General features: G+C 43.7%; 48 protein-coding genes and 1 pseudogene (1 of these 49 running past the window's edge). 17 read left to right on the top strand and 32 right to left on the bottom strand.

All coding sequences use genetic code 11. The annotated features are described in order from the left end of the window. Together ABIX36_RS00325 and ABIX36_RS00320 are read left to right on the top strand one after the other, a co-directional pair. Positions 1–1,280: the 3' portion of a TonB-dependent receptor gene (locus ABIX36_RS00325; protein ID WP_348080189.1), read on the top strand. 796 nt of this gene lie to the left of the window's left edge; the window shows 1,280 of its 2,076 coding nt (coding positions 797–2,076); its start codon lies off the left edge, out of view; the stop codon is at positions 1,278–1,280. Positions 1,281–1,578: 298 nt separating this feature from the next. After that, entirely contained in the window at positions 1,579–2,634 is a 1,056-nt protein-coding gene (locus ABIX36_RS00320; RefSeq protein WP_348080188.1) for a proline iminopeptidase-family hydrolase, read from the top strand. 95 nt (positions 2,635–2,729) lie between these two features. Here the strand turns inward: ABIX36_RS00320 and ABIX36_RS00315 are convergent, their stop codons facing one another. Continuing rightward, positions 2,730–5,288 (bottom strand): family 20 glycosylhydrolase, encoded by a 2,559-nt coding sequence (locus ABIX36_RS00315; RefSeq protein WP_348080187.1) that lies wholly within the window; start codon positions 5,286–5,288, stop codon positions 2,730–2,732. 80 nt (positions 5,289–5,368) lie between these two features. Next, positions 5,369–6,295 (bottom strand): cobalamin-binding protein, encoded by a 927-nt coding sequence (locus tag ABIX36_RS00310; protein ID WP_348080186.1) that lies wholly within the window; start codon positions 6,293–6,295, stop codon positions 5,369–5,371. 129 nt (positions 6,296–6,424) lie between these two features. Here ABIX36_RS00310 and ABIX36_RS00305 point away from each other — a divergent pair, with 129 nt between their 5' ends. Next, positions 6,425–7,048, top strand: coding sequence for a LysE family transporter (locus tag ABIX36_RS00305; RefSeq protein WP_348080185.1), 624 nt, complete (start codon positions 6,425–6,427; stop codon positions 7,046–7,048). Positions 7,049–7,163: 115 nt separating this feature from the next. Here ABIX36_RS00305 and ABIX36_RS00300 read toward each other — a convergent pair whose 3' ends face one another. From ABIX36_RS00300 to ABIX36_RS00275, 6 genes are all read right to left on the bottom strand, one after another. Then, positions 7,164–8,222 (bottom strand): DUF2157 domain-containing protein, encoded by a 1,059-nt coding sequence (locus ABIX36_RS00300; protein WP_348080184.1) that lies wholly within the window; start codon positions 8,220–8,222, stop codon positions 7,164–7,166. A 117-nt stretch (positions 8,223–8,339) separates the two neighbouring features. After that, on the bottom strand, positions 8,340–9,290 hold the full coding sequence (locus ABIX36_RS00295) for a bifunctional riboflavin kinase/FAD synthetase (RefSeq protein ID WP_348080183.1): 951 nt from the start codon (positions 9,288–9,290) through the stop codon (positions 8,340–8,342). A 67-nt stretch (positions 9,291–9,357) separates the two neighbouring features. Further along, entirely contained in the window at positions 9,358–10,098 is a 741-nt protein-coding gene (truB, locus tag ABIX36_RS00290; protein WP_348080182.1) for a tRNA pseudouridine(55) synthase TruB, read from the bottom strand. Positions 10,099–10,347: 249 nt separating this feature from the next. Continuing rightward, positions 10,348–11,142 (bottom strand): undecaprenyl-diphosphate phosphatase, encoded by a 795-nt coding sequence (locus tag ABIX36_RS00285; RefSeq protein ID WP_348080181.1) that lies wholly within the window; start codon positions 11,140–11,142, stop codon positions 10,348–10,350. Next, complete coding sequence (locus ABIX36_RS00280; RefSeq protein WP_348080180.1) at positions 11,142–11,411, bottom strand: DUF3098 domain-containing protein; 270 nt, start codon at positions 11,409–11,411, stop codon at positions 11,142–11,144. The genes ABIX36_RS00285 and ABIX36_RS00280 overlap by 1 nt, the downstream gene beginning before the upstream one ends. Before the next feature lie 69 nt (positions 11,412–11,480). Then, complete coding sequence (locus ABIX36_RS00275; RefSeq protein ID WP_128532479.1) at positions 11,481–12,359, bottom strand: permease-like cell division protein FtsX; 879 nt, start codon at positions 12,357–12,359, stop codon at positions 11,481–11,483. A gap of 255 nt (positions 12,360–12,614) precedes the next feature. On the opposite strand from ABIX36_RS00275, the gene ABIX36_RS00270 reads away from it, so the two are divergent. Further along, a complete protein-coding gene (locus tag ABIX36_RS00270) occupies positions 12,615–12,866 on the top strand; it encodes a hypothetical protein (RefSeq protein ID WP_348080179.1) in 252 nt (83 codons plus the stop codon). 3 nt (positions 12,867–12,869) lie between these two features. On the opposite strand, the gene ABIX36_RS00265 is transcribed toward ABIX36_RS00270, so the two are convergent. After that, on the bottom strand, positions 12,870–14,624 hold the full coding sequence (locus ABIX36_RS00265) for an ABC transporter ATP-binding protein (RefSeq protein WP_348080222.1): 1,755 nt from the start codon (positions 14,622–14,624) through the stop codon (positions 12,870–12,872). A gap of 207 nt (positions 14,625–14,831) precedes the next feature. Then, positions 14,832–15,647 (bottom strand): tRNA pseudouridine(38-40) synthase TruA, encoded by an 816-nt coding sequence (gene truA, locus ABIX36_RS00260; protein WP_348080178.1) that lies wholly within the window; start codon positions 15,645–15,647, stop codon positions 14,832–14,834. Positions 15,648–15,784: 137 nt separating this feature from the next. Between truA and ABIX36_RS00255 the strand changes: the two genes are divergently transcribed. Further along, the gene (locus ABIX36_RS00255; protein ID WP_348080177.1) at positions 15,785–16,252 is read left to right on the top strand and encodes a DUF4293 domain-containing protein; all 468 of its coding nucleotides are present in this window, start codon (positions 15,785–15,787) and stop codon (positions 16,250–16,252) included. Between the two features lie 27 nt (positions 16,253–16,279). Here the strand turns inward: ABIX36_RS00255 and ABIX36_RS00250 are convergent, their stop codons facing one another. From ABIX36_RS00250 to ABIX36_RS00235, 4 genes are all read right to left on the bottom strand, one after another. After that, positions 16,280–16,525, bottom strand: a complete 246-nt coding sequence (locus ABIX36_RS00250; protein ID WP_348080176.1) for a hypothetical protein — start codon at positions 16,523–16,525, stop codon at positions 16,280–16,282. Between the two features lie 98 nt (positions 16,526–16,623). Next, on the bottom strand, positions 16,624–17,631 hold the full coding sequence (gene recA / locus ABIX36_RS00245; protein WP_128532488.1) for a recombinase RecA: 1,008 nt from the start codon (positions 17,629–17,631) through the stop codon (positions 16,624–16,626). Positions 17,632–17,765: 134 nt separating this feature from the next. Continuing rightward, positions 17,766–18,524, bottom strand: a complete 759-nt coding sequence (gene nth, locus ABIX36_RS00240) for an endonuclease III (RefSeq protein ID WP_348080175.1) — start codon at positions 18,522–18,524, stop codon at positions 17,766–17,768. A gap of 802 nt (positions 18,525–19,326) precedes the next feature. Further along, entirely contained in the window at positions 19,327–19,911 is a 585-nt protein-coding gene (locus ABIX36_RS00235; protein ID WP_128532494.1) for a sigma-70 family RNA polymerase sigma factor, read from the bottom strand. Positions 19,912–20,346: 435 nt separating this feature from the next. On the opposite strand from ABIX36_RS00235, the gene uvrA reads away from it, so the two are divergent. Continuing rightward, positions 20,347–23,307 carry an excinuclease ABC subunit UvrA gene (gene uvrA, locus ABIX36_RS00230; protein WP_348080174.1) on the top strand — a complete coding sequence of 987 codons (2,961 nt, stop codon included), beginning with the start codon at positions 20,347–20,349 and terminating at the stop codon, positions 23,305–23,307. A 63-nt stretch (positions 23,308–23,370) separates the two neighbouring features. Here uvrA and ABIX36_RS00225 read toward each other — a convergent pair whose 3' ends face one another. The 4 genes from ABIX36_RS00225 to ABIX36_RS00210 form a co-directional block, all read right to left on the bottom strand. Next, positions 23,371–24,198, bottom strand: a complete 828-nt coding sequence (locus ABIX36_RS00225) for a hypothetical protein (protein ID WP_348080173.1) — start codon at positions 24,196–24,198, stop codon at positions 23,371–23,373. A gap of 174 nt (positions 24,199–24,372) precedes the next feature. Continuing rightward, positions 24,373–25,683, bottom strand: a complete 1,311-nt coding sequence (locus tag ABIX36_RS00220; protein WP_348080172.1) for a hypothetical protein — start codon at positions 25,681–25,683, stop codon at positions 24,373–24,375. Positions 25,684–25,898: 215 nt separating this feature from the next. Then, positions 25,899–26,825 (bottom strand): energy transducer TonB, encoded by a 927-nt coding sequence (locus tag ABIX36_RS00215; protein ID WP_348080171.1) that lies wholly within the window; start codon positions 26,823–26,825, stop codon positions 25,899–25,901. Between the two features lie 134 nt (positions 26,826–26,959). Continuing rightward, the gene (locus ABIX36_RS00210) at positions 26,960–29,227 is read right to left on the bottom strand and encodes an aconitate hydratase (protein WP_348080170.1); all 2,268 of its coding nucleotides are present in this window, start codon (positions 29,225–29,227) and stop codon (positions 26,960–26,962) included. Between the two features lie 223 nt (positions 29,228–29,450). On the opposite strand from ABIX36_RS00210, the gene ABIX36_RS00205 reads away from it, so the two are divergent. Both ABIX36_RS00205 and ABIX36_RS00200 read left to right on the top strand, forming a co-directional pair. Then, complete coding sequence (locus tag ABIX36_RS00205; protein ID WP_348080169.1) at positions 29,451–29,744, top strand: type II toxin-antitoxin system HigB family toxin; 294 nt, start codon at positions 29,451–29,453, stop codon at positions 29,742–29,744. 10 nt (positions 29,745–29,754) lie between these two features. Further along, entirely contained in the window at positions 29,755–30,120 is a 366-nt protein-coding gene (locus ABIX36_RS00200) for a helix-turn-helix domain-containing protein (RefSeq protein WP_348080168.1), read from the top strand. Positions 30,121–30,140: 20 nt separating this feature from the next. Here the strand turns inward: ABIX36_RS00200 and ABIX36_RS00195 are convergent, their stop codons facing one another. The 3 genes from ABIX36_RS00195 to ABIX36_RS00185 form a co-directional block, all read right to left on the bottom strand. After that, entirely contained in the window at positions 30,141–31,244 is a 1,104-nt protein-coding gene (locus ABIX36_RS00195; RefSeq protein WP_348080167.1) for a PQQ-dependent sugar dehydrogenase, read from the bottom strand. Between the two features lie 75 nt (positions 31,245–31,319). Further along, positions 31,320–32,126 (bottom strand): alpha/beta hydrolase-fold protein, encoded by an 807-nt coding sequence (locus ABIX36_RS00190; RefSeq protein ID WP_348080166.1) that lies wholly within the window; start codon positions 32,124–32,126, stop codon positions 31,320–31,322. 205 nt (positions 32,127–32,331) lie between these two features. After that, a complete protein-coding gene (locus ABIX36_RS00185; RefSeq protein ID WP_348080165.1) occupies positions 32,332–32,955 on the bottom strand; it encodes a polysaccharide deacetylase family protein in 624 nt (207 codons plus the stop codon). Between the two features lie 87 nt (positions 32,956–33,042). Here ABIX36_RS00185 and ABIX36_RS00180 point away from each other — a divergent pair, with 87 nt between their 5' ends. From ABIX36_RS00180 to ABIX36_RS00160, 5 genes are all read left to right on the top strand, one after another. Continuing rightward, complete coding sequence (locus ABIX36_RS00180) at positions 33,043–34,404, top strand: TolC family protein (RefSeq protein ID WP_348080164.1); 1,362 nt, start codon at positions 33,043–33,045, stop codon at positions 34,402–34,404. A 30-nt stretch (positions 34,405–34,434) separates the two neighbouring features. Next, positions 34,435–35,775: an efflux RND transporter periplasmic adaptor subunit gene (locus ABIX36_RS00175; RefSeq protein WP_348080163.1), complete on the top strand. Its 1,341-nt coding sequence runs from the start codon at positions 34,435–34,437 to the stop codon at positions 35,773–35,775. Positions 35,776–35,986: 211 nt separating this feature from the next. Beyond that, a complete protein-coding gene (locus ABIX36_RS00170; protein WP_348080162.1) occupies positions 35,987–36,994 on the top strand; it encodes an NAD(P)H-dependent glycerol-3-phosphate dehydrogenase in 1,008 nt (335 codons plus the stop codon). Positions 36,995–37,023: 29 nt separating this feature from the next. Further along, the gene (locus ABIX36_RS00165) at positions 37,024–37,362 is read left to right on the top strand and encodes a hypothetical protein (protein ID WP_348080161.1); all 339 of its coding nucleotides are present in this window, start codon (positions 37,024–37,026) and stop codon (positions 37,360–37,362) included. Between the two features lie 60 nt (positions 37,363–37,422). Then, positions 37,423–37,737, top strand: a complete 315-nt coding sequence (locus ABIX36_RS00160; RefSeq protein WP_348080160.1) for a hypothetical protein — start codon at positions 37,423–37,425, stop codon at positions 37,735–37,737. A gap of 109 nt (positions 37,738–37,846) precedes the next feature. Here the strand turns inward: ABIX36_RS00160 and ABIX36_RS00155 are convergent, their stop codons facing one another. Then, the gene (locus ABIX36_RS00155) at positions 37,847–39,694 is read right to left on the bottom strand and encodes a DEAD/DEAH box helicase (protein ID WP_348080159.1); all 1,848 of its coding nucleotides are present in this window, start codon (positions 39,692–39,694) and stop codon (positions 37,847–37,849) included. A 298-nt stretch (positions 39,695–39,992) separates the two neighbouring features. Between ABIX36_RS00155 and ABIX36_RS00150 the strand changes: the two genes are divergently transcribed. Both ABIX36_RS00150 and ABIX36_RS00145 read left to right on the top strand, forming a co-directional pair. Next, a complete protein-coding gene (locus tag ABIX36_RS00150) occupies positions 39,993–40,868 on the top strand; it encodes an alpha/beta hydrolase (protein WP_348080158.1) in 876 nt (291 codons plus the stop codon). A gap of 124 nt (positions 40,869–40,992) precedes the next feature. Next, positions 40,993–43,044 (top strand): IPT/TIG domain-containing protein, encoded by a 2,052-nt coding sequence (locus ABIX36_RS00145; RefSeq protein WP_348080157.1) that lies wholly within the window; start codon positions 40,993–40,995, stop codon positions 43,042–43,044. 86 nt (positions 43,045–43,130) lie between these two features. Here ABIX36_RS00145 and ABIX36_RS00140 read toward each other — a convergent pair whose 3' ends face one another. After that, positions 43,131–43,328, bottom strand: coding sequence for a hypothetical protein (locus tag ABIX36_RS00140; protein ID WP_348080156.1), 198 nt, complete (start codon positions 43,326–43,328; stop codon positions 43,131–43,133). A 96-nt stretch (positions 43,329–43,424) separates the two neighbouring features. Then, positions 43,425–44,429: a tRNA (adenosine(37)-N6)-threonylcarbamoyltransferase complex transferase subunit TsaD gene (gene tsaD, locus ABIX36_RS00135; RefSeq protein WP_348080155.1), complete on the bottom strand. Its 1,005-nt coding sequence runs from the start codon at positions 44,427–44,429 to the stop codon at positions 43,425–43,427. Positions 44,430–44,633: 204 nt separating this feature from the next. Here tsaD and ABIX36_RS00130 point away from each other — a divergent pair, with 204 nt between their 5' ends. Then, positions 44,634–49,070, top strand: coding sequence for a translocation/assembly module TamB domain-containing protein (locus ABIX36_RS00130; RefSeq protein WP_348080154.1), 4,437 nt, complete (start codon positions 44,634–44,636; stop codon positions 49,068–49,070). Positions 49,071–49,074: 4 nt separating this feature from the next. Here ABIX36_RS00130 and ABIX36_RS00125 read toward each other — a convergent pair whose 3' ends face one another. The 3 genes from ABIX36_RS00125 to ABIX36_RS00115 form a co-directional block, all read right to left on the bottom strand. Next, on the bottom strand, positions 49,075–50,280 hold the full coding sequence (locus ABIX36_RS00125; protein WP_348080153.1) for a bifunctional 3,4-dihydroxy-2-butanone-4-phosphate synthase/GTP cyclohydrolase II: 1,206 nt from the start codon (positions 50,278–50,280) through the stop codon (positions 49,075–49,077). A gap of 103 nt (positions 50,281–50,383) precedes the next feature. Continuing rightward, positions 50,384–51,814, bottom strand: a complete 1,431-nt coding sequence (locus ABIX36_RS00120; RefSeq protein ID WP_348080152.1) for an LptF/LptG family permease — start codon at positions 51,812–51,814, stop codon at positions 50,384–50,386. Positions 51,815–51,913: 99 nt separating this feature from the next. Further along, on the bottom strand, positions 51,914–52,294 hold the full coding sequence (locus ABIX36_RS00115; protein WP_128532529.1) for an START-like domain-containing protein: 381 nt from the start codon (positions 52,292–52,294) through the stop codon (positions 51,914–51,916). Between the two features lie 383 nt (positions 52,295–52,677). Here ABIX36_RS00115 and ABIX36_RS00110 point away from each other — a divergent pair, with 383 nt between their 5' ends. Then, positions 52,678–53,949, top strand: coding sequence for a site-specific integrase (locus tag ABIX36_RS00110; RefSeq protein ID WP_348080151.1), 1,272 nt, complete (start codon positions 52,678–52,680; stop codon positions 53,947–53,949). Between the two features lie 738 nt (positions 53,950–54,687). Here the strand turns inward: ABIX36_RS00110 and ABIX36_RS00105 are convergent. The 5 genes and pseudogenes from ABIX36_RS00105 to ABIX36_RS00085 all read right to left on the bottom strand — a co-directional run. Further along, on the bottom strand, positions 54,688–55,194 hold the full coding sequence (locus tag ABIX36_RS00105; RefSeq protein WP_348080150.1) for a hypothetical protein: 507 nt from the start codon (positions 55,192–55,194) through the stop codon (positions 54,688–54,690). A 5-nt stretch (positions 55,195–55,199) separates the two neighbouring features. Further along, a complete protein-coding gene (locus tag ABIX36_RS00100) occupies positions 55,200–55,823 on the bottom strand; it encodes a hypothetical protein (protein WP_348080149.1) in 624 nt (207 codons plus the stop codon). A 29-nt stretch (positions 55,824–55,852) separates the two neighbouring features. After that, positions 55,853–56,149, bottom strand: coding sequence for a hypothetical protein (locus ABIX36_RS00095; protein ID WP_348080148.1), 297 nt, complete (start codon positions 56,147–56,149; stop codon positions 55,853–55,855). A gap of 615 nt (positions 56,150–56,764) precedes the next feature. Further along, positions 56,765–57,421 carry a hypothetical protein gene (locus ABIX36_RS00090; protein WP_348080147.1) on the bottom strand — a complete coding sequence of 219 codons (657 nt, stop codon included), beginning with the start codon at positions 57,419–57,421 and terminating at the stop codon, positions 56,765–56,767. A gap of 9 nt (positions 57,422–57,430) precedes the next feature. Further along, positions 57,431–57,550 (bottom strand): annotated as a pseudogene (locus tag ABIX36_RS00085) (RHS repeat-associated core domain-containing protein); the annotation flags it as partial. Positions 57,551–57,671: the final 121 nt, after the last annotated feature.

Genomic DNA, 57,671 nt, shown 5'->3' with positions numbered 1-57,671 from the left:
CTACCGCCACCTTGCCGGGCGCTATCGATCAGAAGATCCGCATCAACACCAAACTACTTTTGGGCGGCATAACCAACGACGCTAAAATAGCCGATGGCGTACGCAACGTGCTCACGGTATTTGGCAACCATGTTGATTTTGCCAACCCTTTTATTACCAATTACGAACAGCGGGACGAAAACACCTACGGCTTGCGTACCTATTTTCAATTCGCGGGCAAGCAATCTGCCAATTTTGATGGTAAGCTGAATGTGGGGCTGGAATGGCAGCAAACCAACTCACTCATCAGCAATTACGATAACAATACGGGGGATAAAGGCAAGGTGCAAAAAATAGATAAGATCAATACCAACCAGCACTTCTTTTTCGCGCGGTACGCGGCAGATATTTACAAACGCCTGTACGCCGAAGCAGCACTCAGCCTAAATTACTATCATTATAAATTCAGGAACACCGCACCCCTAAATGAGGCCGATTTTACCAATCGTGATTTTTCGCCACAACTGATGCCGAGGTTCGCGTTATCCTACCAAATCACCAACGATTTTATATGGCGCGCGTCGGTTAGTCGCGGTTACTCCACCCCTACCACCGCAGAGGTGAGACCAACGGATAATATAGTAAACACAGGGCTGCAGGCACAGTTTGGCTGGAACTATGAAACCGGTTTCCGCCTGCGGAATAAAGATGAAAGCATGTTACTGGATGCCTCCATATTTTATTACCGCATCAACAATGCCATTGTTCGCCAGCTAAACCCTAACGAAACGGAGTACTACGTAAACGCGGGCGGCACCAAACAGCCCGGTTTCGAACTGGCTTTTACCGATTGGCTCATCCGCCAAAACACTACGCATTTTATACATGGCCTGCAATTTAACACCTCGATAAGCATCAGCAGGTTCAACTTCCGGGATTATAATGTGGCTGGGAACAATTACTCGGGGAATAAACTTACCGGCGTACCGGGCGAGGTGGTGGTATCATCCTTACAGGTAATGCTTCCGCAGGGTCTGTCGGTTTTTGTGCAGCATAACTATACGGCTAAAATACCCCTGAACGATGCCAATACCATGTATGCGGGCAATTATCACCTGCTGCAGGCCAAAGCATCGTGGCAACACCAATTTGGCAAAACCAGGCTGGAAATTTATGCCGGTGCCGATAATCTGCTGAACGAAAAATACAGCCTCGGGAATGATCTCAACGCCATCGGCAACAGATATTACAACCCATCACCTCTGAGGAATTATTATGCGGGATTAGGGATTTCTCTTTAAAAAGGGAGCAATCGGTTAACAATAAAGGTGTTTCACTCCTGTTTTTTAACTCTGCTTAGCCTGCTTTATTTAACCTATTGGTAATAAAGACATTACAAATGCTATTTAAACAATAGGGGTGTTCCAAAGTGTTCCACCAAAAAATGTAAAATACTGATTGTCAATATTGTTTTAAAAATAAGTGTTCCACAATGCAAAGTGGAACACCCTAAAAATCTGCTTGGCCAGAGATAACCCAACGACCTATGAACCATCAACCGAATTCATTAGATTTATACCAAAATCATCAGTTTCCAACATGAAATTAAAAATCTTTATCCTTTCGGCGGTTATTGCTGCCGCTGCCTGCGTATCTGCCTGTGTAAGTCCCGCTGCCAAACAATACGAGGCGCCTGAACTGGCCGACTATTTTAAAGATACTACGTCCGGTGTAAAGACCGGCGGCGTGCAAATGGTTACTATCAGCACGCCAAAAGGCAAGTTTAAGGTATGGACCAAAAAACTGGGTAACAGCCCTACTATGAAAATACTGCTGCTTAACGGCGGCCCCGGCGCCACGCACGAGTATTTTGAGTGCATGGAAAGCTTTCTGCCCGGCAAAGGGATTGAACTGATCTACTACGACCAACTGGGTTGCGGAAACTCTGATAACCCCAAGGATACCACCATGTGGAGCCTGCCGCGTTATGTGGAGGAAGTAGAACAGGTGCGCCAGGCCCTGCATTTAGATAAGGATAATTTTTATTTGCTGGGCCATTCCTGGGGCGGCATTTTGGCTACCGAATATGCTCTGAAATACCAAGCGCATTTAAAAGGCCTTATCATCTCCAATATGATGGTAAGCTGCCCCGATTATGGCAAATATTCGGAAGTTTTAGCCAAACAGCTCGACCCGAAAGTACTGGCCCAACTCCGGGATATGGAGGCCAAAAAAGATTTTGCAAACCCTAATTATATGGGCCTGCTGCAGCCTAACTTTTATGAAAAGCATATCCTTAGAATGCCAGCCGCCGAATGGCCTGAACCGGTAGCACGCTCGTTCAGAAAAATGAATCAATCGTTATACGTAACCATGCAGGGGCCGAGCGAATTTGGAATAGCTGGTAAACTGGCTAACTGGGACCGTAAAAAGGAGATCAGAAGCCTTTCGGTACCAACTTTAAGCATCGGCGGCGAATACGATACCATGGACCCGAAACATATGGAATGGATAGCCACCCAGGTGCAAAACGGAAGCTACCTGTATTGCAAAAACGGTAGCCACATGAGCATGTACGATGATCAGCTCACCTATATGCACGGCCTTGTCAGATTTATAAAAGCCGTAAATGCGGGAGAGAAAAAAGTAGATTAGTTGATAGGTGATAGTTCATAGATCATGGTTAGGAAGTTAGTTCGTACTGCCGTCCTATCTTTCTATTATCTATGAACTATCACCCATGAACCAATCTAAATTGCAGGCTTGGGGTTAGTAACAGGTCCTTCGGCCATGTTACCGCCCCGCCCTTTTGAGTCAAAGGCCCTGAATTTCACTACCCCTTTTGCGTCTACCGGGCCGGTGTAAAGCTTGCTTTTGGCAGTGGGTTCGGTACCATCCGTAGTGTACCTGATAACCAGGCCGGGGTATTGAATATTGCTCAAATATTTACCATCCTCTAACACAACACCCGGTTTTGGGATGCGGAAACTGTACCCGCCATTATAATAAGCCAGCCTCGGCAATTCGCGCTGACCCAGTATATTGAGGAATTTACTCCAGTCCTCATTATATAAAACACGGGCTTTAGCGGTATCTCTTTCTGTGCTCCAGCTCGGGTCCTTTGCCCAGGCACGCTCGGCAAGGCCAATCAGTTTAGGGAAGATCATGTAATCCATGCGTTCGGCACTTTTTACGGTTTCGCCCCATAAGGCGCCCTGCAGGCCAATGATATTTTCTTTGCCGTAATCGGTAAGGCGTTGTTTGCCTACAAACAGGTTGCGGTTAATGGGGATGCCATTTTTATCCACGTCGGCATTTTTAAAGTAATCGTACGGGATAAACGAGAAGAATTTATCGATACCCAAATAAGCACCCCAATAGTATCCCGGCTCATCAAAAGATTTATAGTTGGCCATATCAAAATACAGGTTGGTAACGCAGGTAAGCACTACTTTGTAACCGCCGTTTGCCAGTTTGTAAGCAAGGTCTTCCTGCCCATCGCCCAGTACGTTATTCCAAACATCCACCTGCATCCCTTCGTTTACGAACTGCGGGTTGGGTACGTAGGTGGCATGCCCGTCTACATTGGTTTTGCGCAGAGCCATTTCTTCCCACCCGGAAAGTTTGATATTACGTTTCTTCAAAATATCGTTCACCCTGCCGTAGAAGTAATACCAAAGGTCGCCTGTACCCTGTATCTCGGGATGAGTGGCTTTTAAAGTTAGGTAAGCCGGAGATTTTTCCCATACATGTGCAGGCACCTCGTCGCCACCAAAATGGATAGCGGGCAGGGGCGCGTTAGCCTCTTTGTACATATTCACCAGGTCACCGACCACGGTCTCAATATAGTTATAGGTAGACGGCAGCGATACATCGATCACGTTATCATTCCAGTACTGTACCGAGCGGTAATTCGATTTATCGTTCAGGTCGCGCAGCAAATTATGCTCTGCGCCGGCTTTATCACCAGCAGCCAATAAACGCTCGTATCGGGCATCCATCGCTTTGATAGACGCACGGGCATGGCCGGGAGTTTCAATCTCCGGGATAACGGTGACATGGCGTTCGTTAGCGTATTTTAAGATCTCGATATAATCGGCCTTGGTATAAAAACCGGTACCTGCCGTGTTACTAAAATCGGGACCCGAGCCATGCGATGCAGGCAGGTTGGTTTTGCTATCCAGCGAGTGGCCGCGTTTGGAGCCAATTGCGGTAAGCTCGGGTAGCGACGGGATCTCTATGCGCCAGCCCTCATCGTCGGTAAGGTGCATGTGGAGGGTATTCATTTTATAAACCGCCATCAGGTTTATCAGCTTTAATACCTGTTGTTTACTTTGGAAGTTACGGGCCACATCCAGCATTACCGCACGGTACGGGAAGCGGGGCGCGTCGGTAACATCCAGGCATGGCACTGCTATACTTGCCTGTGCTTTCGCCCATGGTGATGCACTAAGCGATGTTTTAAACGATTGGATGCCATAAAACAAACCCGCAGGTGTAGCGGCGCTTATCGTCATGCCATCGGGGGTAACGTTTAGCTGATAAGCCTCGGCACCTAAAGTAGCGTCTTTCTTAAAGACGATCTTTTTGCTGGCAGATGTCCCTTTTATTTTACTGCCCAGCAGTTTTTCCAGTCCGTTTATAAAGTAACGTTTCTCATTCACAAACAAAGGATCGCTTACTATAGTAACAGCATTGGTGATGATAAAACTGCCGGTATTTTCCTGGTAGTTTACAGGCGTTGGGATAATTTTCTGCAAACCGGCAGCCGGGATATCCAATATAGTTTTGTTTTGGTTATAGATGACCTCCGGGGTTATCAGTCCCTGATAGGTAGGGTTATATGGCTTAACCGTAAACTCGCCAATGGCGTAGCCTTTTGCAGGTTCGTTATCCCAAACCAGGTACGGGCCCTCAATGGCATCGGTAAAATTAACCACAGGCGATTCGCAAACGTATTCAATACGGCCACTTTCACCGGGCTTTATCTCCGTGAATTTGGCAGTTGGCGTAATGCTGTATAAGTCGCCGTTTATTGGAGTTATGGTAGCATTGCCGGTGGTTGCATTAGGCAAAAAGTTACGCGAAGAGTTAAAGTAGATTTTCCAACCCGAAGCAGGTAAAGCCGTTTTGCCTTTGTTGGCGATCACCAACGCGGTAAGCGCCTGCCCTTTATTTTGATAGTTATTATCAACTACTTCCCAACTGATGTGCAGGTTTTGCGGATCAAGTTTTGGCTCGTCGCGGGTAAGGGCAAACGAATTTACACTGGTAACGACAACAATAAATAGTAGGATAAAACGACGCATGGCAATTATATTAGGTTGAGAACCGTAAATATAATTAAAATATCGATTTATAATGTTGGCTAAACTTCTTAAAATATTTTTTAAAGTGCGAATTTTATCCAGCCCTCGCCCTCGTATCCAAAGATGAATTGCTTGGGATGAATGATCTCCCCTAATATTTCTACCGAATCTACAATGCGCGGACCGGGGCGGTTAAAGTATTGGTTACCATCGGCAATGTAAACGCGGTTATTTTTTACGGCCTTCATTTCACCGAAACCGGGCAACTGCAACAGGATGTTAATTTCGCGCATGGTGCGCTCAATGGAAAAGCCGCAGGGCATCAGGATCAGTACATCGGGGTCTTGCGCCTGTATATCGGCCCAGTTTACATACGGCGAGTGCTTGCCGGCTTGTGTGAGGATTGGTACACCGCCTGCTATAGTGACCAGCTCCGGCACCCAATTACCCGACAACATCATCGGCTCCAGCCATTCTATACAGGCTACCGTGGGTTTATTTTCCATAAATTTTAGCTTATGGCGAATAATATCTACCCGTTCCTGCAGGTCTTCTATCAATTGCTCACCTGCCTGGGTAACGTTCAGGGTTGCCGCAACGGTGGCTATATCATTAAAGACATCGTCGAGGCTATTGGGTTGCAATGATATAATGGTGGCGGGTTTATCCAGATAGTTTTCTAAAGCTTGTTCTACATCGCGCAGAGATACCGCGCACACTTCGCATTGTGCCTGGGTGATCACTACGTCGGGTTGCAGCTCTTTTATCACCTCACGGTTTACGGTATAAACCGAGAGTGCATCGGCCAATATCTCCTTTACTTTCACATCAATATCGGCACTGCTTAAACCATCGGGAAAGTTAGCTTCTGAACAAACCGGCAACGACCTTACCGTTTCAGGGTAATCGCACTCGTGCGACCGGCCAACCAGGCTATTTTCGAGGCCGAGCGCGCAAACAATTTCGGTAGCGGCGGGCAGTAAGGATACTATTTTATGAGCAGGCATGTATGATATGCTTTTATTTACAAGGTGCAAATATGCGAAATAATGAGTTTGCATAATTCACAATCGTTCATATCTCCCGTGGAGCTATCTCTTATTTTATTGCCTCGTAAAGTATTATCTTTGCCCCCGATGATATTCCTAACCTTACTTGCCGGGGTGATAGCCAATTTTATAGGCTATGTACCGCCAGGAAATGTAAACCTTACACTTGTACAAATAACGATAAACCGGGGTATCAAACAGGCCCTGCAGTTCATCATCGCTTTCTCCTGCGTAGAGTTTTTCTTTACCTATGTAGTGATGCAAGGCGCTAAATGGCTATCAGAAGAGGTTAGGCTGGATACCATTATAGATTGGGTGATGGTCGTACTGTTTGGCACAATGGGCTTTATTACCTGGCGTAACCGCAACAAGCCGCCAAAAACCACATACAGCCAGCATGCCAGTATCAAATACGGCATTCTGCTGGGTTTTTTAAACCCTATGCAAATCCCCTTTTGGATGGTAACCGGCACCTACCTTATTACCCACGAATGGATAGACGATAAACCGCTGGACTTGGTATTCTTCAGCATCGGCTCTGCTATGGGCGCTTTTATCGCCCTATTTTTATATGCAAAATTTGCCGGCTACCTGCAAAAGAAATTCGCGCTGAGCACAAAGATCATTGATACCTGTATCGCAATCCTCTTTTTTGGGTTTGCGCTGTACCATGTTTTTAAACAGATCTATTTGGTGTGGTTTAAGCATTGAACTCAAGAAGCAAGAGATAAGATTCAAGAAGCAGGAGGTATTATTAATAACTACTATCCGCAGGGCTTTCTTGTTTCTTGGATCTTACTTCTTGACTCTATTTCCGGCTCCCCCTTCAGGGCGCCGGAGGGCCGGGTTTCGTGCTGATATTCCAGATCTTCTCGGCTTTGCGGCCAATAAGCCAAAACGATAGGGCGAGGATGGAAAAGAACAGCGTTTTATTGGTGCCATCCCAAAAGTATTCGAAGTATTTGGTGTAGAGGAAAATGATGAGGAAGGTAATGCCAAACTCCCGGGCAATTACATCTTTGCTTTTTAAACCATATAACAGGAAACCGCCTGCTACTACTGCCGATATAATGCCCCAGTAAAACAAGCTGATCTGCTTGATTTGCCACCATACATCTAAACTACCGTAATTGCCAAATATGCTGAGCAGCCAAAGCGACATAAACAGGTATAGCATACCAACTACATAGGTAAGTTCCCAAAAAAAGCTGAACCATTTTTTATTTTTTAGGAAGTGACAGGCAACAACCGACAGTAACCCGAATAACACGAAGCGTAGCGGGTAATTCATCCCCAAAAAGTAAAGCGCCCACTTGGTTTGGTACCCTGTTTCGGTACCGAACCAGCTACCCAGCGATACCAGCGCGAAAAGCCATATCAGCCGCGAACCCATTCGCCAGGCCAAAAAACCATAAACAACTACCGATGCTAAAAACAAAAGGGAATAATGGCCGCTGCCGTTATCAAACGTTTTGCCTAAGTAAGCTATGCTACAGGCGGTGGAGAGTACACCGGTGAAAATAACGGCCTCATTGCTGAAGATCTTTTCGGGATACAGCTTTTCGCGTTTGCGGCCGAGGTAGAATAAGCCCACTGCAGCAGCGGCCGAAAGTATGGCAATCACAATGTCCGGTGTATCGTACAGACTTTTTAGCCAGTTGATAACCGCGTCATCCACAATAAGCGAACCTACAGCTACCACCCCGCAAATAAGCGCTACCCAAAACGAATATTTGGCCAGCCGCATCCAGTCGAAACCTTTTACCTCGTAGGAAGCGCGGAGTTTCTCCGCTTGTTCGGCGTCAACTAAATGGTGTTTTTCCCAATGGGAGATGGTGTTGTTTAAAAATTCGCTTTCCTGCCTGTCGAGGTTAAGTTTAGCCATACCGCACGTTACGCCAATTTTAGATTAGAGCGATACGAATTAAATTAATTAACGCGATATTATCAAATATGCATTTAACCTTATCTTAAAACCGTAGCAATAAGGGTATCGGGATGCTTAGGTGTTAAACTGTGGATTATCCAACACCAGCAGCGCCATCACGTCCTCTTTATCTTTGCCTAACTGCACCACTAATTCATCCAATGAAGCAAAGCGGATATCCTCGCGTACAAAGTGCAAAAATTCCATGCGGAGTTGTTTGTTGTAGATATCGGCGTTAAAATCGAAGATGTTCACCTCGATGTTCCTGGTCATGCCGTTAACGGTTGGGCGGTGGCCAATATATGCCATGCCCTTATATTCCTTCCCCTCTACGTTCACTCTTACCGCATAGATCCCGTCTGATGGGATCAGCTTGTACCTTTCCTCCAGCATAAGGTTGGCTGTAGGGTAACCCAGCTGGCGGCCTAACTGGTCGCCACGGATAACTTTACCCGTGATAAAAAATGGATAGCCCAGGCATTCGTTAGCGATATCTATCTGTCCATCCAGCAAAGCGGTACGGATGCGGGTAGAACTGATGGCAACATCATTAATATCCTGTTCTGGGATCTCCAGCACTTCAAAACCGTATTCGGGGGCTAATTGCAACAGATCTTCCAGTCCGCCTTTGCGGTCTTTGCCAAACCGGTGGTCGTAGCCTATTACGATGGTCTTTACACCGATCTTCTTCACCAAGATATCGCGAATATACTCCTCGGCAGACTGGTTACTAAAATCGCGCGAAAACGGGGTGATGATCAGATGATCCACACCCAACTGCTCCATCAGTTCCGCTTTTTCGGCAATGGTGGTAATCAGTTTAATGTTCTCGTCTTCGGGGTGCAATATCATCCGAGGGTGCGGAAAGAAAGTTAAAATAACGGTTTCCCCACCCGCAACTTCGGCCAGTTCTTTTAAACGGGCTATAATTTTACGGTGCCCAATATGCACGCCATCAAAAGTACCGATGGTAACCACGGCATTTTCTAAGGGCGTAAATTCATCTATATGATGATATGTCTTCATTTTTAAGGATTCCTCAAAGGTAAACGTTGAAAGTACAACGGAGAAAGCTTTTTATTATTGAACTAAATTAATGACCTGCAACTGATGCATCATTCACCGGGCCGGCACCTTTAAGCTCTCGTATAGTATTCACCAACTCCAGCACTTCATGCGCATCTTCTATCCGGTAATTGCCACTACGAGTTCTGCGCAGGCGCGAGAGGTAGGCACCGTTATTTAAAGCCGCGCCAAAATCGTTCACCAGCGAACGGATGTAGGTACCCTTGCTGCATACAACCCTAAAATCTACTTCGGGCAGTTCTATCCGGGTTAGCTCCAATTCGGTAATGGTAACATTACGCAGGCGCAGTTCTACTTCCTCGCCTCGGCGGGCTTTTTCGTACAGGCGTTCGCCATCAATTTTTATGGCCGAATGTGCGGGCGGGTATTGCTGAATATCGCCTGTAAACTGCGCGCAGGTGGCTTTTATTTGATCTTCGGTAAGGTGGCTTGTTTCGAACTTTTGTTCGGGCTCGCTTTCCAGGTCGTAAGTTGGGGTGGTGGCACCCAGCACCATAGTACCTGTGTATTCCTTTTCTTCGGCCTGGAAGGTATCTATCTGCTTGGTCATTTTACCGGTGCAGATGATCAGCAACCCGGTTGCCAACGGATCGAGCGTACCGGCATGGCCAACTTTTAACTTCAGCGGTTTAAAGGCATTGCGGATCTTGCCAACCACATCAAAGCTGGTCCACTTGTAGGGTTTGTTTACCAGCAAAAGCTGTCCGTCGGCAAAGTCCTGTATGTTGGTGAAAGTAGTAGTGCTCAAAATTATTTTTTAAGCGGCAAAGGTAAAGATTTTACACGTGGCATTCTATTCTGCTATGCAGCCCACCGTCTGAATCAGAATTCACAGAATTTTAGAATGAACAGAATTCGGTAACCGTGGTTGCGGTAATTTGGTCTCTTTATTTTATCCTGAAAATTTTCTAATTCTGTAAATTCTGATTCAGACACCTCTTAAACAAAAATAGCGATGGCTTTTGGCGCATCGCTATTCTGTTTTTAACAGTATACCTTATAATATCTGCAGGTTATGCCCGCTTAAATAAAGGCCTATAATAACCCCTCCAACCAAAATACGGTACCAGCCGAACAGCTGGAAACCGCGTTTCTCTAAAAAGGTAATGAAGGTTTTAATAGCTAATAAAGCCACAATAAAGGCTATAACATTACCGATGGCCAAAAGCTTTATCTCTTCGCCGGTAAAAACATGCCCGTCTTTAATAAAATCGTATAACTTTTTGGCGGTTGCGGCAAACATGGTTGGAACCGCTAAAAAGAACGAAAACTCTGCCGCTGCCTTGCGGGTAAGTTTCTGCGACATACCACCCACGATGGTGGCAGCAGAGCGCGAGGTGCCGGGAATCATAGATAAGCACTGGAAGAAACCGATCTTAAGCGCAGTAAGGTAGCTGATCTCTTTTTCTTCTTTAACATCGGGCTTGTTGAACCATTTATCAACAAACAATAAAATAACACCGCCAATAAACAGGGTGATACCCACCGTCAGAGCGCTTTCCATCAATTCATCAATTTTTTTACTGAATAGTAAGCCAAATACCGCTGCGGGAAGAAAGGCCACAAATAATTTGTAGTAAAAATCGAGCGTTTGGAAAAAGCGTTTCCAGTATAAAACTACTACCGACAGGATAGCGCCCAACTGAATAGCTACCGTAAATAACTTAACAAAATCATTGCTTTGGATGCCCATCACCGATGAAGCGATGATCATATGCCCGGTGGAAGATATAGGCAAAAACTCGGTGATGCCCTCAATGATGGCAAGCACAATTACATGGATAAGATTCATTAGTTAGCTGCCGGCTTTTTTAGGATCGCGTAAAAACCTAAACCAAACCCTGCCAATACAACTATTGGTGCAATTACAATTTTTGTAGTACTGTAAATATCGGTAGTGCCGCTCATCAGCACAAAACCAAAAGCTACTACAGCAATGCTGATAATTAACCAGCGGTAATTTTCTTTGCCGAATACAAACTGGGCCGGGGTAGTAGTCTCCAGCGATGCTGGTTTATGTGTAGTTTTAACCGGACCGGCCGGTTTTGATTGCAATGCCATATATTTTAATGATTGAATTAGTGATTTATGATTTTAGAGATGCCGCAACATCCCAAATGAACTAATGAACTATCTGTACAGATCGTATATTTTTAAACGTAAAAACTTGTTTACCGCCAGGAAAGTACTTACTGCCGACATGATAACCCCGATACCAATAACACCTAAAAATACGATGCCGAACTCGGTGTAGTTACGCAGGATCACCAGGTCGGGAATTTGCTGGTAGGCCAGGTATAGGGTGCCTATCAATATCAACACAGCAATTAAGCCGCCCAATAAGCCGTGCCAGATGCCGTATAACAAAAATGGCTTGCGAATAAAGCCCTTGGTTGCCCCTACTAACTGCATGGATTTGATAAGGAACCTTTGCGAGTAGATAGCGAGCCTGATGGTATTATTAATAAGCGCTACCGACAGCACTACAAATATGGCTGCGAAAGCAAGTATCACCAATATGATGGATTTGAGATTTTGGTTCATTTGGTCAACCAGCGATTGCTGGTACTTCACTTCTTTCACCAATGGGTTTTTCATCAGTTCGGCCTTAAATTTGTCGATGCCTGCATTGTTGGCGTAATCGGCCTTCAGGTACACATCCAACGATTGCGAAAGGGGATTATACCCCAGGAATTTCACAAAGTCTTCGCCCAGGTCTTTTTGCAAATTACGGGCGGCAAGCTCTTTACTAACGTATTGTGTTTGCTTAACCATTGGGTTGCCGTCCAACTGTTTCTGAAATTGCAGCACATCGGTTTCGTGCGCGGCATCATCCATAAATATATTAAGCACGATGTTTTCTTTCACGTAACGCGACAGGTTATTCGCCTTCACTAAGATCAATCCCAGCAACCCTATCATCAATAAAACCATAGCAATACCAAAAACGGTAGATATATATATCGTTTTGGTTTTTTTTGCCGATTCGCTTGCTTCAAATTCTTCCATGTGCCTTTCTTAGATATGAGATTTAAGATGTGAGTTACGAGATAACGCGTAAGCACATCAATTCTTATAGTTTGCGAAAATAACAAACCTGCCCTAAAGGTAAAAGTTTATGCGGGATAATTAACAATAATTAACGGACACTAACACGATTAAGGGATTTAAAGGATGACAAGATAATGATCTGTTGCTGCCATGTTCTACGGATAAAACATTAAATCTTGTCAACAAAACGGACGTACCACCTGTTATCCTATCATGACAACTCCAGCAAACGATCACGATAAACCATCCCCATCAGATACGCCAACCAACAGGCCAAACGACGAAGGGCATAAAAGCGTTGTAAAAGACCGCGACAAACAATACCATGCCGACGAACCCCAACAGGAAAATGTGGCTAAGCGGTACGAGAACGAAGAACAACCCGTAAAATCTGTAAACGACGCGCCAAAGAAAAACCAGCCGGATGCATCTGACGATGACGAACGCAGGCTGGAATCGAAATAGCGCTTAAATTGGCTTGGCTATCCCTGCCGAGTTGAATTGCAGATCGTACAGTTTGCGATAGTAGCCGTTCTCAATCCGCAGCAGCTCCTGGTGGGTGCCGCTTTCCATGATCTCGCCATGATCTAAAACGATAATTTTATCCGCGTTTTGTATGGTAGACAAGCGGTGGGCTATTACAATTGCGGTTCGGCCCTGCATCAGTTTATTAATGGCCGTTTGTATCAGCAATTCAGTTTCGGTATCTACGGATGAAGTGGCCTCATCTAAAACCAAAATAGCCGGGTTATAAACCAGCGCGCGGATGAACGAGATCAACTGCGCCTGCCCCGCCGATAGGGTTGCACCGCGTTCCATTACGTTATAATCATAACCGCCTGGTAAGCGTTCAATAAAATCATGCGCGCCAACGTCCTTTGCTGCCGCGATAATCTCCTCACGGGTTATTTCGGTATTATTGAGGCTGATGTTGTTGCCAATGGTATCGGTAAACAAAAATACATCCTGTATCACCGTCGCTATTTTGGAACGCAGATAATCTACCTTGTATTCGCGGATATCGTGCCCGTCCACCGTTACGTTACCTTTACCTATATCGTAAAAACGGTTGAGGATGTTAATGGTTGAGGATTTACCCGCGCCGGTTGCTCCTACCAAAGCCAGCGTTTCGCCGGGTTTGATGTGGAAGTTGATATTTTTAAGCACCCAGTTCTCGTCGTTATATGCAAACCAAACATCTTTAAACTCTATATCGCCCTGTATGGACGGCGGAGCAAGTTTGCCATCATCGGTAGCCACCTCGTCGGTATCCAGCACTTTGAAGATCCTGTCGGCTCCTACCATACCCATTTGCAGGGTGTTGAATTTATCCGCCAGCTGCCTTATAGGGCGAAACAGCATGTTTAGCAGCACAATAAAGCTGGTAATTAGCCCCGGCGTGATGCCGCCTTGAGATGCCGAGATGGCATGCATTTGCTGATCGTTAAGGATCCTTTTGCAGCCGTACCAAACCAGTAGCGCCATACAAACAGCAAATAAAATTTCTACCACCGGGAAAAAGATGGAGTAATACCAGTTAGAGCGGATATTGGCATCGCGGTATTTAAGGTTGACAGCCTTAAACTTGCGCATCTCCTGTTCCTCGCGGGAGAAGTATTGAATAATGCTGATCCCGCTGATATGCTCCGCAAGGAAAGTATTCAATTGCGCCACCTGTGTACGTACTTCCTGGAAGGAAGATTTGATTGCTTCCTTAAACACGTAGGTAGATGCAAACAGGAATGGCATAGGTATGAGGGTAATGAGCGCCAGTTTCCAGTCCTGCCAAAGCATATAGCCGATAACCGCGAACACGAGCAACATATCGCCCATGATAGAGATCAGCCCCTCAGAAAAGATATCGGCTATGGTTTCCAGATCGGATACCGTACGGGTGATCAACATCCCGATAGGCGTACGATCGAAATATTTTAGGCGGAGGCTGGTAATGTGGTTAAATACATCTTTCCGCAGATCGCGAATAACAGATTGCCCTAAAGAGTTGGTTAGATAAGTTTGGTAATACTGCGCAATGGTTTGTACAATGAGCTGACCAACCATCAGCTCCACCATAAATACCAGCCCATGGTAGTCATTAGCGAGAATGTATTTATCCAGCGTGCGCTGAATAAGGATAGGCTGGATCAAAGCTATAACAGCCAGGAAAATGGTGAGGAACGCGGCTATCACGAATACCGACCTATACGGTGTTACATAATGCATAATGCGTTTAAGCAAATGCCAGTCGAAAGCCTTACCGGTAACACTGCCCCCCCCGCTCCCTGAAGGGGAAGCTTTTGGAGTGCTTTCTTTATTTTCTTTTGCCATAAGCCCCCCAGTCTCCGTTGGCTAACGAAGGAGTTTTTTCAAAAACAAATAGTTCTATTTTGCTTATCATTTCCTTTCTAATTCTGTTCCCCCTTTAGGGGGTTAGGGGGCTAAGTAAGGGTACTTCACCTCTGTTAAATATAATCCACATGCAGGTACGCTGGTGCCCGCCTTGCTGCGATTTTTGCTTTGGATAATCTCATGGATACCCTCCGGCGGCATTTCACCTTTGCCTACCGATAGCAGCGTACCTACTATCGCCCTTACCATGTTACGTAAAAAGCGATCGGCAGATATTTTAAATATAATGCCTTTTTCAGTTTGTTCCCACTCCGCTTTTACAATTTTACAATTATTGGTTTTAACCTGCGTATTTGATTTACTGAAACAGCTAAAATCTGAATATTCCATGATAATGGCCGCAGCCTGGTTCATCAGTTCCAGGTTTGGCATATCGCGCAGCAACCACGAATTTCCGTGTACAAACGGATCTTTTTCAAAGTGGATATGATATTCGTAACTACGTAAAGTAGCATCGAAACGAGCGTGGGCTTCTGGATGAACAGGGATGATATTTTTAATTGCGATGTCGTGCGGAAGCAGGGCGTTGAGGCCGCGAAGCCCCCCCCGCCCCCTGAAGGGGGGGCCTTCTGAGCTATTACTATTCTTTTGCAAATCAAAAGCTCCCCCTTCAGGGGGCGGGGGGGGCTGGACATCTATATGCGCAAAGTATTCCTTTGCATGTACGCCGGTGTCCGTTCTACCGCAACCAGTCGTTTCTATCGGCTGGCGTAATAAAGTGGTTAACGCTTTGTTCAGTAATTCCTGTACGCTTACGGCATTTTGTTGCACCTGCCAGCCATGGTATTTGGTACCATCATAAGCGAGTTCGATAAAATAGCGTTGAGTGTTTGCCACGGGGCAAAGGTAAGTTTTGTTGCGATGTTGCGAGCGTTAAAATGTTGCAAATGTTTGAATTTATAAGCGGGCTATATCTATTATATTTGCCCGTAGTTTTAATATGATGAACTACTAAATATCCAATTCAACACAAAATGCTACAACGAATACAAAGTATCTATCTCCTGGCCGCCTCCATTGTAATGTTCGGGCTATTCCTGTTCCCGCTTGCACATAATATTTATGTGGATGGCAAACTGGCTAACGTTACCGTTACCGGCGTTTATGAAATTGTAAACGGACAGGAAAAACACATCGAAACTTTCACAGCCTTAACGGCGGTAACTGCCATCATAGCGTTGGCGCCATTGGCAGTTATTTTCATGTATAAAAACCGTAAGAAACAAATCAACTTTTGCTATATAGCTATCCTGGCCTTAATAGGTTACAGCTTCTGGATGGCGCAAACGGTTAAAGCGGTTGTAGGTGCCATTACATTGGAATATAAGAATATGGGCGTTGGCTTATTTCTTACCTCCCTGAGTATCATCCTTATCATTTTTGCTTTTAAAGCGATACAAAGGGATGAGAAGCTGGTGAAGTCGGCAGATAGGTTGAGGTAGTTTCGGAGTTTTTAATTCGGGATTTTATTAATACAAGCCATGTTTGGCTCGTATTCTTTCCAAAACTTCATTTAGAGGCGTGCCTAATCCGGCATCAGCTTGCCTCAGGCTTTCATTAATTCGGTCCTTTAAAAATTGTGGCATCGTATCCCACTCTTCGTCTTTTTGAGAATCAAAATAGTCGGTAATAAGAGCATTTAAATCTTTAAGCTGCATATCATCAGCCTGCATAATCATCTGACATAACTCAAACCGTAATTTCTCTATATCCATTGTAAAGATAATTATAAGCGTAAACTTATAAACAGAGAAAGCCTCCAAATTGGAAGGCTTTCTCTGTTTATAAAATCTATTAAATCGTAGCTTTAAAACTATGCTTCCGCTAAACTCTCACCGGTTACAGTAGCTTTTATTTTCACTTCCAGTTCTTCCATCAGTTCCGGGTTATCCAATATCAGTTGTTTAACGGCATCGCGGCCCTGGCCAAGGCGGGTATCGCCATAGCTAAACCATGAACCTGCCTTTTTGATGATGTTGTATTCTACACCAAGATCTATGATCTCGCCTGCTTTGGAAATACCTTCGCCAAACATGATATCAAACTCGGCTATACGGAATGGCGGTGCCACTTTGTTCTTCACAATTTTCACCTTAACCCGATTACCGGACACCTCGTCGCTATCTTTAATTTGTGATATACGGCGTACATCCAAACGTACCGAAGCGTAAAATTTTAAAGCATTACCACCGGTTGTAGTTTCGGGGTTACCAAACATCACACCAATTTTATCGCGCAACTGGTTGATGAAGATACAGCAGCATCCGGTTTTGCTGATGGTACCGGTTAGCTTACGTAATGCCTGCGACATTAAGCGGGCATGTAAACCCATTTTAGAGTCGCCCATCTCGCCTTCTATTTCGGCTTTGGGTACTAATGCGGCAACAGAGTCAATTACTAAAATATCAATAGCGCCAGAGCGAATCAGGTTATCGGCAATTTCCAGCGCTTGCTCACCATTATCCGGTTGAGAGATCAGCAGGTTCTCTACATCGACACCCAGCTTTTTAGCATAAAATCTATCAAAGGCGTGCTCCGCATCAATAAAGGCCGCGATGCCACCCTTCTTTTGCGATTCGGCAATGGCATGTATGGCCAGGGTAGTTTTACCCGACGATTCCGGGCCATATATCTCTATAACTCTGCCTTTTGGTAAACCACCTACACCCAAAGCAATATCAAGACCCAGCGAACCGGTTGATATTACTTCCGTTGGCTCAATGGCTTGTTCGCCCAACTTCATGATAGTGCCTTTTCCGTAAGATTTTTCCAGCTTATCAAGGGTAAGCTGCAGTGCCTTCATTTTATCTGTATTGCTCATCTCTATTTTTTTCGTGAAACAAATATAAATAACATTTTTATTATTTGCTAATTTTTTTAGTAATTATTTTTTATTTGGAAATCGCCTTATTATCAGGGAGCGGCGTATGAAGTTAACTAACCAGGGCCTACTAATCAAATATCTTTATCAACACTACGTTTCACCAATTCCTTCACAATGGCCTTCTGTATCTTCTTCTTTTTAGCATCTTTTGATTTTCGGAATTTTAAAGCCTCGGCTTTTAACAATGCCGTTTCGGTATTTTGCTGCGCGTAATATTTGCAAAACCAGGTAAGCGGGCAAATTTCGCACTTGGGGCTGCGCGCAACGCAGATGTAGCGCCCGTGCAATATCAGCCAGTGGTGCGCTATCGCCAGGGTATTTTCGGGCAGGTTTTTTACCAATTGCTTTTCAACCGCCAAAGGCGTGCTGGCACGAACAAGGCCCAGCCTGTTGGCAACCCTAAAAACGTGAGTATCTACAGCAATTGCAGGCGCATCAAAAACTACCGAGGCAATTACATTGGCTGTTTTGCGGCCAACTCCCGGCATTTTCTGCAGGTCGTCCAAATCAGATGGCACCTCGCCGCCGAAAACTTCTGTCAGCATTTTGCCCATGCCTGCCAGGTGTTTAGCCTTGTTATTAGGATAGCTCACACTGCGGATATAGGTAAAGATCTCGTCGGCATCTGAAGCAGCCAAAGCTGCGGCATCAGGGAAACGTTCGAAAAGCGCGGGGGTAACCTGGTTGATGCGTTTATCGGTACACTGGGCAGATAAGATCACGGCCACCAGCAACTGGTACGGGCTGTTATAATTTAATTCGGTAACCGCATTAGGCTGGTTCTTAGAAAAATATTCAACGAAGTGGCGGTAGCGTTCGGCTTTTAACATTGGATTATGGTTGATAGTTCATAGATCATAGTAGAACTATATCGTACGCAATAATCCTCAATAATCTGCAAAAACACAAAACTTGAGAGACTTTAGCCATGAACTATCATCCATGATCTATTAACTTCCGTAAAATAGAAAGGTTCATAAATCAAACGATCGGCCTTGCCAAAAGTATGATCTATGAACCAGTTTCGGGGGGGGGGGCGTAGTACTTAACGTAAACTCTTTGAGTAATCAAGTATCTGGTGGATGGTTTGCAATTTTGGCTTCTTTTTCAGAAGATCCAATTCGGCATGGATAGAGTGATAGAATATCACTGAGTCCGCATCCAGATTTTCAAGTGTTCCTGACTCTTTCATCTGAGTTTTGTTAGTGACCGCGTAGAAATTTGTTGTAAAGGTTTCACCCATAAGCTATCTTTTTTTGTTTAGATAAATAACGGCAGTTAAACCCGAATATTTTATGAAGATGAAAATTAAATGAAATTTTTTTCACTTACTTAACCCGCTGATAATGTTTGCCTAAGCTCACAGTCATTGTGTTTAACCGACACGTTTATTTTGTACATTTTTATAACGCTTTTGTGGGAAGAAAAATTGCAATTTAAGTGAAAAGAAAATTTAAATCACTTTTTCCAGGCTGGAAAGGTGCGGCGGGAAGGAGTCTGAACCCGAATTTTATGTAATTTATAAAATGGGCAGAATTCAGACACTAAAAGGCACGAAAAAGGCTTTAGCCGAATAACCGCCCAAAGCCTATAAAATTTTTCAAATCCTAACCTCTAATTCAGTCGCAAAAACTAATTTTTCAAACTCAGTTCTTTAGTCTGCATCATTTTGCGCAGGTTGTTCAATGCGTAGCGCATACGGCCAAGGGCGGTATTGATACTTACATCGGTAACGTCGGCAATTTCTTTAAAGCTCATATCACCAAAATGGCGCATAATTAATACTTCCTTTTGTTCAGAGGGCAACAATTGTATCAACGATTTTAAGTCTTTATGGGTTTGCTCACGTACCAGGCGGTCTTCCGCGCTTTCATCATAGTTGCCCAGCACTTCAAAAATATCAAAGTCGTCGCCGTTGCTTACCATAGGCGCGCGTTTTTCACGGCGGAAATGGTCTATCACCAGGTTATGCCCAATACGGGTTACCCATGGCAAAAACTTGCCCTCCTCGTTATACTTGCCCGCTTTTAGCGTATTAATTACCTTAATAAACGTATCCTGGAAAATATCTTCGGCCAAAGCTTCGTCTTTAACGAGCAGGTAAATAGAAGTGTAAATTTTTGATTGGTACCTCCGGATGAGCTCAACAAGTCCTGCTTCGTCACCGGCGATATAAAGATGGATTAGATCCTGATCACTTTTCAATTGAAAATCCATAGAAAGCTACTAATAAACTAAATTAATTTTTTTGTCGTTATTAAAAGTAGAGTTCTGTCTATAGCGTTTCTTTTAGGGGTTAAAAAATGTTACCCTCAAATATAATAATCTTCAAAATAAAAACAAATATTTTTTAGAGAGGGCATTGTCATGCCTGCATCATAAAGTTTACATGTCAGTATATTGCAAGTATTCATTTATTCTTCCTACTATTCCTAAACCGGCTTGCAAAAAGCTAAATATTTTAGGATTTTTGCGGCAGAGCGGGTTATGGTTGATAGACCATGGTTCATAACTCTACAAAATAAATATCAGTTAATGGATTGGTTATTTAGCGTTTAGACTAAGGAATTTAATAAGGGTTTAGCCCGATAATTATTAAATTTCCGGAAGCATCCGCTATGAACTATGGTCCATCAACCATCAACTAAAAGAATGATCAAAGAAGCCGAAAAAGATCCGCAGAAACATATCATCATCAAAGGCGCCCGGGTGCACAACCTGAAAAACATGGACGTGGCCATCCCCAAAAACAAGCTGGTGGTTATCACCGGCATGTCGGGCTCGGGCAAATCATCGCTCGCCTTTGATACCCTTTATGCCGAAGGACAGCGCAGGTATGTAGAAAGCCTGAGCAGTTATGCGCGCCAGTTTTTGGGCCGGATGAACAAACCGGATGTAGACTATATTAAAGGTATAGCCCCGGCTATAGCCATTGAGCAGAAAGTAATTACCAGTAATCCGCGCTCTACCGTGGGTACCAGTACCGAGATCTATGATTATCTCAAACTACTGTTCTCGCGCATAGGCAAAACCATATCGCCGGTATCGGGCGGTATCGTAAAAAAGGACAGCGTTACCGATGTGATCAACTTTATTATGGGTTTGCCTTTGGATACACAGGTAACCATCCTATGCCCACTGCACCCTCATAATAACCGCAGCCTTAAAGAAGAGCTTGCTGTGCTGATGCAAAAGGGCTTTATCCGTGTAGAGATCAACGGTGTAATGAAGCGTATTGAAGCTTTATTAGAGGATGAAAGCCTGAACGCGAATTTATTGGCAGAAACCATTGACGAAATGGTGGCCGACGGGCCGAAGGCGAAAGCCAAGACCAAAAAACAAAAGGCAGAGGAAGCTATCCAGGCCGAAATTGACAGCCAGAATGCCGAAAGCCAGGTAACCGCCCACAACACGCAACTCTCCACTCATCAATTGCCGGTGCGCATCGTTATCGACCGGATCACCAAGAACGATGAGGACGAGACCGTAAGCCGACTCGGCGATAGTATCCAAACGGCGTTCTTTGAGGGTAAGGGCGATTGCTATGTGCGTTACCGCGAACCTGAAAGCGAAATAGAGAACGAGCGCTTTTTTTGCGACCGTTTTGAACTGGACGATATCCGCTTTGAAGAACCATCTCCAAACTTTTTTAGCTTTAACAATCCTTACGGTGCCTGCAAACGTTGCGAGGGTTATGGTAAGGTTATTGGTATAGACGAGGACCTTGTTATCCCCGATAAAAGTAAAACCGTATACGAGGGCGCAATTGCCCCTTGGCGCGGTGAGAAAATGCGCGAATGGAACGATGTGCTGGTAAAAAGTTCGCTTAAATTCGACTTCCCTATTCATCGCCAATATAACCAGCTTACCGAAGAGCAGCAGCAATTATTATGGACCGGTAACCAATACTTCCGCGGACTGAACGCGTTCTTTAAGGAAATGGAGGAGCAAACCTATAAGATCCAGTACCGGGTTCTGCTATCGCGATACAGGGGCAAAACCACTTGTCCGGAGTGTAAGGGCAGCCGTTTGCGTAAGGATGCTTCCTATGTTAAGGTGGATGGTAAATCCATCACTGACGTTGTGCTGATGCCTTTGGATACCGCGCTGACTTTTTTCAGCAGCCTAAACCTGAGTCCTACCGACGTTAAAATTGGGAAGCGTTTATTGTTAGAAATAGTGAACCGCCTACAGTTTTTAAATGATGTTGGGTTGAGTTATTTAACGCTTAACCGTTTATCAAACACGCTGTCGGGCGGTGAATCGCAGCGTATCAATTTGGCAACTTCTTTGGGAAGCAGCCTGGTTGGTTCGATATATGTATTGGATGAGCCAAGTATTGGCCTGCACCCGCGTGATACGCAACGTTTGGTTGGCGTATTAAAATCACTTCGTGATGTAGGCAACACCGTTTTGGTGGTGGAGCACGAGGAAGAGATCATGAAAGCTGCCGACCATATCATCGATATCGGCCCGGAAGCCGGCACGCATGGTGGCAACCTAATCTTCACCGGCACTTACGAGCAAATAATTGTAGACGATAACAGCCTTACCGGCAAATACCTGAGCGGCCGCGAATCTATCGCTATTCCAGCTCAGCGCCGTAAATGGAATGATTATATAGAAATTAAAGGCGCGCGCGAAAACAACCTGAATAACGTGGATGCTAAATTCCCGTTGGGGGTACTAACCGTGGTTACGGGTGTATCCGGTTCGGGTAAAACCAGTTTGGTAAAACGCGTGCTGGCCCCTGCCCTGCAGAAAATATTGGGTAATTACAACGGCGAACAAACCGGCAGTTTCGACAGCATTGAGGGCGATTACGCAAAAATAGAACAGGTGGAGCTGGTGGACCAGAACCCTATCGGCCGTTCGTCGCGTTCTAACCCGGTTACCTATGTAAAAGCCTGGGACGAGATCCGTAACCTGTATGCTGCCTTACCGGTGGCCAAAGCAGCGGGATTAAAACCATCTGCATTCAGCTTTAACGTAGAGGGTGGCCGTTGCGATGTTTGCCAGGGCGAAGGCGAGGTAAAGATAGAGATGCAGTTTATGGCCGATATCTTTTTAACCTGCGAAGCCTGCGCCGGTAAACGCTTTAAACAGCATATACTGGATGTTACTTACAATGAAAAGAATGTATCTGAGGTGTTGGAGCTCACCATCGACGAAGCTTTGGAGTTCTTCAACAAAGAGCCTAAAATATTAGCCAAAATAAAACCATTAGTTGATGTTGGCTTGGGCTATGTACAATTAGGCCAATCCAGCAATACGCTATCCGGCGGAGAGGCGCAGCGTATCAAGCTGGCATCCTTCCTGGTTAAGGGTAACAATACACACAAAACGCTTTTTATTTTTGATGAACCAACAACAGGACTGCACTTTGCCGATATTAAAAAGCTGCTGAAATCATTTGATGCCCTGTTAGACCATGGCAATACCATTATTGTGATTGAACACAATATGGATGTGATAAAATGTGCCGATTGGGTGGTTGATATCGGTCCTGGTGGTGGTAACCGTGGCGGTAACGTAGTATTTGAGGGCGTTCCGGAAGATCTGATCAAAAAGACTGATAGCTTTACCGGGGAGTTTTTGAAGGAGCGGTTTTAGCCGCCCAGCCCAAAGGGGAACAAAATTTTTGATAGCGATGGGGTAACCTGTCGCTATTTTTATTTAATCGCCACCTCCGCCGCAGCCACTGCAACCCGAGGAGGAACAACCCGAACAGCCGCTTCCGCAACCGCTATGCCCGCCATCGCCTCCGTGCCCGCCATCGTGGCCTCCGTGATGGGAAGAGCCGGATTCGCCCCCGCATCCTGCTGTACTACAGCCACTGCTACTGTCGCCACCACCTTTGTTCCTCCATTTATCAGGGTCCGATTCCCATTTGTACACGCCAATAACCACTACGCCAACCACACCAAGCATTAGCAATGCTGATAACAAGGTATCTGAGGCCTGGATAAAAATTGTGCACACTACAAACAGCATTAAAATACTAAGGCTGTATACCGGGACCCGGTGCTTTTTGATCAGCCAGTACTTGCCTATGTTCACCCGTTGAAAGTTGATATCTGAAAAGCGCTCATCGTTATCATGCCAGATATCCACCGGTGGCGCTATTCCAAATTTATCACTATAAAGCTTTTGCGATGTGTTGTAGAACCCATCAAATTTATCCGCTTCTTTTACACCGCCTTTAGTTGGGTTGTGATGGATCTGTTTGTTCAGTGTATTTTGGCAAAGGTCTACCCAGTAAGAACGGGTGAAGGTTAAATGCAGGTGCCATGCCTGGTCTACCGGGTCGGACGGGGTTACGCCGGTTTCGGTGATGCAGCACATAAAGATAAATTTCTTGTACTCGGCAATCACCCGCTCCGTGTAATTAAGGTTCCAGCCATTCTCCCTGGCGAGCCTTTGGGAAAAACTAAAACCAATACCCGGTTCATCCAGCGTAAAGGCCTCAATTTTCTGCCATAATTCGTTTTCTTCTTTCGTCATTGTTATATGTATAAATTAGCTAAAGCTAATGAGAAAGAAAATACGATGAATTGATTTAATGTTAAATAATTGTTATTTATTTGGTTGTTAATATTAACGAAGTGGCGCGATTTGAGAAATCGCTTTACCCTACGAGTTTTATAGGGATTAAGTAAAAATCATACTTATTGAAAACTATAATATAACTTCCACTCTCAGTGTAAATCCTAAATCCAGCTCTTGGGTCAATCGAATTTCGACATTATTGAATGTCCATTGTCTTCCAACCCAAGTTTTTCCGCTTTTTAACTCCTCCAAATTATTCCCCAAGAAAGTCATGCCGCAGTGGTCAACGCCAAATATATCCACAAAGATTTTAACTAAAACTTTCAATTCTTCATTATAATACCAATTTGATAGAGAGTTTCTCAATTTGACAAAGGTGTATATACAATGATTGTCGACAGTATCTGCTGTTATTAATAAATCAAAATAACCAGCAAACCATTGCTGTAAATTGTAATTTCTTACTACTGATTTTGATTCTATGTTTGAATAGATGATAGATTGCGGAATATCCTTTATATGTTTTATATAATTAATGATGTCCTGCAAGTTAGATATCTTATATATTAGACCGTTTAGCTTTTCACAAAATTGCTTTTGGTTTAAAATGATAGTTCCTATTTGCGACTCTTCATATATAATTTGAGCTTTGTCCCTTAGTCTTGAGTCTTCAGTTAAGAATAAATCACAATGAGCCGCGTAAAATGCGTGCGATGCATCTGTCACAATATTAGATGTAGTACTTTTGTTATCTGATTTATATCCTATCAAATCTAAATTTGCGTACCTGGTGTGAAACCATTCGTAATAGGAATAAGGTTTGTTTTTATGATTGATATTGAGCGAATCGTTTGTAAAATCATCAAAAGACTTTTTCAATAGGGTTTTAGGGAGGTTATCATTTAGGTAACTTATTACGTTATGTTTAACATTGCCCAGTATTTTCCGCGGCAAAATATACTTATCGAAATTCAACCTCGTAGCTTTCATGAGACTACGTGAAACTTCCTGATTGCTAAGCAATTCCAAGGCATCTTCTAACAGGGCCCTCAAACTTGGATCCGTTTTTGACTTATTCAGAAAAGCGTTGAAATTATCTGGGAATAATTCGGTTAAGGTTTCAAACTTAATATTATGAGTTAATTCACCTAATCCAGCCAGTGGACTTTCAATACCTAATTTTGCACACTCTTCATCTATAAACTTAAACGTATCCTTAATTTCAAATTTGTCATCTGTTGAAGATTCAAAAAACTCCAAGACATCTCTAACAGAGTAAGTAACCTCATTTTCACCCCAATATTTCGCAATGCATTGATTTTTTGTGTATGATTTTATGCTATTTAAGTCTATGAGGGTTTTTTCGTGATTGCTGCTTCTTTGCAAATCATCAATATGTGCTGCAGAGTAAACTAAATTAAAATAATCTCCGTTTGCCATTAACGCTTCCCTCAAAAGCGGGAACCGCTCAATTTTTGTTAACAAATTAGTATCTAAATAGACCCTAAGCATATTGATAAATATCCCTAAAATTAGTTATAAGTTAGACGTATCTCATATACACAATTTGATAATACCTTGTAATTTTCGTGGATTCACAGGTTACTATTACAGATAGTCATCAGACATAAGCCATCAAATACTTCAGGCAAATATCATTTCGCCCTTTTCTTATATGGAAACGGCAACTTCATCCGTATATCATTATCCTCGCCAGTTTTGTTAGTGTATTTTACTGCTTTCATCACACGCAGGGCTTCTTCATCGCAACCGTAGCCAAGGCTTTTAATTACTTCCACATTTTTGGTGTTACCATCTTTATCTATAGTGAGCTGCACGGTTACAAAACCGGCAATGTTATTCTCTTTCGCTTTGTCGGGGTAATTCAGTTGGGCATAAATGGCGGCGATACCACCTATGGCTTCCACCGGCGATTCATGGCGCTCCTCCTGCACATAATACATGCTGGCAGGGTTAGGCTTTTCGGCAGTTGGCACATGGTAATTAATGTGCCACTCTTTAAGATATTCCGCCAGCGGCTGCATACCAATTTTCGCTCGCCGAACATCTACATTCGGTTCATCTTCTATCGGGCGTATTTTAACGCCGTCCTTTGTTTCGTGAAGTTGCGAGCCATAAATTTGTTTTTCGCCCCGGCCTGTTTTAACCCGGTCTATCAATAGTGCAAGTGAACTGGCGCGCAGTTCGCCTTTGTTTGCCGCGTCGGTTAGCAAAGGCAGGTATTTTTCCTGTGATTCCTGGTCGTTGTGCTGTATTACCATAAACGCTACCGACTGGTGCTTCTCTCCCACCAGCGATTTGCCCGGATAGCGATATTTAGTAAATATCTGTTCTATTTTGGCCAGGTTAATCCTGTCCAGTGTAGCCTGCTTATCCATATTGGCCTTGTCCAGTTCGGGATTACCCTTACCCGCTTCTTGCATAGCTGCGCTGCGGTATTGCTGGTCGGCTTTGTAGATAGTGTCTAACAGGGTTATTAGTGCTTTATCCGTTTGCGCCAGCAGGCCCACTGTAAAAAATAGCATTAAAGCGGTAAGTATGGTAGGTTTACACATTTTCATTGGGTATAGTCGATTTGTTTTTGCTTAAATATTCGGCCGTTTTAAAGTTACAATAGTTACTCCACAAAAAAAGCCTTCCCAAATCGGGAAGGCTCTATATTGTAAATCCGAAATCAAAATTTCGAAATCTGAATTTAAGAGGCCATTTGTTTGCGGATGATGTTTAGGGCACCGCCTGCTTTAAACCACTCAATTTGTTGTGCATTATAGGTATGGTTTACCTGGAAGCTTTCGCTGGTACCGTCTGCATGGTGCAATACCACGGTTAACTGGTGGCCCGGCGCGAAAGTGGTTAAACCTACGATGTCGAAAGTATCATCTTCCAAAATCTTGTCGTAGTCGTTGCTATCGGCAAAGGTGATGCCCAGCATACCTTGTTTCTTCAGGTTGGTTTCGTGGATACGGGCGAATGATTTCACCAATATTACACGTACACCTAAGTGGCGTGGTTCCATGGCAGCGTGCTCGCGAGATGAACCTTCGCCGTAGTTTTCGTCGCCTACTACGATTGAACCGATACCGTTTGCTTTGTAATCGCGCTGGGTAGCAGGTACAGGGCCGTATTCGCCTGTAAGTGCATTCTTAACGCTATCCGCATTCAGGTTAAAGTAGTTGATAGCACCGATAAGCATATTGTTTGATATGTTATCCAGGTGACCACGGAATTTCAACCATGGGCCTGCCATCGAAATATGATCAGTAGTACATTTACCTTTTGCTTTGATCAGCAGCTTTAAGCCGGTGATGTCGGTACCTTCCCATGCAGAGAATGGATCGAGCAATTGCAAACGCGCGGAAGTCGGACTAACCTTCACTTCTACCACGCTGCCGTCTTCGGCTGGCGCCTGGTAACCTGCATCTTCCACTGCGTAACCACGTACCGGCATTTCTATACCCAGTGGCTCATCCAGCATCACCTGCTCGCCATCCTTATTAGTTAAGGTATCGGTAAGCGGGTTGAAGGTAAGATCACCTGCAATAACCATAGCGGTTACAATTTCCGGCGATGCAACAAACGCGTGTGTATTTGGGTTACCGTCCTGGCGTTTTGCAAAGTTACGGTTGAACGATGTAATGATTGAGTTTTTGCGGGTCGGGTCGTCGGTATGACGAGCCCACTGGCCGATACACGGACCACAGGCATTTGCCAATACCACACCGCCCATGCTTTCGAAGGTACCTAAGTAACCATCGCGCTCTACGGTGTAACGCACCAGTTCCGAACCCGGGGTGATGGTGAACTCCGCCTTAGTTTGCAGGTTTTTATCGATAGCCTGTTTGGCGATAGAAGCCGAACGTGTAATATCCTCGTAAGAGGAGTTGGTGCAAGACCCAATCAAACCAACTTCTAATGTTGTAGGCCAGTTGTTCTCACGAACTGCCGTAGCGAATTTAGAAATAGGCCATGCCAAATCTGGTGTAAACGGACCGTTGATATGCGGCTCCAGTTCTGATAGGTTAATCTCGATAACCTGGTCGAAGTATTCGGTTGGGTTAGCGTAAACCTCATCATCACCGGTTAAGTGTTCGGCAACAGCGTTGGCCAGTTCGGCAACTTCTGCACGTGAAGTACCGCTTAAGTATGTGGCGATCTTTTCGTCGTAACCGAAGATAGAAGTGGTTGCACCAATTTCGGCACCCATGTTACAGATGGTACCTTTACCGGTAGCAGAAAGTGAACGTGCACCTTCGCCAAAATATTCAACAATAGCGCCGGTACCACCTTTTACAGTAAGGATACCTGCAACTTTCAAAATAACGTCTTTAGCTGAAGCCCAGCCAGAAAGGCTACCGATTAATTTAACACCGATCAACTTAGGGAATTTTAGCTCCCATGGCAAACCTGCCATTACATCACAAGCATCGGCACCGCCAACACCAATGGCAACCATACCCAAACCACCAGCGTTTGGTGTGTGCGAATCGGTACCTATCATCATACCACCCGGGAAAGCATAGTTTTCTAATACTACCTGGTGAATGATACCCGCACCGGCTTTCCAGAAACCGATCCCGTATTTATCAGATACAGATGAAAGGAAATCGTAAACTTCTTTATTGATATCAACAGCGGTGCTCAGATCTTCAACGGCGCCAACTTTGGCTTGTATCAGGTGATCGCAATGTACGGTTGATGGTACAGCAACCTGCGGGCGACCGGCTTGCATAAACTGCAAAAGGGCCATCTGCGCCGTAGCATCCTGCATGGCTACGCGGTCTGGTGCAAAATCAACGTAGTCGGTACCGCGTTCAAAAGCTTTTTTAGCATCGCCTTCGGAAAGGTGAGCGTATAATATTTTTTCTGTAAGGGTAAGATGTTTACCGGTCGCGGTACGTGCAGCCGCAATACGGGTGCTGTAGCGATCATAAACTTTTTTGATCATGTCTAAATCAAAAGCCATAATGTTTGATTTTTTTAGTGGTAAAACGAGATAACCATGCGTTTCCGCTGGTTAGCGGCGAATTTACAAATTATAAACTTTATTCACAGTCAAGCCTTTGTACAATTGTTATTTAGATGTAGTATAAATAAGAAGATGGTTAAAAAGCGAGATTTTTTTCATGAAATTTAATTTTTTTTTAGATTTTATAAAAAATATTTAGCTTTATGAAATAATAAAACAAATGGTCGTTATTAGTTACAGCAAACTCAGAGACTTTTACGAACTGCATGCCGATTCAAAAGACGCTTTGAATAACTGGTACAGATTAGTTTCACAAGCAGATTGGGGAAACTTCCATGAAATTAAGGCGATGTTTAATTCGGTTGATTCTGTAGGTAGCGACAGGTTTGTATTTGATATACGCGGCAATAATTATCGGATAGTTGCTATGATATTTTTTGACATAAGAACTGTTTACATACGATTTATTGGCACACACAAGCAATATGATAAAATAGACTGCGCAACAATTTAAATGGATTGAAATGGATAAGATAGGTAACGATAGCGATTATAATGAGGTAATGTTTAAAATAGACAGCCTTATGGCAAAGGGCAGCAAAAATGTTTCAAAGGAAGAATTGGAAGAAATTCGTTCGTTGGCACAAAAAGCGCAAGCGTTTGAGCAATCGAAATATGTAATAGAAGCCCCCACCACTTTAGTTGGTATGATAGAAATGCGAATGTTCGAAATGAAATTAAAGCAAAAAGAACTCGCCAAAAAATTAAATGTTAGCGACACCAAACTTTCGTTAATTATGAATGGTAAACAAAGGCCAAGTATCGCCTTTTTAAAAGCAGTTCATTCTGAATTAAAAATAGACGCTGATTTTATTTTGGAACATGTTTAATTTGTTTGTGGGCTAAATTTCTAAGGCCCTTTACTCACCCTTATTATCTTATCATTGGTACCATTACTGGTAATAATATAAACATCTCCCTGTGGCGATATGGCAACATCGCGCATGCGTCCGTAAGTGCTTTTGTAAAAGGTATTCACTACCTCAACTTTATCGCCGGCGGTGTTTAGTTTGAGTTGCAGCAATTCCGAATCTTTCAGTACGGCAAGCAGCAGCGAGTTCTTCCATTGCGGGATGGCATCGTTATTATAATAATCTATACCCGATGGGGCGATGGTTGGCGACCAGGCGAAGATAGGCTCGGCAACGTCGGTGGCAGCGCAGAAGGTTTGCTCGCTGCCGGCGTTGCAAAACCCTTCGATATTGGGCCAGCCAAAGTTGCGGTTTTTTTGAATAATGTTTATTTCGTCATCGGTAGTGTTACCGTGTTCGGAGCTGTAAAGCCTGTCGCCAACAAACACCAGGCCCTGCGGGTTGCGGTGTCCAAACGTCCACAATGGGCTGCCGGGTACCGGGTTATCGGCAGGGACGCTGCCATCTAAATTGATGCGTTGAATTTTGCCGGCAGGGTTTGTTTTATCCTGCGCACGTGATGATACCGATGCGTCGCCGCTGGTGATGAAAAGCTTTTTATCGGGCGATATGGCAAGCCGGGTACCATTATGGATGTTTGACGCCGGGATGTTATCCAGCAACACCACCGGGTTGGTAAGCGTGGTACCATTATAGGTAAACTTCACAATCTTTTTGGTGTAGGCCCCGGCTTTGTTGTAGTTATAGGCCACAAAAACTTCGGGCGTGGTTGCAAAATTGGGGTGCAGCACCATGCCTAATAAGCCACCTTCGCCGTTGGATACTACTTCGCTGATGGTAATTACAGGTGTTATAGCACCGTCTGCCGGATTCACCCTGCTTATTTTACCGCCGCGTTCAGTGATCCAAAGCATATTATCGGGGCCCCAAAGTATTTCCCAGGGAAAGCTCAGATTTTGCGTGAGTACTACATCGGTAAGCGTGGCTTCACCGGGTGGGTTGGTGTTATTATCAGATGAACTTTTTGTACAACTTGCTACGCACAACAGGGCTGCAACAGCTACTATAATCCATTTTCTCATGTCCTTTTGTGTTTTATAATTGGTTGATAATTAACAAACAGGCGTTTAAGAAAATTGTTGCGGCTTTTTTATCGCTTAATTAATAAGCCAGGCATAAAACGTTTTAAAAGATGCTTTCCATTGTGCTTCGTTATGCTTGCCGCCTTTTATAATTAAAGCTGCCGGTACGTTTCTCCGGCTGAAACCCTTGCTTACCAAGATCGAATCCATTTTAATAACATCCCCGGTTTCGCTGTCGCCTTCCTTATCTCCGCAGGATAAAAAGTACCGCTGTTTGGTATTCATTTTTTTGCCTTCCACCAGGGTGTAAAGCGGAGGCGCTATCCAAAACGATGGGGAAAAAACACCGGCAGTACCAAATACATCCGGGTACTTTACGGCGGCATACATCGATATCAGCCCACCCATCGAACTACCCGCTATCGCGGTGTATTTAGCTTCCTTTTTTGTGCGGTAAAGGCTATCGATATAGGGTTTAAGCGTTTTGACGATGAAATCGGCATAGGCATCACCTTCGGGTTTGGCATACTTGCTTTCGTATGCGTTGTATTCGGCCATACGGTATTTGCCGCTATTATCTATCCCAACTATAATTGCTTGCTTATTTACCGGGAAAGTTTTCGCTGTAGAATCTGCCAGCCAGCTCCCGGCGAAACTGGTGTTGCCTGTAAAAATGTTCTGCCCGTCGTGCATGTACAAAACGGGGTACTTTTTGTTGGATGTGGCATACCCGGCGGGCAGGTATATCCGCAGCGTGCGTTCACGGCCCAACTGTGGGATGTTTATTTTGCTGATGACGATGCTGGCGGTATCGGCCTTCTGAGCAAACAGCCCCTGAGCGGATACCATCCCAAGCAGAATAATTAAAAAGTTACGTAGCATTTCGAAAGGTAGCAATTACCACCGCAACCTACAAAAAAATGCCCATTTACCGTTCACGCGCAGCACATGAACGCCGTGAACATTTCCAATATATTCATAATCAATAACTTGCAAGTTTACTAATGGTGTCAATATCGTGTCACCTCCACTATTATTGCAATTGGTTATATTGGTGTATAAATAAGCTTTCTTAACTGGTCCCCATTCAGGGGCTTAGAGGACAAAACGTATAGCCCTGCTTACTCCAATACTCCATGGCACGCGGCAGTACATATTGCAGCCTGTCGAAGGCTTTTAAACTATCATGAAACACGATGATCGACCCGGCTTCGGCATGTTTGATCACCTTTTCAAGGCAGGCTTCGGGTTTAAGGTTTACGTCGAAATCACCACTAAGGACATCCCACATGATGATTTTCAAACCGGGGCGGGCTTGCTTCAGCAGTTTTATCTGCTCCCGTTTTATCCTCCCATACGGTGGGCGGAAGAGGCTTGATCCTACTAATTTATCGGCCTGCAAAAAGTTATCCAGGTAGGTTTCATTCCCTGTATCCCATCCTTTTAAATGGTTGTGAGTGTGATTGCCAATAGCGTGCCCGGCGTTTTTTACCTCGTCAAAAACATCGGAGTGCTTATCTATATTATCGCCAATGCAAAAAAAAGTTGCCTTTGCATGGTACTGTTTTAAAATATTTAACACAAATGGTGTAACAATGGGTATAGGGCCGTCGTCAAAAGTCAAATAAATACAGCGGGCACCGGGCTCGGCATCCCATATTAGGTTAGGATATAACCATTTAAGGAGCCGGGGAGTTTTTACCAGGTACATACGCAACAGGGGTTAGATCGTTCCATACTTTAACAAAACAAAAGGCTTGCAAAGTAATAGCATTACTTATAATTGTATACCAATATTATGAAACTAAAATTTACAAAAACAAAAGTAACTATTACCTGCCTCATATTACTTTCTGCCGCCAACCTAACGGCCAACGCGCAGGAAGTTATCACCCTGCAAAAAGCGGTAGACCGCACGCTTGAACGTAACCTTACTATAAAACAGGCCCAGTATAACGAAGCGCTTAGTACCGAAGATTATAACCAAAGCCGCTATAATAAACTGCCAAGCGTTAGCGCAAACCCACAGGCAGGGTACAACTTTGGCCGTAACATCGACCCAACCAGCAACCAGTTTATCAACCAAAGAACTTTTACCGTAAATGCCGGTATAAATGCACAGCTAACGATTTTCCAGGGCGGGCAGTTGCGCAACCAGATCATTCAGAACCGTATTTTGGTTGATGTGGACAAAAGCAACACCGCAAAAATTAAAAACGACCTGGTACTAAATGTTGTTACCCAATACCTTACCGTATTAACCAACCAGGATTTGGTAACCGCATCGCAACAACAAATAGATATATCCAAGATTGCTTTAGACAGGTCGCAGAAAAACTTCGACGTAGGCAACCAAACGCTCGCCGACCTATCGCAGGCCAAAGCACAGCAATCTACTGCCGAGCTCAATTTAACTACGGCACAAAACCAGTTAGATCTGTCGTTACTGGTGCTGAAACAATACATGGAGATGAACCCGTTGGAGAATATCACGGTGGAGAAGCCCGACATTAGTAAGTTTACCGATGTACGTACCGCTTTTGATGGCGCATCTGTAATAAAGACCGCGCTTGAGATAAATCCTGACGTAAAACTTGCCGAAACGAGGCAGCTTGCAGCACAGCAAGCTATAAAAGTAGCCATGGGTGCCTATTACCCAAGTTTGGTGTTATTTGGCTCTGGCAATTCACGTTACTCCGATGCCGCCGTTAGGTTCAATAACCCTACTGCCAACTACCCATTTTTTGACCAGTTTAAAGAGAACTTTAATCAATCATTCGGCGTATCGCTACAGATACCTATTTTCAACCGGTTTGCCACCCGTACCTCGGTACGTAAGGCCCGCATCCAGTTTGAGAATGCCCAGGTAAGCACGCAGATATCTAAAAACAACCTGAGTAAGGTAATTATCCAGGCGGTATTGGATGTATCGGCGGCTAATAAAAAACTGTTTAGTACCGAGCAAACCTACCAGGCCAATAAAGAAGCCTTTAACGTAATACAACAACGGTACAATGTAGGGTTGGTAAACTCGCTCGATTACAATACATCGTTAACTAACCTGAATAAATCTCAGTTCGACCTGATACAGGCACGTTACGAGGTAATATTCAGAAGTAAGGTAATTGATTATTATCTTGGTAACCCTATAACACTCTAAACTTTAAATAAATAATCCTGAAAAAATATCATGGGAAAGACTACTAAATATATCCTTATCAGCTTAGGCGCATTGGCCGTATTGCTTTTTATACTGAAAGCAACGGGCGTAATTGGCAAACCTAAACTTACGCAAGTTGCAGTTGAAAAAGCCGATACGCGCGATATAAACGAAAACGTATCTGCCAGCGGAAAAATAAAACCACACATCGAGGTAAAAATAAGCCCCGAAGTGAGCGGCGAGGTGGTTGAACTGCCTATTAAAGAAGGCGACGTGGTTAAAAAAGGCCAGCTGCTTTGTAAGATCCGCCCGGACATTTTAAAATCGGGTTACGATCGTGCGGTTGCTTCTTACAACTCACAAAGAGCAAGCGTTGGTAATTCATCGCAAATGCTAAAACAATCCGAAGCTACTTTTGCCAACCAGGCATCTATATACAAACGCAGCCAGGAACTTTACAAAAACAAAGTGCTTACCGCTGCCGAGTTTGAACAGGCAAAAGCAAATTACGAAGGCGCAAAGGCATCGTTAGAGGCAGCCAAACAAAATGTTATCGGTTCTACCTACGGCCTGGCCCAGTCATCTGCATCTGTTAAAGAAGCACAGGATAACCTTGCCAAAACAACCATTTACGCACCGGTTGATGGCGTAGTATCAAAACTATCCATCGAAATTGGTGAGCGGGTTTTAGGAACCCAGCAATTTGCCGGTACCGAGATCATGACCATATCCGACCTGAACAAAATGGATGTGAACGTTGATGTGAACGAGAACGATATCAACCGCATAGCTGTTGGCAACCCATCGCAAATAGAGATAGATGCTTTCCTTGGCAAAAAATTTGAAGGCCAGGTGATAGAGATAGGCAGTTCGGCAAACGTGGTGGGTACCAATGCCGACCAGGTAACCAACTTTACCGTAAAAGTGAGGATAACCGCACAATCATACCTGGAGCTGCTGAAGAAGAATGCTGCAAACCATTCCCCTTTCCGCCCGGGATTAACCGCTACGGTTGATATCCAAACAAACCATGTAAAAGCGCTATCGGTGCCAATACAATCGGTTACCACCCGCGAAGAAAAGAAGCCTGCAGCAAATGGCAACGGTACCGAAGATGCCAAGAAAACAGCAAGCACTCCAATAGCTAAGGAATATGTATTTGTGCTTGATAAAGCGAACAAAGTAAAACAGGTACAAGTAAAGACCGGCATACAGGACGATACCTACATACAAATACTAAGCGGCCTTAAAGGTGGCGAAGAAGTAATATCTGCACCATTTGCTGCTATCTCTAAAGACCTTAAAGATGGACAAATAGTAGAAAAAGTAGATAAAGCCAAACTGTTTACCGGCGACGCTAAGAAAAACTAATTTTCCGGGACGAAGGATAAAAGATAGAAGGACAAAGGATAAAACCTTTGTCCTTTTTTTGTTTAACCCATTTTTTTTATCTGCTCTTCTTTCACCTTGCCTTTTTCCCTACCCTATTTTCTCCCTCGTCCATTCCTCTTTTGTCCTCAAAAATTCATTTATTTGTACCATCGGGGGAAACCAATTGCCCTGGTAGTACATTATATCTGTAATGCTTAAGCAAATACATAAAATCACGGTAGTTGGCGGCGGAAGCTGGGCCACAGCCAACATTAAGATGCTTGCCGACAACACCGTAGAAAAAGAGATTTTCTGGTGGATGCGGAATGAGCAGGCGGTAGAACATATCGGCAAATTTAGGCACAACCCCAACTATTTAAGTTCTGTAGAAATTAAAGTGCCGGCGGCAAATATATCGTCCGATCTAAAACCATTGATTCAGGTTGCAGATTGTATCCTCCTGAATGTGCCTGCCGCGTTTTTAAAGGAAGCCTTAGCAGGAATAACAGCTGAAGACCTTGCCGGCAAAAAAATAGTATCGGCCATTAAAGGAATAGTACCCGATGAAAACCAGATCATCGGCGAATTTTTGAACCAAAACTACAATGTATCCTTCAGCAATTTTATGGTGATAAGCGGCCCCTGCCATGCAGAGGAAGTAGCGCTGGAGAAACTATCATACCTTACCATCGCCTCGCAGGATGTTGACCTGGCTACCGAATTTGCCTCCATGTTGAACACCCGTTACATTAAAACCATCGTATCGGATGATATTTACGGTACCGAATACGGCGCTGTATTAAAGAACGTTTACGCCATTGCCAGTGGTATTTGCCACGGCGTAGGTTATGGCGATAACTTCCAGTCGGTATTAATATCAAACGCCATACGCGAACTGGAACGCTTTGTGGACGAGGTGCACCCTATCGACAGGGATATTAAAGAATCCGCCTACCTGGGCGATCTGCTGGTTACCGCATATTCGCAATTTAGCCGCAACCGTACCTTTGGCAATATGATTGGCAAAGGTTACACCGTAACATCGGCACAACTGGAGATGAACATGATAGCCGAAGGCTATTATGCAGTAAATTGCCTACACCAGATAAACCGCCAGTACAAGGTAGATATGCCTATATGTGAGGCTGTTTACGCTATTTTATACAAAAAAGCTTCCCCTACGGTAGAAATGCGCAAACTGGCAGAGAAATTGAGTTAACTACCACAGTTAATTCAATTTATCATACCATGAAAAAGTTATTCAGTACGGCAATGTTCGCGGCTGCTATGTTTGCAGCCTCTACTACTTTTGCACAGACCCATAAAGACACAACCGTTGCCCAAAAAGTTGGCACCACCGTAAAAAAGGGGTGGAAAGCAACCAAAAAAACAGCAAGCACTGTGGGCAATAAAACTGCCGAAGTCGCTTCTAAAGGGGCATCTGCAGTGGCCGATAAAAAATATGATGGCAAAGTAGCCCCCGGCGGCCAAACCATTTATATTGATAAAAACTCCTATTACTATTATGTAAACAAAAAAGGCCGCCATGTTTATGTGAAAGAATCGGCTTTGGTAGCCAAACCATAACAAAATATAATTGAGGCACCTGTTGTACAACAGGTGCCTTTTTCTTATCTTATCATCATCATGAAAACCTACACTTTAACATTTATACGCGTGGCGTGCGCATGTATGCTGCTCACGGCTGCCTGCCATAAAAACGAACCTAACAAGAAGCTGCAGGGTAACTGGAAATCTAAAGACAGCATTACCAGCTTAAAGATCACTGATAAGCAATTTACGCTGGATAACGAGGCCGAAGATTACTTTTTAAAAGGCGACACCATTTTTACCTCCTTTGAAGGCAACCTGCCCTACACTAAGTTTGTAATCCAAAAATTGGACGAAAAGCAGTTAAACCTCCTATTCCCGGATTCTGTTGCGGTTGAATTTAGCCGTTAAACAAAAACCTCCCGGATGCTGGTGCAAACGAGAGGCTTTGTAAACAAAACTAAACTATGCTTTTGGGTAAACTACCCCCCAAAAGCTCTTATGAAAACTAAAAACTAAATTAGAACCTTCTACGTCGCTCCGGGCGTTCCTCGCGGGGTTTGCCAGAGAAATCACGGAAACCACCGCCACCGGCGCTTTTGTTCCTGTCCCTGTTAAAGCCACCTTCGCGTCTTTCGCCACCACCACTTCTTTCACGGTTGAAACCACCGCCGCCTTCGCGTCTTTGGTAACCACCTTCGCGTCTTTCGCCACCACCTGTACGGGTTGTGCTGGTACCTTCGCCAGATATTTCAATCCTAACTTCGCGGCCTTTAAATTCAACGCCTTTAAAGTTGTTTACTACCTGGTCAACATCGCCGTTGCTTACTTCAAAGAAAGAGTAAACACCTTTAACATCAATTTTACCAACAGTACGGCCGCTTATTTTAGAGTTGTTGCAAATGTAACCCAGCAGATCGCCACGGTTAAATTCATCAACACTACCTAAATTGATAAACAGGCGTGTGTATTCGCTTTTACCACCAGCATCGCGCATACCGCGCTCGCCACCACGTTCACCATCACGCATCCTGTCATCAGCCGGGGCGTTCAGGTCAGGTGCATTTTTATAATAATCTAAAAAGCGGTTAAACTCTATTGATGCAAACTGTTTGATAACCTGTTCTTTGTCCAGATCTTTAAATTCATCCATAATGCGCGGGATGTATTGTTCAATCTGTTCTTCGTTAACGGTTACGTTATGCACTTTGTGTAACAATGAAAAAAGTTGTTTCTCGCAAACATCAAACCCGGTAGGGATCTCTGCTTTGATAAACTTTTTACCAATGGTACGTTCTATCTGCCGAATTTTACCAAGCTCTTTGCTGTTGATAATAGCGATAGATACACCTGTTTTACCTGCGCGGGCTGTACGGCCGCTACGGTGGGTGTAGTTTTCAATTTCGTCAGGTAAGCTGTAGTTAATAACGTGTGTTACATCGTTAACATCAATACCACGTGCGGCAACATCAGTAGCAATTAATAATTGCAGGCTGCGTTCGCGGTAGCGTTTCATTACCTTATCGCGTTGTTGCTGCGAAAGGTCACCATGTAAAGAATCGGCATTGTAACCGTCTTTCATCAACGACTCGGCAATTTCCTGAGTTTCAATTTTAGTACGGCAAAACACGATACCGAAGATAGACGGGTTGTTATCAACAATACGTTTAAAGGCAGCGTATTTATCACGGGCACGTACTACGTAGTACTCGTGGTCTATATTCACATTACCTGTGTTTTTTTCGCCCATGGTTAACTCAAAAGGGTTATCCATGTATTTTTTAGCGATCCTTCTTACTTCGGAAGGCATAGTGGCCGAGAACAGCCAGGTTTTTTTCTCGTCAGGAGTGGTGGATAAAATACTGTCAATGTCTTCCTGGAAGCCCATGTTGAGCATCTCATCAGCCTCATCCAATACTACAAACTTAACCTGCGAAAAGTCTATCGCCTTACGGTTAATAATGTCGAGCATACGGCCTGGTGTGGCCACAACGATCTGTACGCCGCGTTTAATTTGGCGTAGTTGATCCTGGATGCTTGCACCGCCATAAACGGCAACAACGTTAACGTTGTTCATTTTTTTGGCGTAGTTCTTAATGTCGTTCGTGATCTGTAAACAAAGTTCACGTGTTGGGCATAAAACAAGCGCCTGCGGATGATTTACTTCGAAATCGAGCAGTTCTAATAGCGGCAGTCCAAAAGCAGCTGTTTTACCGGTCCCTGTTTGGGCTAATCCGACAAAATCGTTGCTGCCTGTTAACAATACCGGAATTGACTGTTCCTGGATTGGCGTAGGATTTTCAAATCCTAACTCAGAGATGGCATTAACAATATCATGACGGATTCCCAGATTGATAAATGGGTTCATGAATTTAAATAACGTATTTGGCTACATCGCCAAATCGAGCGCAAAAGTACGTTTTATATTCCATTAATCCAATGCCTTTTTATTTATTTAAAATAATGATAATTTTAGCCTCAGAATTAGCTATAAAACTCTCAAAATCAAACAGTTTTTTGTGCAGATTATTTAAACATCATAATCCAGCGAGATTTTGGGCGACTATCAGCCCCATTAAAAAGCCGCCCATATTGGAAAATATCAATTAAAAAATATCTGTATTAGTCGGTTATTTTATACCTTTAAAAATCAACACCTTGCCATCATGAAACTTATTAAAGCCCTTCTCACTATTTTATTAGCCTTAGTTATTTGCACCGGCTATGCCCAGCAAAAAGAAACCGCCAAAAAAGACACCAACACCTACGGCCAAAACAAAGCGGTGGGAAAATATGCCGAGATCCGCGGCATTAAAATGTATTACGAAGTTTATGGTAAAGGCGAACCTTTGCTCATTATCCACGGTAACGGCGGCTCGATAAAAGATTTCAGGTATCAGATCCCTTATTTTGCCAAAAAATACAAAGTAATTTTGGCCGATAGCCGTGCGCAGGGGAAATCCAATAACGACAAAGATTCCCTCAGCTACGAAATGTTGAGCGATGACCTTAACGCGTTGATGGATCAGCTTAAGCTTAAAAACGCAAATGTAATTGGCTGGAGCGATGGCGGAATAGAAGGCTTGCTGTTAGCCATGCGTAACCCCGATAAAGTAAAAATGCTTGCCGTAACCGGTGCTAACCTTTGGCCAGATACTACTGCTGTTTACCCCTATATTGCCGATTTAGTAATGAAGCAAAACGTATTTACGGCTGATTCCCTAAAGAAAATGAAAAATCCTTCGAGGCTTATAAAAGACCAGGTGCTGTTACTGCACCTGCTTAGCTACGAACCGCATATAAAACCGGAAGCTTTGCATAAGATAAGCTGCCCCACCCTCGTCATCGGTGGCGACCATGATGTAATAAACCCGGAACATACCATGCTGATAGCGAAAAACATCCCGAGATCGTATTTATGGATCTTGCCAAACTCCGGGCACTCCACCCCTATTTACTACCGCGATATGTTTAACCGTGTAATAGGCGATTTTTTTAGCAAGCCTTACCGCAAGATAGAGAAGTGGGATGTATTGAAGTAAAGCACCTTGAAACTTAGCTATGCTGTATGCGTAGCAGTACGCAGAAAAATATACCGCAAATGTACTATTGGCATAACACTTTAATTAGTTGACATTTACGGGTGAATAAACCATATTACCAGTAATGAAACTCAGCTTAAAAACCCTCTCAAAAACGCTTGCCATGATGCTGTTGCTTATCATGGCGGTCAGCTCTTGTAAAAAAGACAAGAAAGTTGACCCAACACCTACAGCAACCAGCTCTATGGCCGGCACAATTGATGGTAAAACCATAAAACTGGATGCCGGCGCGCTCACATCAACCTACTACTCTACCGATGGCGACGCAAGCAAGGCTTTAGAAACCTCCGCCACGCTAAATGCTTCGGGCGATAAGTTGAATTTCTTTTTAAACGATCTTAAAAGCGGCATTTTAGCGCTTACCAAAAAATCGGGCACCTCTTTTAACCCGGGTTCGCACACCATAAAAATAAACGCCGACAGCCCCAGTCCGGTGCAAAGCTATGTATCGTACTTTAGCGGCGGCAATACCTACTTCGCCTACTCTGGTTCGATAGAAATAACGATTACCGATACCTCCATCACTGTAAAATGGAGCATTAATTTTAAAGACGCATCCGGTCGGGAGTTTAATTCGGCGGGTTCGTTCACGTTTGTAAACTACTTTGCGGTTACTAAGCCAAAATCGGAAGTAAAGGATCCTACCCCGGTCGCGGCCAAGCCCACTATCGAAAATATCAGCCCTACATCGGGTAAAGCCGGCGATTCGGTTTCTATAACGGGAGTAAACTACAGCACCACCGCCAGCGAAAACGAAGTTAAATTTAACGGCGTTGCTGCAACGGTAAAATCTGCAACGGCAACCCGCATTATTGTAACCGCGCCACAAACCGGCACAACCGGCGCGGTTACCCTTAAAGTAAAAAACAGCGACCTTACAACGGGCCCAACTTTCACCTATGTACAACCGGCAACCCTTACCTCTATATCACCGGCAAGCGGTAAAGTGGGCGATACGGTAATTATTACAGGCACCAATTTCAGTACGGATTTAGGGCAGAACTCGGTTAAATTTACCGGAGTACAAGGCTCGTTGCCAGCGGTGGTAAAAAGCGCTACTGCCACCAAACTGGTTGTTACAGTTCCGCAAGGCGCGCTTACCGGCCCAATTACCATAAGCGTTAGAGGCGGGGCGACATTAACCAGCAGCGACTTTGTGGTGATTATCCCCCAAACCAATGGAGATTGGCAGGAAACAGGCTTTACGCCCTTAATTCAAAACGTCAATCTGTCTGCATCAATAGGCAAAACCATGCTGTTCACCGGCGGGCTGGCGCCAAATTATCTGTACTACACCAGCAATGGAACAAGCTACGCAAACGTATATAACAACCTGCCTTTTGACCTGCAAACGCTGCAAATTCACCTGGTTGCATCTGATGGCAGCACATATTACATTACTACCAATCAAGGCATTGCCAAATCAGCTGATGGCACTACCTGGACAAAACTACTGCCCGATGCTAACCTGCCAAACCAAGGCTTTACCGGTATGGTTACAAGAGCCGGGGTATTAGCAATAATGAGCGCCACCAAGCTGTTCACCTCTACCGACAAGGGCGATACCTGGGCGACAGCAGAGTTACAGGCACCTCAGGGCGTATCGCTTGATTATTTAACCAGCGATGCAAACGGTAAATATTTTTATGCGATAGATGTTGCGCATAACCTTCCGGATAGCCTGGCCAAACACGTTATTTACCGGTCTACCAACCAGGGTAAAACATGGAACGCCACAAACGGTACAACGGGTATTTATGCGTATGCGGGCGGCTACCAGGATTTCTTTAAATCGTCTGACAATTACCAATTTGCCTTATTCTCTCCGCCAAGTAATAACACTTTAAATGCTCTTCGCCTTTACAGGTCTACGGGGCAAGGTGAGGCATGGGTTAAAATTAGTGATGAACAAAGCTTTACGGTAAAAACATTTGGTACGGTTGTAACCTACGGCGGTACAAGCTTTAATATCTCTGTAGATCAGGGTACAACTTTTGCAAAGCAGACCATCCCTTCGGGCTACGTTATTGGTGGAATTCAAAAAACGGAAGATTTTTATTACATCTTCTGCTTCAACACCAGCGGCTCGCATAGGATCTTCCGCCGCGGTATTTAGTTGCAGTTATAATATCGAATATCGGGAAAGAGCTCTCCTTTTAACAAAGGGGCGCTCTTTTTTATTAATAACGAAGTTAGCAGCGGTTATTGCGGGGTAGGCGTACCACCGCCGGCCTGGAACATGTGGTTCCAGTACATATAAACAATAACGCCAACAACAATTATGGCCAGCACAATTAAGCCTAATTTGCCTTTGCGCTTATCCTGGCGCATTACCCATACTAAAAAAGCAATAAGCGGCAGTACGAAGATTGCCCAAAAAATAAGTGATGCGGGAGTCATGTTGTTGTGTTTATAAGTTAATAGTTCAAGGTTCATAGTGTAGACGGAAAGCAGTTCGCAGCATTTGTATTACTATGAACTATCAACCATGGGCTATCAACCAAACGGCATTCTGGCCAGCGGTGCTACCTCCTGCCCTACAAATTCGCCTTTTAAGTATTTATAGTGTCCGGCAATGGCTATCATAGCGGCATTATCGGTACAGTATTCAAATTTTGGAATGAAACAATTCCAGCCTTTATCGGCACAAAGGTTGGTGAGCCCTTCGCGCAAACCTGTGTTAGCAGATACACCGCCGGCTAAAGCAATGTCTTTTATGCCGTACTCTTCCGCCGCGCGTTTTAGTTTATTCAGTAGAATTGTTGCTATCCGTTTTTCTACCGAGGCGCAAATATCCGCCAGGTTCTCCTGTATAAAGTTTGGGTTTTTAGCAACGTTATCACGGATGAAATACAGGATGGCCGTTTTCACCCCGCTAAAGCTGAAATTATAGCCGGGTATCTGCGGTTCAGGAAATTTATAAGCGTCCGGATTGCCGCTGCGGGCGTGTTTGTCTATCAGCGGGCCACCGGGATAGGGTAAGCCCAGTATCTTGCTGGTTTTGTCCATTGCCTCCCCGGCAGCATCATCCAGCGTTTGGCCGATGATCTCCATATCAAAATGGTCTTTCACCAGCACAATTTGTGTATGCCCGCCGGATACGGTAAGGCACAGGAAGGGGAATGTTGGTTTATGATCGCCAATAAAATGCGCTAAAATATGCGCCTGCATATGGTTAATATCAATAAGCGGCAGGTTTTTGGCCAGCGCGAACGCCTTGGCAAATGATACACCAACTAATAAAGAGCCTAAAAGGCCGGGGCCGCGTGTAAAAGCTACCGCATCAATATCATTTTTGTTTACTTTTGCGTTTAATAACGCTTGTTGTACAGCAGGGACAATGTTTTGCTGATGAACCCTCGAGGCAAGCTCGGGCACAACACCTCCGTAAGCTTCGTGTATGGTTTGGTTGGCAATAACATTGCTCAATATCTCACCATCTACACAAACAGATGCGGAGGTTTCATCACATGAAGATTCGATTGCTAATATTACAGGCACTTTTAAGAAATTATTGATTTAATGAATTAGCGAATTAGTGATTTGATGAGCAAACTATTTGGGTGGATAAGCGTATAGCGATAGGGCTTAATCAATCTCACACTAAATCGCTCATTCACTAATTAAATTAAACACAAAGTTATTAAAAAACTACTCAAAATAGCGTTAGGCATTGTATTGGTACTACTGTTGTTCGTCAGCATAGTGTTAATATTATTCCAATATAAGCCGGTGCAAACCTGGGCGGCAAAGAAAGCCACCGTTTATTTATCAAAAGAGCTTAAAACTACGGTTGATATAAAAAGCCTTTACATAGTGCCGTTTAAATCGGTTGTGCTGGAGGGCCTGTATGTTTTAGATAAGCAGCAGGATACTTTATTAAGCACCCCAAAACTTGCCGTGGAGCTAAGCGGGTTCTCTATCTTTAGCAGCATCAAAAAAAGGGTTATCGATTTTAAGTCCATCCAGCTGGATAACGGTACCTTTTACCTCAAAAAGCAAAAAGATAGTACCACCAATCTTAAATTTATTATAGATTATTTCAACTCCGGCGGTGGCGATACTACCAAAAAGCCTTCGGCAAAACCATGGACGCTCAATTTTGATAAGATCGCGGTAAACAACTTCCATTTTAAATATAAGAATAAGTTGCGTACAGCCGTAATAAGCGGCGTTAATTTCGACGACCTTGATGTGAACCATTTCAGCATCGTAGTGCGCAATATGGACCTGAAAAACCACCTGTTTAAAGCCAACGTTACCGGGCTTACCCTACGGGAACAAAGCGGTTTTAAGGTAAACAACTTCAACGCCAACGCAACCATAGATACCACCCAGATACTGTTACAAAACCTGGATATCATTACCCCGAACTCCAAAGTGCGCAATTTCTTCAGGATGAACTTTAAATCGTTTGACGATTTTGATGATTTTGAAAACAAGGTGCGCATGGATGCCGACATTAAATCATCGCACCTATCATCGAAAGATGTTGCTTTTTTCACATCCTCGCTTGGTAAAATAAACTTTGAACTGGGCGTAGACGGCCGCATCCGCGGCATGGTGAATAACCTGAAGGCTAAAAACCTCACCGTAACCGCAGCGCAGGCTACTTTTGTAAAAGGGGATTTTAATTTAACCGGCCTGCCCGATTGGGAGAACACCTTCCTCGCTTTAAAATTTGAGCAGGTAGCCACTAACAAAAAAGATCTGGATTACCTGTACAAACACTTTACCGGCAAACCAACAGCTAAGCTGCCCGCCATAGTAGGCAAGTTTGGTAACGTTAATTTCAGCGGCAGGTTTACCGGTTTGCAAAATGATTTTGTGGCGTTCGGTACATTTAAAACCAAGTTGGGCCGATTTGATCCGGATATCAACCTTAAAATAAACAAAAAGGGTGTACCGAGTTACAGCGGTAAACTCACAACAACCAATTTCGACCTGGGCACTCTACTGGATGATAAAACCCTGGGGCGTACCACCTTATCGGCCAACTTAAGCGGCAGCGGCGACGACCTGAAAACGCTTGCTGTTAAAGGTAACGCGAACATTAAGTACATTGGCTTTAAGGGTTATAACTACAGCAATTTGGTAACCAGCGGCACCTTTATAAAAAAGGTAGCGGCAGGCAAATTATCCATTAACGATAAAAATATAAAACTGAACATTGCGGGCAGCGTAAACCTTAATCCAACACTCCCCATTTATGATTTTACAGGCAATGTGGATAACGCCCGCCTGCGCGAATTAAAATTCATAAAAGATACGGTTACCGTTACTACGCAAATGAACACCAATTTTTCGGGCAATAACCTGGAGAATTTGGATGGGCACATTCTACTTACCGGTATTAGGGTGACCGATCCGCACCATAGCTATATAGTAGATACCGTAGCCATCAATGCAGATGGCAAAGGTGACGCGCGTACCATTTCGCTGCACTCGGATGTTGCCGACGGAAGCATTAAAGGCAGTTTTAACCTGGCTACTCTGCCATCTTATTTTAAAACGATAGCCAAGAAGTATATCCCATCGTTAAAAACAGAGATCACTGCACCCAAACCGCAGAATTTTGATTTTAACCTAACGCTAAAAAACCTCGACCCGGTTTTGGCCATTTTCCGGCCCGATCTGAAAATACCCGATCAGGGCACGTTTGTTGGCAAGTTTAACTCCTACGATAAAACCGCGACGCTAAGCGGGTTTATAAAAACCATTAAGCTTGGCAAAATTGTTTTTCACGATTTCATTATAGATGAAAGCACCAGTGATGATATGCTGAGCTTAAACGCATCCTTAAACCGGGTAGACCTTACCGACAGCTTGTATATCAAAAACATCAATATTGCCAACTTCCTGAAAAACGATAGCCTTAACTTCAACGTTAAGCTTTCTGATAAAGACGCGACCAACCAGTTGGATCTTTATGGATTGGTTGAGTTTGGGCGGGATACAACCGCCAAACTTAAGCTGCTGCCATCAGACGTGGTTTTAGAGCACCAGAAATGGAAGATACAGGACCAGGTACGCATCCGCCTCCTTGATGGTAAAACACAAGTAACTGGTTTCGAGCTTTCCAATGGGGTACAAAAGGTAAAAATAAACGGCTTTATATCTGATAATCCCGCCGACGAATTGAAGTTGACCTTCCAAAAATTCAACATGGCTACGCTTAACCAGCTTACCAAATCATCCGGCGTGTTGTTAAAAGGCGCGCTTAATGGCGATGTAGTGTTTACCTCGGTTATTAAAAAGCCCGGCGTTGATGCCAATTTAACCATCGACTCGTTAACGATGAATAAAACGCTGATAGGCGACGTGAAGATAAAATCGAAACTGGATAACCAACGCGAGCAGGCCGATGTAAAAATAAACATTACGCACCAGGGCTTGGAGACCATGAATCTCGCGGGCATTTACACTTTAGGGCACGAAGCCGGCGACAACCTGGATTTTGATGTAAAGATGGATCATACCGAAGCTATTATCTTCGAGCCTTTTGTGAAGGGCCTGGTGTCTGACCTCAAAGGGACGGTGTCTGCCAACTTAAAACTATCCGGTTCGCCATCCAACCCCGAATTAAACGGCGACCTCACCTTAAATAACACCGGCGTTACCGTTGATTACCTTAAAACTGCCTACACCGTAACGCATAAGCTAAGCGTAAACAACAGCGTTATTGGCATTGAGAATATGGTGTTGAAGGATTTTAGAGGCGGAACCGGAACCGCCAATGGCAAGGTTGATCTAACAAACATCGGCAATCCTTTTATCGACATAACGCTTGAAGCTAAAAACCTGCTTGCCTTAAATTCCACCTTTAAAGATAACCACCTTTATTATGGTACTGCGTACGGCACAGGTACTTTTAAATTTAACGGCCCGGTTGATAATATGAAGATAGATATTACGGCAAGCACCGAAGCCGGAACTATATTCAACATCCCGCTTAATACCTCGTCAACCGCTGCCGATTACGATTTTATAAAATTTGTTAATCATAACGACACCACCAGAAAAGTGGATACTAAGGTAAATGCCTTTAACGGCGTTACCCTGAATTTCGATTTAACTATCGACGAAAAAACAATTGTACGCATCAGTACCGATTATGGGGTTTTAGAAGGGACGGGGCAGGCCAGGAACCTTAAGCTTAACATAAACAGCCTGGGCGATTTTGAGATGTTTGGTGATTTCCTTATTACATCGGGTAAGTTTGAGTTTACCGCGAAAGATTTCATCAGTAAGAATTTTGTGGTAAGCCAGGGCGGTACCATCCGCTGGACGGGGAACCCATCCAACGCAGAGATCAATTTAAAGGCCCTGTACGAAGTGCGAACCGACATAGCCCCGTTGTATAACGCGGCCGGTTTAACATCGCCCTATGGCGCTAAACAGGTACTGGTGCAGGCCGAACTATTGATAACCAAATCGCTGATACAGCCTAATATCGATTTTAACTTTACCTTCCCGGTAGACCCTTCCATTAAGGATGACCTTTCCACCTACCTTGCGGATAATAACAACCGCAGCCAGCAGGCTTTAAGTATTATTGTAAGGCGCAATTTTGCATCTGGCACAGGGGCTAATATCACTAACCAAGTGGTGGGTACGGCTACACAAGCTGTGAGTGAATTTGCTTTTAATAAGCTAAATAACTTTATATCGCAATCCAATATTAAAAACGTCGATCTGAACATCCGTTCGTTTAGTGATGCCAGCCTCGGGTTCAGATTATTTAACGAGCGATTGCTTTTAAACGGTAGTTTTTACTCCAACAATGGCTCTACGGATATTTTCAACAGCCGTACCAACCTTTTCAACTCTGCCCTTAATAAGGATTTTGAGGCGCAATATCTCATTCGTAAAGATGGTAACCTACGCGCCAGGTACTCTTACCGCGCGCTAAACAGCACCACATTAAACACAATTAACGATGCCCTGGGCGTGCAGTACGTAAATGGTTTGGGGTTAGTTTACCAGCGCGATTTTGACACGTTTGGCGAATTTATACGGAATATTTTCAGACAAAGCCGGCGCGATAAGGCACCAACAACCCCACTGCCGGTCCCGGCTGCTACTATAGCACCAACGGTGACGAACAGCGCACCGGACGATAAAAGTTCAGAAGATAATTAGACGATTAGTGCTCGCGCATAATAGCGTGGTCCATCTTATCGCGCTTGGTTTTCAGATACGCCTCGTTGTGCGGGTTTGATGCTATCTCTATCGGCAGGTTTTCAACCACCTCTAAACCGTAACCTATCAATCCGGCCCGTTTTTTAGGGTTGTTTGTAAGCAGGCGCATTTTTGAGATGCCGAGGCTGCGCAGTATCTGGGCGCCGATGCCGTAATCGCGCTGGTCCATCCCAAAGCCAAGCTTAATATTAGCCTCAACGGTATCCAGCCCGTTTTCCTGTAAATGGTAAGCTTTTAGTTTATTTACCAACCCAATACCGCGGCCTTCCTGGTTCATGTAAACAATAACGCCTCTACCTTCCTTACTGATGATCTCCATCGCTTTATGCAATTGCGGGCCGCAATCGCAGCGGCAGGAGCCAAAAATATCACCTGTAACGCATGAACTATGCACACGCACCAAAACAGGTTCGTTTATATTCCATTCGCCTTTTACAAGCGCTAAATGATTTTCGCCGGTATCCAGTTGGGTGTAGGCAATCATATCAAAATCGCCCCATTGCGTAGGCATCTTTACAGAAACCTCTTTACGCACCAGCGATTCGGTATTTAAGCGGTAAGCTATCAGATCTTTTATCGATACGATAACCATATCAAATTCTTTCGCCATCACCAGTAATTCCGGCAGGCGGGCCATGTCGCCGTCCTCCTTCATTATCTCGCAGATAACACCGGCAGGCTCAAAGCCGGCCAAAACAGAAAGGTCGATAGCGGCCTCAGTATGGCCCGAACGGCGCAATACGCCGCCATCCTTGGCTATCAACGGAAAAATATGCCCCGGGCGACCTAAGTCGGCGGGTTTTATAGTTGGATCAATTAAAGCAAGTGTTGTTTTAGAACGATCTGTAGCGGATATGCCGGTTGTACAACCGTGCCCTAACAGATCTACCGATACCGTAAAATTTGTTTCGTGCGAGGTAGTGTTGTGGCTCACCATCGGCTCCAGCTCCAGTTCACGGGCGCGCTGAACGGTGATGGGGGCGCAAACCAATCCACGCCCGTAACGTACCATAAAATTAATGGTCTCGGGCGTTGCATTGCGGGCAGCGGTTAAAAAATCGCCTTCGTTCTCACGGTCTTCATCATCAACCACAATAATGGTTTTCCCAGCTTTTATGGCTTCTATCGCTTCCGGTATGGTGTTCAGCATTGTATCTGTATTTCGTAGGCCTTTATTTAATTAAAAACAGGGGATAAAAGGCACAGCAAATTTAAACGATAATTAAATGAAATAAGGTCGATATTGTGTAAAACTATGCAGGCGTGTTTACCTTGCTAAACCGTGTGCGGAGACGTTTGAAATAACGCTTGTAAATGTCCATATCAAACAAAGCGGAGTCGGTAGCGGCTTTATAGCTAAGAAAAATTCCTATTGGCAACAGTATGGCGATAGCGATCCAGGATCCGATAATTGGCGACAGATCGCCCTCCTTGGCAGATTTTTCGCCAATGGTACCAATGATGTAATAAATAAGGAAGAAAATAACGGATATAACAACCGGGAGCCCCAAGCCACCCTTGCGTATAATAGCACCGAGCGGGGCACCGATTAAAAAAAACACAATGCAAGCCGCGCCAAGATTGAATTTTTTGTGGTACTCCAAAATGTACCTGCGGACGCTTTTGGTTGCATCCTTATAGTTATCGGTGCGGTTGCGTATCATATCCTGCACCTGGCGCACCTCGCTTGCCGCGTTGTTGTAGGCGTTCAATTGGTCGTTCACGCCGTGTAGCAGCACACTATCTGCTGGTACAACTTTTTTTACCGAAGCCGATTTGGCAGGCAGTGAAAAATATTTGATATAGGGTTTTATAAGAGCGTAATTGGTCTTTACGGTACTATCCACATTACGGTTGGCCGAATCTACATAGTGTTGGATCTGCCTGAGATTCATCATCATAGATGCGCTCCTAAACTCCTCTTGTGGCGTTCGCGTCATGGTAAGATCAAACATTGGAAACCGCTGTTCAGTTTCTTTAAACCGAAAACGCGTGAGTTTTTGCCGTTGAAAATAGTTGTTTTCGCTGGGGTCTTCCTGGTAACGCACCCCATCTTTAAGCTTCAAAATAAGATAAAGGTCATCCTTACTGCGGTACATCAATCCCGATTTGGCAAAGGTTACGCTTTGATTGATCTCCAGCGCTTCCCTTTTGTATATCATAATATCGTTAAGGGTTTGCCCATCATCTCCTTTACTTTTAACACGGATAGAATAGCCGGGAAAGCGGTTACTAAAAATATTTTCAGGTAAGAAGTCCGCAGATTTTTGCTTGCGCACGTCGTACAAAAGGGAGTAGTATTTAAGATTGGCAATAGGTAACATCCAATCGGAAAAAGCAAAAGCCGCAATGCTTAATGCCACTACTACCACCATCATGGGGTACATAGCGCGGCGCAACGAGATCCCGGCAGATTTAATGGCTACAAGCTCATAATTTTCGCCAAGGCTGCCATACGTCATAATGGAAGAAAGCAGTACCGAAAGCGGTAGCGCCATAGCCACGTTGGTGGCCGAGTTGTACATCATCAACTCCAAAATAACGTACCACTGGAAGCCTTTACCAATGAGGTCATCAATGTATTTAAACAAAAACAACATCAGCAGCACAAACATTACAATAAATAAGGTTACAATAAACGGCCTTATAAATGATTTGAGCAGTAAGAGATGTATTTTTTTCATCGTGACGAATGCGGCAGTGCAACAACTGCATAATGCATAACTGTAATTAGCAATGCATATTGTAATTAAGCGCGCAAAAATACAGAAATTAAAATTCGTTTACGCGCCAAGCACGCTAATGAGGTAGTCGATCTGGTTATCCCAAATTTGTTTTCGCTCGGTAATGGTTTCCTCTGTAGCAAAATCAGTTATGCTCAAAGCAACATCATTGGTAAGCTCATCCTGGATGATTTCCATCTCAAAATAAGCCTGCGGCTCGTCGTCCAGCCATTTAAAACGCACTAATTTGTTCTCTTTTATGGCTACAAGCTTGGCATTTTGTTTCTCGCCATCCCAGGTAAAGGTGTAGATCTGGTCGCGCACGCTTACATCATCGGCAAACCACTGCGTTAAGCCATTGGCCTCATTTAGAAAAGTATACAATATCCTTGGGGAGGATTTTATCTCGTATTCTATGTTGAATTTCTTCTTCTCGGACATGTGCAGTTTAATCGTTAGCAACCCTTAGGATGTAAATGTTAACATTTTTTCTAAAGAAAACGAATTTCTGCTATATTTGCAAACCTTTTTCAGGAACCATCAAAATATATACTGAAAGAGCTGCTCAATTATTTGGAGCATTAAAACAACAAACCCGGCGGGGTAGCTCAGATGGTTAGAGCGTAGGATTCATAATCTTGCCAATATTGCAACATTGTGGTCTGAAATGGTTGAAAATGGCATTCGCTGTTGTCTACAACAACCACAAAACACCATCAAAACACATGTTGAGCTAGCCGAACCGTTAACAAAACCGTTAACAAAATGCGACCTTTGACAGGGGGCGTGGAAACAAATTTTATTCACTTAAAAAAGTTTCCATTATGGCTACCGCAAAAATCGTCACCTGGAGTCGTCCCGACAAAAACAAACAATTCCCAATCGGTATTAAAGTTTCACAAAATGGCATTCCCGCCTACCTGTTCGAGGGTAACGCGCTTGCATCGCGCGATCATTGGGATGCTGCAAAACAGCAAGTAAAAAAAGCGCATCCGCACCACATGCGATTGACAAATTTCTTGTCAAAAAAGCTTGCAGAAGTTAACGGTAAAATCCTCGAATTTGAAACCGACAAAAAGACTTATTCGGCAGAAGATGTTGTAAACGCAATTAAGCCAAAGCCTGTACAGGCACCGCCGCCGCCTGTCAAACTGCCCTTATTCAAAGACGTTGCGGATAATCACCTGCGCGAACAACAGGCACTTGGTAACTATGATGTTCATAAAACCGACAAAAGTCGCCTGAAACGCTTTTATGAGTATGCCGGAGAGAATGTAACATTCCCCGAAATTACCGTCGAGTTCCTGCGCCATTACACAGTATTCCTAAGGACGGAACACAACCGCAACAGGAAGGAGCAAAAACCATTAAGTGACCGTTCTGTTACCAACCACCTGCTGGCAATCCGTACCCTGTACAATCGCGCCATTACTGCGGGACTGGTTGGCAAGGATAGTTACCCTTTTGGCGGCAGGGAAAAAATTATGATTAAGTTCGGTAAGACCGAAAAAATCGGTTTAACCGGGGATGAAATAAACCTGCTTAAACAATACCAGTTTCCCGCTCACCAAAGGCACTTGCACCATAGCCGCAACATTTGGTTAGTATGCTTTTATTTTGCTGGCATGCGCATCACCGATGCGCTGATGCTGAAATGGTCGGATTTTCAAAACGGGCGTTTTTATTACACCATGTCAAAAAATGGCGAACCGGGATCATTGCCTGTCCCTGCTGCAATCGCCGCCATTTTAGAAGAATACAAAAACGAAACCCAAAAACACGACCTAGTGTTTTCGTTCCTGAAATGCCTTGATAACCTCGACGACCGTTACGCCTTGCGCAGGCGCATTAATTCAGTAACGCGCTTAATTGGCGTACACATGGTCGCTGTAACGGAATTATTGGCTATCAATAAAAACGCATCCCCGCACAAAGCCCGCCACGCTTTTGCGCAACGTGCCGAAGAAAAAGAAATACATCCCAAGGTGCTGCAAAAGATGTATCGCCATGAAAGCATCGTTACAACGATGCAATACCAGTCGAACTTCTCGCATAAGAAAGCGGATGAAGCACTGGAAGCGGTGATCGATTTCTAAAGGGTAAAGAGGGGCGAAAGCCCCTTTATCATTAGTGCATTATATCATCTTTAAACAAACAAGAATGTGCCGCCGGAAGTAAACCAAAAATGCGCAGAGGTGGCGTTAAATTATTAGCAACACATTTATCGCGTTTTTAAAAGAAATACAGGCCGTTGTTCTGTATCTCTCTATAGCATGGTCTCTATATGAAATAGTGCTGTTTCTACTTTTTCTATTTCCAGTAATTCAATCTCCCGGAATTCGGCATGCAACTTTGTGTAAGCAAAATCCAAGAACTTCTTTCGCTCTTCTTTTCTTCCATTTTTAAGATAAGCCGCAATACATATGGCTAAAAAATCGAGTGAACTTAGTTTCGTCATTTAATCCTTCTCCTGCGACTATCATTAATTTAATACATAGTTGTCTGGCTAAAATGTCTTCAAAACTTAAACCAGGTAACGACGAATCTAATGCAAGATGACACTATGAGCAACTTGAATTTCAACATTCTACAAAGCTTCTACCTTGATTTATCAAGGTCACCCCATCTGTTAGAATCCTGATAACAGCTTCTGCGCAGATATATAATTTGAAATATCTAATCGCAACAGAAGAGGGGGGCATTTGCCCGACGCTTCACTCGAGCCAGTCGAGATTGCAAATATAACTTGTCAATGGCCCAACAATAACGACGATAACTTCCCTATTAAATTTAACGTGGTTAAACATTGCGCTGATGTTGAGAAATGCGATTAATTACCTTTCTAAGTTCCCTTTATCCAATTTATGTATTTTTTTCCAATCAATAAACTCGTATTCATCGAAGTAACTAGCAACTAAGTCTATGTTATACAAATTAGGTTCAGGTTTAATAGCCATGCTTGTTAAGAAATTTAAATAATCCGTGTGGTTATCAAAGCCTTTATCAAAATCATTTTTGGGAATAATAACATGCCAAGATTGCTTTACATTTCGATTATAAAGAATCGTATTTCCTGTATATAATAAAATAACTGTATCCAAAACCGTCACTTTTTTAACATTGCAAAACCCAATCCCGGAATATTTTCCTTTAAGGGCGATACACCATCCCATATCGGTTGTCGTAGAGAGCACTTCATATGGTTTTATCAACGGTAACCTACCCATATCCCCATCACCTTTTTCAGTGTAAAATCTATCTACATGTGAATAATTATGCTTACATGCAAATTGAATGAACAGAATGCATAAAAACACAAAGAGTCGGATTGAATATTTCATTTTTATTATTTTATCGTTTCATTCCATCTCGCCTCGACAGCCATGTCGGACCTACCATCCAAAACTCCCGTCCAAATAGGTTTAAGAATAGCGTTGATACCATTGTACGTGTTACTACGTCCTTTTTGATAATCTAAATCAAATTTATCAATGACTTGATAATTAACAATAATCGAGGAATTGACGTTTTCAATCGTGGCAATTATTACACTACCTCCAATAGCCAACTTGAGTTCAGTGTCTCCCTGGGTTGAAAAAAAAGGACCTCCACCAAATTTAATAGGTCCAATAAATCTTTTCAGTAGAGGGTTTGCTCGAAATTGAGCCAGTATTTGGTTTCGCCATGCTAAAAAAGCCGGGTCTTTTTTCATCTTCTCTAATAAATTTCCTGTTATTACCGATTTGCTGGAATACTTTATTATCGCATTATCCCTTAATTCGTCAAATGATGAAGCCGGGTCAGTACTTTTAGGTTTCCAAAACAAATATCTTGGCATTTGGGAGCTCCGTGATTGCGTATAAAATGCAACGTCTAAAACTTTTTTTACATAGGCAATAATATTTACTTGTGGCAACACTCTACCCGTATCTAAGCCAAACCTATCTATATAATTAATCGGATTATTCAAACAATAACTATAAGTTGAACTACTCGGATTTAAATCTGTGATTGGATCCAATACCCCCCCCATTTTCCAATAATTGGGTCGTAAAAGCGCGCGCCATAATCGTACTGATTCGCTAAATCAGCTTGTATTTCTTTGCCATTATAAAGATAACGGTTGTTATTGGCATTATCATATAGCGCTCTCCGCAAGCCGAATGAATAATATTCATCCTCCTGTATCACACGTGCAGTGCCCGCCGGGTTAATATCGAAGCTTACGCGGGTATTGCCCAGGTGGTCTGTAAGGCTGTATTCGTACAAGGTAGGCGCCGCTGTTGTTGAGCGCACGGCCTTCTTCGGTTTGAAGGCAATCGTGCCGTTCTCGTACTGGATGCCGCTGATGTAATCGGTGATGGTTACGCCATTGTTCTTGCGCAGCTTTTGCCCGCTGGGAATTTAGGCACGAGTACGCCGCCCGCTTTGCCTACGCTGCATACTCGCGCGCGAGGTAAAAACGAACTACTTTTTATTTCTTATGAAATTTAATCCTCTAATATTTTCTGCAAGGTATAGGTCTCTAATCGAATCTCCTTCTAAACAAATCGATGTAGTTTCGCTAATGTCAAAACAAGTTACTTGTGAAAGCTTTAAAATTGAGTTTTTATCTGCGTTATCATATATCATCGAACGTAGAACAAATTTGTAACACCCTTTTAGTTTGATTATACCGGATTTTAGTTTCTTTTCCTTTTGTGAAACAATTTTATATATGCGATCATTTTTTTTTGAATAAATTAGGTAATAATTGTTTATTGAGTCAATTTTATAAACACGATAACAACATGTGTCATTTAAGACTTTATCTTTATACTTGCCTCTTTGTAATTTATTCTTGTACTCCGCAGTAAATAGCGATATGATAACGAAACTAACAATAAAAAACTTCATAATTATACTGATAAATTACTTTTCAATCTGTTGAATTATTTTTGTCTGATTTGGCTTAGAAGTACCGGCCCCTCCAATATAGTAAATTTCTCCAGCAGCTGTAGCTCTAGTTAATCCCCGAGTTCTAACTCCATTTGAATCAAAAAACGCTTGCTTTATCGGGCCAGCTTGGTCGACAGCACTTGCATGGGCTGTAGAATAAACACTGTTTGGATTTAAAACATCCTCTTGCGTAGCTGCCCTCGTTGAAAGCCCCGATGCTTGAGCCAATTTTGCGCCAGCAAAAGCTTCTGTAACTTCATGTAACGTATTGGCCCCCGGTTTTTCATAAAAACTGTCAATTGTGCTAGTTGTCTTAGGATTTATTTCTTGATTGGCAACCACCATGTTTTTTCCATCCACCATAGTCGTTGTGACATCGTTACCGCGAAACGCTCCGCCTAACATATCTGTAGTATTGTTTGTCGCATTTACGTTTACTACTATACTGTGATCATCTAATGCATTTTTTAATTTGGTGGCATCAGCGGTTAAAGCTGTACCTGCGACTTGGGTGTAAGTAATGTTACCAGTAGTTCCGTCCCTAGTCAAATTTAATTGCCCTTGTACCGATTTCTGAAGTTCGTCAGTTGCTTTTTGTTGTTCAGAGCCGTTTATATGAACGTCATACATACCATCAGGATCAATAAATGATAGAGGGTTGTTCTTTCCATATACATACGGGCTGATTCGTCTTGACTTCTCCGCTAACGGATCCACCACACCCCATCTCCCTACCACTGGGTCATAAAACCTCGCGCCATAATCGTATTGGCTACCATATTTATTTCACCGTTTCCCAGGTTTTCGGTTTGCGCTTTTTAGGCGTTATAAAGAACGTTTGTTAGGGTAAAGATAAGCGTTAGTTTTTCATTTGCAAGGG

The organism is Mucilaginibacter sp. (genome assembly GCF_039925265.1).
GTDB lineage: Bacteria > Bacteroidota > Bacteroidia > Sphingobacteriales > Sphingobacteriaceae > Mucilaginibacter.
Note: the sequence above shows the minus strand (reverse complement) of the source record. Positions and strands in the feature narration are given on the sequence as shown.

Coding starts and splice junctions, on each gene's coding strand:
- ABIX36_RS00195 (WP_348080167.1), bottom strand. CDS start 31,244: ATGAGAAAATGGATTATAGTAGCTGTTGCAGCCCTGTTGTGCGTAGCA.
- uvrA (WP_348080174.1), top strand. CDS start 20,347: ATGATCAAAGAAGCCGAAAAAGATCCGCAGAAACATATCATCATCAAA.
- ABIX36_RS00090 (WP_348080147.1), bottom strand. CDS start 57,421: ATGTATGACGTTCATATAAACGGCTCTGAACAACAAAAAGCAACTGAC.
- ABIX36_RS00155 (WP_348080159.1), bottom strand. CDS start 39,694: ATGAACCCATTTATCAATCTGGGAATCCGTCATGATATTGTTAATGCC.
- ABIX36_RS00305 (WP_348080185.1), top strand. CDS start 6,425: ATGATATTCCTAACCTTACTTGCCGGGGTGATAGCCAATTTTATAGGC.
- ABIX36_RS00300 (WP_348080184.1), bottom strand. CDS start 8,222: ATGGCTAAACTTAACCTCGACAGGCAGGAAAGCGAATTTTTAAACAAC.
- ABIX36_RS00115 (WP_128532529.1), bottom strand. CDS start 52,294: ATGTCCGAGAAGAAGAAATTCAACATAGAATACGAGATAAAATCCTCC.
- ABIX36_RS00270 (WP_348080179.1), top strand. CDS start 12,615: ATGACAACTCCAGCAAACGATCACGATAAACCATCCCCATCAGATACG.
- ABIX36_RS00275 (WP_128532479.1), bottom strand. CDS start 12,359: ATGGAAGAATTTGAAGCAAGCGAATCGGCAAAAAAAACCAAAACGATA.
- ABIX36_RS00265 (WP_348080222.1), bottom strand. CDS start 14,624: ATGCATTATGTAACACCGTATAGGTCGGTATTCGTGATAGCCGCGTTC.
- ABIX36_RS00150 (WP_348080158.1), top strand. CDS start 39,993: ATGAAACTTATTAAAGCCCTTCTCACTATTTTATTAGCCTTAGTTATT.
- ABIX36_RS00140 (WP_348080156.1), bottom strand. CDS start 43,328: ATGACTCCCGCATCACTTATTTTTTGGGCAATCTTCGTACTGCCGCTT.
- ABIX36_RS00315 (WP_348080187.1), bottom strand. CDS start 5,288: ATGCGTCGTTTTATCCTACTATTTATTGTTGTCGTTACCAGTGTAAAT.
- ABIX36_RS00210 (WP_348080170.1), bottom strand. CDS start 29,227: ATGGCTTTTGATTTAGACATGATCAAAAAAGTTTATGATCGCTACAGC.
- ABIX36_RS00250 (WP_348080176.1), bottom strand. CDS start 16,525: ATGGATATAGAGAAATTACGGTTTGAGTTATGTCAGATGATTATGCAG.
- ABIX36_RS00185 (WP_348080165.1), bottom strand. CDS start 32,955: ATGTACCTGGTAAAAACTCCCCGGCTCCTTAAATGGTTATATCCTAAC.
- ABIX36_RS00205 (WP_348080169.1), top strand. CDS start 29,451: ATGGTCGTTATTAGTTACAGCAAACTCAGAGACTTTTACGAACTGCAT.
- ABIX36_RS00190 (WP_348080166.1), bottom strand. CDS start 32,126: ATGCTACGTAACTTTTTAATTATTCTGCTTGGGATGGTATCCGCTCAG.
- ABIX36_RS00225 (WP_348080173.1), bottom strand. CDS start 24,198: ATGACGAAAGAAGAAAACGAATTATGGCAGAAAATTGAGGCCTTTACG.
- ABIX36_RS00220 (WP_348080172.1), bottom strand. CDS start 25,683: ATGGCAAACGGAGATTATTTTAATTTAGTTTACTCTGCAGCACATATT.
- ABIX36_RS00295 (WP_348080183.1), bottom strand. CDS start 9,290: ATGAAGACATATCATCATATAGATGAATTTACGCCCTTAGAAAATGCC.
- ABIX36_RS00285 (WP_348080181.1), bottom strand. CDS start 11,142: ATGAATCTTATCCATGTAATTGTGCTTGCCATCATTGAGGGCATCACC.
- ABIX36_RS00310 (WP_348080186.1), bottom strand. CDS start 6,295: ATGCCTGCTCATAAAATAGTATCCTTACTGCCCGCCGCTACCGAAATT.
- ABIX36_RS00180 (WP_348080164.1), top strand. CDS start 33,043: ATGAAACTAAAATTTACAAAAACAAAAGTAACTATTACCTGCCTCATA.
- nth (WP_348080175.1), bottom strand. CDS start 18,524: ATGTTAAAAGCCGAACGCTACCGCCACTTCGTTGAATATTTTTCTAAG.
- ABIX36_RS00160 (WP_348080160.1), top strand. CDS start 37,423: ATGAAAACCTACACTTTAACATTTATACGCGTGGCGTGCGCATGTATG.
- ABIX36_RS00280 (WP_348080180.1), bottom strand. CDS start 11,411: ATGGCATTGCAATCAAAACCGGCCGGTCCGGTTAAAACTACACATAAA.
- ABIX36_RS00170 (WP_348080162.1), top strand. CDS start 35,987: ATGCTTAAGCAAATACATAAAATCACGGTAGTTGGCGGCGGAAGCTGG.
- ABIX36_RS00235 (WP_128532494.1), bottom strand. CDS start 19,911: ATGGATTTTCAATTGAAAAGTGATCAGGATCTAATCCATCTTTATATC.
- ABIX36_RS00145 (WP_348080157.1), top strand. CDS start 40,993: ATGAAACTCAGCTTAAAAACCCTCTCAAAAACGCTTGCCATGATGCTG.
- ABIX36_RS00175 (WP_348080163.1), top strand. CDS start 34,435: ATGGGAAAGACTACTAAATATATCCTTATCAGCTTAGGCGCATTGGCC.
- ABIX36_RS00215 (WP_348080171.1), bottom strand. CDS start 26,825: ATGAAAATGTGTAAACCTACCATACTTACCGCTTTAATGCTATTTTTT.
- recA (WP_128532488.1), bottom strand. CDS start 17,631: ATGAGCAATACAGATAAAATGAAGGCACTGCAGCTTACCCTTGATAAG.
- ABIX36_RS00125 (WP_348080153.1), bottom strand. CDS start 50,280: ATGCTGAACACCATACCGGAAGCGATAGAAGCCATAAAAGCTGGGAAA.
- ABIX36_RS00320 (WP_348080188.1), top strand. CDS start 1,579: ATGAAATTAAAAATCTTTATCCTTTCGGCGGTTATTGCTGCCGCTGCC.
- ABIX36_RS00255 (WP_348080177.1), top strand. CDS start 15,785: ATGCTACAACGAATACAAAGTATCTATCTCCTGGCCGCCTCCATTGTA.
- ABIX36_RS00110 (WP_348080151.1), top strand. CDS start 52,678: ATGGCTACCGCAAAAATCGTCACCTGGAGTCGTCCCGACAAAAACAAA.
- ABIX36_RS00120 (WP_348080152.1), bottom strand. CDS start 51,814: ATGAAAAAAATACATCTCTTACTGCTCAAATCATTTATAAGGCCGTTT.
- ABIX36_RS00105 (WP_348080150.1), bottom strand. CDS start 55,194: ATGAAATATTCAATCCGACTCTTTGTGTTTTTATGCATTCTGTTCATT.
- ABIX36_RS00165 (WP_348080161.1), top strand. CDS start 37,024: ATGAAAAAGTTATTCAGTACGGCAATGTTCGCGGCTGCTATGTTTGCA.
- ABIX36_RS00200 (WP_348080168.1), top strand. CDS start 29,755: ATGGATAAGATAGGTAACGATAGCGATTATAATGAGGTAATGTTTAAA.